Here is a 57671-nt window from a genome sequence, read left to right as displayed (position 1 = left end):
ATGCAAGAATTGCTCCCAGCATGATTTACGCTTATGCGGCACTGAAGCTGGGCGTACCTTTTGCCAACGGTGCACCTAACCTGACCTGCGATATTCCGGCATTGGTAGAGCTGGCCCACCAGACCAAGACGCCGATTGCAGGTAAAGATTTCAAGACCGGTCAGACCCTGATGAAGACAATTCTGGCGCCGGGGCTGCAGGCGAGAGCCCTGGGTATGGAAGGCTGGTTCAGCACCAACATCCTCGGAAACCGCGATGGATGGGTGTTAGACGATCCTGACAACTTCAAAACCAAGGAAGTTTCCAAGCTTGGCGTTTTAGAAGATATTTTAAGTCCGGAAGAATATCCTGATCTTTACGGTGACCTTTATCACAAAATCCGTATTAACTATTATCCGCCGCGCAAGGATAATAAGGAAAGCTGGGATAACATCGACATCTTCGGCTGGTTAGGGTATAAAATGCAGATTAAAGTAAACTTCCTGTGCCGTGATTCAATCCTGGCTGCACCGATTGTACTGGACCTCGCATTATTTATTGACTTTGCTAAGCGTGCAGGCATGAGCGGCATACAGGAATGGCTTTCATTCTACCTGAAATCTCCTCAGACTGCCCCTGGCTTACGTCCTGAACATGATATTTTCAAACAGCTTATCAAGCTGCAAAATACCTTGCGCTACCTGATGGGTGAAGATCTGATCACGCATCTGGGACTGGACTATTACGAAGGAATTTTTGATACTGAATGATAAGAATACACAAATTAATCGCCACCAGCCTTGGCATTGGATACATTGGCAAGGGCGGAGGAACGGTTGCAGCTGCAGTCGCCGCTCTGGTCTGGTACCTGGTTTTGGCTGGTGGCCATCCTAACAACGTTTGGACGGTGCTGTTTACAGTAGCCATCACCTTATTAGGAATCTGGTCTGGTACGGAAGTAGAACCATATTGGGGCAAAGACGACAAAAAAGTGGTAATAGACGAAGTCGCCGGCATGTTCGTAACCGTCCTGTTCGTGCCTGTCACTCCGGCATATATGTTGGCCGGATTGGTATTATTCCGTTTTTTTGATATAGTAAAACCTTTATATATCAGGCGCACAGAGGCTCTTCCGGGAGGACTAGGGGTTATGATGGACGATATTGTAGCTGGCATCTATTCCAATATTTTGTTGCAACTGGCAATACATCTGATTTAGAAGGTTTGGGTACGCGTTTTGCACAATTGTAGACCATATGCAATTTATTAAAGCACAAACTTCGGCGATGATAGCGACCGGAGTACAATTTTCGATATCCTTTTTACTATTGCATATGTGGGAAGGATATGGTGTAGCTGCCAATGTGACAGGAGTCACCTGTGGAGGTATTACCAACTTCCTGATCAACAGGACATGGGTATATCAAAAGGGAAACGATACATGGAACTGGCAAGCCATTAAATATATCATTGTCTGGTTCGGAAACCTGATAGTCAATACTACCTGCTTTTGGGTATTGACCAATTATACCGCTATCGATCAGCGCGTGGCTGTGGTTATGGCATCGGTTATTACCGCCGTCGGGTATAACTATGGAATGCAAAAGCGGTTTGTTTTTAAATGATTTTGGTTAATGAATGGATTTAAAAATATAGTATCCGGAATTCTTTTATTGCTCGTCTCTGGCTTTAGTTCGGTATTCGCACAAACGACCACCACCGTGAAAGGACTTATTACTGATAGTCGCACGGGGGCTCCGCTGCCTTTTGTAAACGTTTTTGTTCCGGGCACTTCCATCGGTACTGGTACCAGTGCAGATGGAAAGTATCAGCTGGATGTCTCTATTACGAGAGATAGTATCCGCTTTGCTTTCATGGGTTATAAGAGCGTAACCCGGAAAATCACACCCGGTATTGTTCAAACCATTAATATTCAGCTGGAAAGTACAGCCAAGAATCTGAATGAGTTTGTAGTTAAAAAGAAAAAAGAGCGTTATCGCAACAAGGATAACCCAGCTGTGGAGCTGATCCGCCTCGTGATCGAGAACAGGGACAAAAACCGAATGACGCATTTTGACTATGCTCAATACAACCAGTACGAAAAACTGGAATTCGCACTGAGTAACCTCTCTGAAAAGATTAGCAACGGTCGTCTGACCCGTAAGTATAAATTCATTTTTGAGAACCAGGATACCACCAAGTTCGCAGGCAAATCTATTCTGCCTATCTACCTGGAAGAAAAACTGGCCGATGTATACTATCGCCGTGATCCGGAGAAAAAGAAGACGATTGTGACGGGCGATAAGAAAGTGAGCTTCGAAAACTTTATCGATAACAGGGGCCTGAGCCAATACCTGAACCACATTTACCAGGACGTAGATATCTACGATAACCAGCTGATGCTGTTCACGAACCAGTTCCTGAGTCCGATTGCCAACTCTGCACCTACTTTTTATAAATTCTATATCGCTGATACCATCGTAGCACCAGACAGCACCAAGCTGATTAAACTGGAGTTCTACCCCCGTAACAAGACTGACTTATTGCTGGAAGGGGAACTGTTTATCACTTTAGATGGTAACTATGCCGTGCAAAAAGCGGATATGACTGCGAATAAAGAGATCAACCTGAACTGGGTGAGAGATTTTCACCTGTACTTTGATTTCCAGAAGACCTCCGATGGCCGCTATTATACCAGCAAACAAACGCTGATGGCCGACTTCGGTATCTTCAAAGGGAGCAGTGGTATCTACGGTGAGCGTACTGTATCTATCAGGGATATGGCCATCAACCAGCCGAAACCATCAGAATTCTACAACGGTGCTGCTGTAGTAGAAGATGAGAAAACAGTGCAGCACGGAGATGACTTTTGGGTACAGAACAGGCACGATTCCCTGTCTACTGCGGAATCTAAAGTGTATTCCAATATCGACAGTCTGCAACACATGAAATCTTTCAAGCGTACAGCTGACATCCTCACTCTGTTGCTGGCAGGTTACAAGCAGGCAGGTCCTTATTTCGAAATAGGTCCGGTCAATACTTTCTATAGCTTCAACCCGGTTGAAGGTTTCCGCCCCCGCCTGGGTGGCAGAACCACTCCGAAGCTGAGCAAAAGCCTGTACTTCGAATCTTATGCCGCTTATGGCCTAAAAGATGAGAAGTGGAAGTATTACGTGGGTGGTGCATACGCCTTTAACCATAAGTCAATTTACGACTGGCCGGTTGTAGCACTGAAAGCTAATTATCAGCACGAAACAAAGATCCCCGGTCAGGAATTACAGTTTGTACAGGAAGATAACTTCCTGCTGTCATTCAAACGTGGTAACAACGACAAGTGGCTGTATAACAAGATCTTCAATCTGACCTTCCTGCAGGAGTTTACTAACCACTTCAGTTATCAGGTAGGATTCAAACATTGGATACAATCACCAGCCGGTAGTCTGGCATACTATAAAGGAAGCGAACCGAATACACCTGTTACTGACCTGACTACGGCCGAGTTTAGCACAGAACTGCGCTGGGCGCCAAATGAAAAGTTCTATCAGGGTAAGAGCTTCCGTATTCCGCTGCCAAACAAGTACCCTATCTTCACCCTGAGAGGTATCGCAGGTGTGAAAGGAATTGCCAACAGCGCATACAATTACCAGAACGTAACGCTGAACATTTACAAGATGTGTTACCTGGGTCAGCTGGGCTTCAGCGAAGTGGTACTGGAAGGTGGTAATATCTTTGGTAATCACCTGCCTTATCCATTACTGTCTATCCACAGAGCGAACCAGACGTATGCTTACCAGCTGGAGAGTTATAACCTCATGAACTTCCTGGAGTTTGTGAGTGATCACTATATAGGATTAAACATCGACCATAACTTTAATGGTTTTATCTTTAACAAAATTCCGCTGTTCAAGAAATTGAAATGGCGTGAAGTGCTCGCTGGAAAGATTTTGTATGGCGGTCTGCGTTCTGAAAATAATCCTTCCAACAATCCTGATCTGATTCAGTTTTCAAAATATACTGACGGTTCATCCTTTACATATACATTAGGCAAAGAGCCTTATATAGAAGGAAGTGTGGGCATTTCTAACATTTTTAAACTGTTCCGTGTAGACCTGGTAAGAAGGTTCACTTACCTGAACAATCCTGGAGTAGCAAACTGGGGTATCAGAACACGTGTACGGTTCGATTTTTAACAGCGAGGTTAAAAAGTCTGAGTATGAAAAAGTCATTGAGAGACCAGTTACAACAATTGATTTATCTGGTTATCAATCCTATCGTAAAAGGGTTGATAAAGATAGGCTTTACGCCTAATATCGTGACCCTTGTAGGGTTTCTGCTGAACATAGGGGTGGTGATCATCTTTGTGACCGGCGTGGAAGAAGGAAACAGGGGAGACCTGTCGTATGTAGGTTGGGCGGGTGCGCTGACCCTCTTCGCAGGTCTGTTTGATATGCTGGATGGACAGGTGGCCAGATTGGGCAATATGGGTTCCCGCTTTGGTGCATTCTTCGATTCGGTGCTGGACAGGTATAGTGAAATGGTGCTGTTCCTGGGTATCTGTTATTACCTGGTAGGACATCATTATTTCCTGAGTTCACTGGCAGCATTTGTAGCCATGATCGGTTCTATGATGGTGAGCTATACCCGTGCAAGGGCAGAGGGCCTGGGCATTGAGTGTAAAGGTGGCCTGATGCAGCGTCCGGAACGTATCGTAGTGATCTCTTTGTCAGCGATTGCCTGCGGTATCACAGCCCACTTTATCGGTGGCGATTACAAACTGTTTGTACCAGGTATCCCTTTCCATATTTTTGAAACCATTTCTATCTTTACATTCCCGCTGTTTATCATGGCGGTGATGACGAACATTACTGCCATCGGCAGAATGCGCGATGCGAAGATAGCACTGGACAAACAGGACCAGGTAACCAGGGTGATCAGAGGTGCGGCAACTACTGTAAAAGTTCTGTTGGTAGCAGCCCTGCTACTGCCGGCAATGGCATTTACTGAGCCTAACTTTCCAACGCCCAATGAACCAGGGCAGTTGTTTTATATTCAACGTACCCCCAACACTAATACGATCGTATACGACCTGAATATAGTTGATGGTAAGCTGGATGCAGATGAGCCGGTAAATGTATACTGGATCCGTTATGCAGATGGAGGAGAAAAGAAGCCACTGAACTATATACAACGTAAATTTGCCTACGGAATCAAAGTAAAGGACCTGGGACAGGGGAAATATGAATTACATTCCGTAGCTTATGCAAAAAAAGACCTGTACCTGATGAAGCCTACCGGCCAACCCGATTACCATGTGTATGCAAAGATCGGAAATTCACTGGCTGTGCTGGACCGCATTTATATAGAGATCGATGGTGGTACCTTCTGGCATCCGAATGTACTTTACATTGAGCTGAAAGGAAAAGACATGGTGACTGGTAAGGAAGTAAAGGAACAGATCAAACCTTAAGTCAGTAAAAACACCACATATAATAGATTTAGAGTGATGAAAAAGCAATATGTTTCCAATTCAACAGAGTCGGTACCCATGTTTAAGAATGGGCTTATGGAGGCATTATCCAAGGTGCATTTCAGTGTACCACTGATCCTGTATATCCCTGTGATCAGTTATGTATGTTATTATGGGCTGACGCATACAGATGCTGGTGTGCCGGCGTTCCTGCTGTCAGCATTGGGAGGGCTGTTTGTCTGGACTTTGACTGAATACGTACTACACAGATTTGTATTTCACTTTGTGCCTAAATCCAAATGGGGACTGAGACTGCATTTTATATTTCATGGTGTGCATCACGATTATCCAAATGATGCACTGCGACTGGTACTGCCACCCTCAGTGAGCGTTCCGCTGGCAATAGGATTCTTTTTCCTGTTCAGGGCACTCATACCTGTCAATTACCTGTATGGGTTCTTTGCCGGTTTTATGACGGGGTACCTGTTTTATGATATTTCCCATTACGCATTACATCACCTGAATTTCAGGAACGCTTTCTGGAAGAGACTGAAAAAGCACCATATGAAACACCATTATCAGAATGCAGATAGAGGATATGGCGTAAGTTCAGCATTATGGGATAGGGTGTTCGGATCAAATTTTCCTCAAAAAGAAGAACAGCTATAAGGAAAGTGGAGACTAACAGTAAGACACGATTTGGACGAAAAGAAATCATATTTACTACACTTGCAAGTATAGCCTACCTGTTACTTTCTGCCCTCCTGGTTGGCTTCAAAACCGACCAGGTGTGGCTGATTGCCATTTTTAATGGCTGTTATTACGCCTCCTGGGGTACACGTAGGTTCATTATAGGATTTTCCATTTTTTTAGTTTACTGGATCTTATTCGACTATATGAAAGCCGCACCGAACTACATGTTCTTCAAGGTGCATATAGCGGATATATATGAGTTTGAGAAACACTTATTCGGTATTCATGAGGGCGGGCAAATACTGACCCCTAATGAGTACTGGCTGGCACATTCCCGGTCGTGGATCGATGTAATGACAGGGATCTTTTACCTGTGCTGGGTGCCGGTGCCACTACTGTTTGCCTTGTATTTGTTTTTTACCGACAGACTGGCGTTACTGCATTTTGCAGCTACTTTCTTCTTTGTAAACCTGTTGGGATTTGTGATATATTATACCTTTCCAGCGGCGCCGCCATGGTATGTACAGTTGCATGGATTTGAGTTTATCGCGAATACACCGGGCAATACTGCAGGGTTAGCGCGCTTTGACGCTTACTTTCAATCGAATATTTTTCATTCTATTTATAGCAAAGGCTCCAATGTATTTGCTGCCATGCCTTCCCTGCATTCTGCCTATCCACTCATCGTGCTGTATTATTCCAGGCATCATGTAAACCGTTTCTTCCAGGTTGTATTTGCCACCGTAACGGTAGGCATCTGGTTTGCCGCAGTCTATCTCAGTCACCACTATGTTGTGGATGTACTGGCGGGGATTACGACGGCTACTGTAGGCATTTTCATTTACAGGAAGTACCTCATGAAGGTATCCTTTTATGACAGGTGTATACAGTGGTTATACAGTTTCGTACGCGGGTAATTTGCGGAGTAATTCATCTACTTCATTCCCATATTTACGGTTGAAATAATAGCGTTTTGCTGTGAGGAGCATGTCTCTGGCAGCAGCGGTATTCTTTTGTTTTGTGTACAGGATACCCAGGTTCCTGTAGGCGTACGCGTTACCTTTGTTGTACTGTAAAGATCTGTACATTAGTTCTTCTGCCTGTACCGGGTGACCGAGTCGCATGAGTACATAGCCCTTATTGTTATAAGCAAAAGCGCAGGTTTCATCATAGGCGATGGCCTGATCGAAATAAGCGATCGCTTCTACAAACAGCTGCATATGAATGCAGGTAAACCCTATACTGTTCAGCAGTTCAGAAGATCCCGGATTGAGGGAAAGGGCGTAGTTGTATAATTGCAGTGCGCGATGATGGTTCCCCATTTCACTGTAACAGTGTGCTACTTCGGCAATGACACCGGTATGTGCATTGTGTTTTTCCAATACCTTTTCATAGTAAGGGAGTGCCTGCACAAAATTGCGCTCCGCCCTGTAAGATACACCTGTGAGCCAGAGTGTATTCACATGGTTCGGGTCTATATGCAGAATGTGCTGACAAAGGATACGGCACTTTTTGCCTTCATTGTATTGCAGGCAGGACTGCGCTTCCCTGAAGTATTTTTCGATGATGTGTTTCTTCTTTTTTGCGCTGTACAACCAGTGGAGGAAAGGGTAATACCTGGCGGTAAATGGTAGCCTGATGCTGGGTGTATGCAGCGGTATATCCCCATGGATATTCCTGTCTGCCTTCAGGATGTCTATGTACGAGGCATACACAATACCTAAGGATTGCAGTTTATATTGACAGCGGTTTTCTATCGTTAAGATGGAGAGAATGATGTGTTGCGGATTTAAATGTTTGTCTCCCAATCGTTTCTGATAAAAGACGGCATTTTCCAGCATTCTTTCGGCTTCGGCAGTGAGGGGCAGGGTGTCCTTGTGAGGTTGCTCCCCGGCTTTTTCCCATGAAAGGGTTTTGAGCCAAAAGATCATTTTCTCACGATCGGGGGTATCGATGGCGATATCGGTCGTGCAGGTTTCGAGGATGCCTAAAAGGAGTAATTGACTATCAATATAATAGAGATTCCGTTCCAGAGAAAACTTTCTGGCATAGGCAAACACGGCTGATAATTCATAGGACGGCGCAAGCATTCATTCAAAACTTTGAGTACATATCAAATTTAAAATAAATGAGGCATATTTGGAACCGCTTTATAATTGCAGCAAACCGTATTTATATAAGGTGTTGATTGGCTTATTGTCCCAGAACAATTCAAAATCTTCCAGTCCTGCAGCCGTATAGTGGTCCATTACTTCTTTCAGTGTATAGGTCTTGCTGTTCCGCACCGACAGTTGTTCCAGCATACCTGCCAGCCATTGGCCTTTGTCAGGGTCTACGCTGATGGTATGTTTATCCTTTTTGCGCTGGAAAGTGAGGAGGGCTATTTCCCAGGTGGCGCCTTTCTTGGATTTAGTCATTATTTCTACGGATGGCGTTTTGCCCAGCCATACTATTTTAGCAGTAGGTTTGGCAGTGGCCAGTTCGTTATCTTCCAGTGCTTTCACAATATAGTCAGGGGCTACTTTTGTCTTCGGCACTTTGAACTCGAACCACTTTTGCAGTGGATCGGTCAGACAGATGCCGTGCATAAAGTTCAGCAGTGATTTCTTCAAACCAAAGCTAAAGGTTTCATGTTCTGCACCTGTTTCATCAATGTGAATGATATCATTATTGGCAAATGAGCCGATGGCATCGCTTTCTTTTTTAACACTGAATTTCTCCGGTTCCAGACCTACGGGGCTATGTGCTGTCATGGTGAACTGATGCCAGAAAGCAGATTGTAAGATGCCTGCCTGGAACATCTGGCGCACCATTTCCAGTGAGTCGATGGTTTCCTGTGCAGTTTGAGTAGGAAAGCCGTACATGAGATAAGCATGTACCATCACACCTGCCTCCGTAAAGTGTTTATTCACCTGCGCCACCTGTGCTACGGTAATACCTTTCTGGATAAGCGCCAGCAATCTGTCCGATGCTACTTCCAGGCCACCTGATACCGCAATTAAACCGCTCTCTTTCAATAATTGACAAAGGTCGCGGGTAAAGCTTTTTTCAAAGCGGATATTCGTCCACCAGCTTACAGTCAGTTTTCTTTTGATAATCTCCAGTGCCAGTGCGCGCATCAGGGCAGGAGGTGCGGCTTCGTCTACAAAGTGAAAACCGTTTTGCCCTGTCTGCGCAATGATCTCTTCCATACGGTCACAGAGCATAGCAGCTGCGATAGGTTCGTATAAACGAATGTAATCGAGAGAGATATCGCAGAAGGTACACTTGCCCCAATAGCAGCCATGGGCCATAGTCAGCTTATTCCAGCGGCCATCGCTCCACATGCGGTGCATGGGGTTCACTACTTCAATAGCAGAGATATATTGATCTAACAGGAAGTCGCTGTAATCCGGCGTACCTACCTGTGACTGTTTATAATCCTTACAACTGGCATTGTTGATATAGGTGACCTTGTCGTCTACAAGGGTGAAAGTGCGCTTCAGGTCAGCAGTGGGCGTACCATTGATGTGGGCAATGAGTTGTTCGAGCGGCGCTTCTCCATCGTCCAGGGAGACGAAGTCGTAGAATTCAAATACCCTTGGATCGCTGAGTGAACGCAGTTCTGTATTGGCGAAACCGCCACCCATGGCTACTTTTACCTGTGGGTAGTGCTTCTTGACCCACTGTCCGCAGCGGAGGCTGGTGTACAGATTGCCAGGGAAAGGAACGGAAATAGCCACCAGTTGTGGTTGTTCCCTTTCCATGTGTTTGCTAAGGAGGTCGATCAGGATATGATCGATATAAGTATATTCCTGTTGGAGTGCGGTGTACAGCTCGTCGAAGCTATTGGCCGATCGGCCCAGTTTTTCGGCATAACGGCTAAAGCCGAAGTGTTCATCCACACATTCCATGATGAGATCGGAGAGGTCTTCCAGGTACAGGGTGGCCAGGTGTTTGGCTTTGTCCTGGTTACCCATGGAGCCAAATGCCCAGTCAAGGTCTTCGAGTTGGGCAAAGCGGCTGGCTTCGGGGAGAAAATCCCTTTTGCACACGCGGTGGGAGAGGGTAGGGTTCTTGCCTTGCAAAAAGGCGATCACATCGTCGATCGTGGCGATATAGTCGTCCTGCAGGGCAATGATGCGGCTGATATTTTCTGAATGAGGGATTTCCAGCTGGTTGATATGGGCAAAAAGCTTTTCCAGACCTTGTTTGGAAAACAGGGCTACGGTGACTTCTATGCCAAGGTCAGCCTGAAAGGAGGAGACCCCCTTTGTATTTAAGAAACCTTTCAGATAAGCTGTGGCCGGATAAGGCGTATTCAGCTGTGTGAAGGGTGGTGTAATCAGAAAAACAGCACTCATTTGAGTGCGAAATTAGGGAAACCGGGGGAATAAACGCTGCTACCTGCTGGTAGCAGCGCCTATGGCCTTATTGCAAAGTGCTGAAGGCTGAATTTGTATAATCGGGATTTACATTTCCTGTAACCGCCTATGGCCTTATTGCAAAGCTCTGAAGACTGTATTTATGTAATCGGGATATACATTTTCTGTAACCGCCTATGGCCTTATTGCAAAGCGCTGAAGGCTGAATTTATAAAATCGGGATATACATTTTCTGTAACCGCCTATGACCTTATTGCAATGCTCTGAAGACCTTATTGGTATAAGCAGAATCCACATTTCCTGCAAACACCATGATACCTGCCTTATTCCCTGAAGAAGGTAACCATGCTGCTGCTGCGACTGCATTGCTCAATGAATTGTAAGATTTAGCTACCCCAATCATAGTTTTAGCACTACCAATCACATTTGCCCAGAGATTAAATCTGGTAGTATTGTTCTGGAAGTAACCCATATCTTCTACAAAGTTCATGTATTTGGCTACGGATGTATCCTGACCAATGGCATAACTGGCTGCAGGTGTGCTGTAAATAGCAGCTGTATACACAGTCGTGGTCGGACTGGAAGACAATGGACCAAAGTATTTACCAAATTCTTTTACGAGGTTTTTGAAATTGGTATTGGCAGCTGTACTACCCATATGTTCCACATCCAGCGCTATACCATCCAGGTGCAACGAATCAATGACCATTCTTTTTACAAAGGCAGCAAACTGTGTGTAAGTCAGCCCTGTACCATTGTAAGTGGTATAGGGTGTAGTGGTATTCCATGAACTGGCATCATCGATATTGTACAATACTTTCACGCCGCGTGCTTGTAGTACATGTACATGATCCATGATAGATTTATAGGAATGATAATTAGGGTTTACCGTGAGAATGTAACTACTGCTACTGCCGTAGTGTGTAGAATCGGCAATCTCATAAGGTGTGCCTTCGAAGAGTACGACTACATTCGCTTCGTTCGCAAAGTCTGTCAGTGGAAGCAGGTTGGGCGTAGCATCGTATGCGTAGTAGGCTACTTTAAAGTGTGTGGGCAAGGCCGCTGGTGTGGAGGCTTCTGTGTTAGGTGTTGTTAAAGGTTGTGCGTCTTTTTTACAGGATACAACAACTACCAACAGTGCTACTGCGTACAGTAAATTTTTCATAAATAAAAGGTGGTTTGGGTTTTTAACGTGGTGTGCTGTGCAATGGCAAGGTAGGGGATTCTCCCTAAAAAATTTTCAGAGAACTAGATAGGACAAAAAATAAAAGGGGAAAACTCAAAGCAAAATTTAACGCTGAACGTCGCTTAAATGACTACCTGGCTTCATCGGATACCCGAATAAAACATTCATGAAAGAGGGAATTCACCAACGGGGAATGAAAATCATTTTCAGAAAAAACATCCATGAAAGAGGGAATTCACCAACGTGAAATGAAAATCATTTTCAGAAAAAACATCCATGAAAGAGGGAATTCACGAACGGGGGATGAAAACCATTTTCAGAATAAAACATCCATGAAAGAGGGAATTCACCAACGTGAAATGAAAACCATTTTCAGAAAAAACATCCATGAAAGAGGGAATTCACCAACGTGAAATGAAAACCATTTTTAGAAAAAAAATCCATGAAAGAGGGAATTCACCAACGTGAAATGAAAACCATTTTCAGAATAAAACATTCATGAAAGAGGGAATTCACCAACGTGAAATGAAAACCATTTTCAGAAAAAACATCCATGAAAGAGGGAATTTACCAACGGGGAATGAAAACCATTTTCAAAATAAAACATTCATGAAAGAGGGAATTCACCAACGGGGAATGAAAACCATTTTCAGAATAAAACATTCATGAAAGAGGGAATTCACCAACGGGGAATGAAACCTATTTTCAGAAAAACATTCATGAAAAATGGAATTCACCAACGAAGATGAAAACCATTTTCAAAGAACAAGAGGGTATCAAATAGATGATACCCCCTTTTAAAATTTGATACCAGGCGGAGACATTTTCAATTAATAAATTGCTCAGTGCCTCCCTCTCTTATCAATGAAATTACTGGTTATCAACCTGCGCTTCGATCGTTGACTGTATAGTGGTAGATACAGCTGAGAGCAGATCATATCCGGTAGCTGATTCAATAGCGTCTACGCTGGTACGATAGCTCTTCCAGTCACTGCCAATAGAGTTATTGTTCGGCGTATTGATCGCAATCACCCTTGTAGTGGTGGAAATTCGACTCAGGTCACTGTTACCATTAGAAAGCACCACTACTACTTTCCATACATTGCTTGGTACAGTTACATTGCCACCATCGATCGTAGAGGCAGAGCCGCTACTACCGGTGCCGCCTGTACCATAGCTACCCATGATGATGTAGCACTCATTGCCTGCGCTCACGAGGGTTCTGATGTAAGATTCAAAACCTTCCCAGGTAACCTGATTATTATTCGGTGCCTGTGGAATCATGTTGGTCATCAGGAAGGTAGAAGAATTCGCAGCAACAGAAGAAGTTCTGTCACCTGAAGGACAGTTGTGACCGCGATCAAAACCACTGCCGGAATAACTGGTAGAACCTACCTGGTACCAGCCGGAAGGCAATGCAGTATTAGCACGGAAATCATCCTGACGCGAAGTGCTGCCAATGTCAGAACTGTTCAGGTGCCAGCTAACCCAATTGGGTGTACCTCTTACACTGTTGTAAGATTCGATGTAGTAAGTAGCATCGTACAGGTAATTGGTAGTGTACACAGAGCTGGCTACAGCACCACTTGGGTTACCTAACAGCAGGTGACTGTTATCGCCGGTAGTGCCACCGGTGCCGCCACCGCCGGTAGAAGTACCTGTGGATACAACTACATCATCGATGTTGATCCTGTTGGTACCGCCAGATACTTTGCGGATAGAGAGTCGGTAGCTGCCTGTAACGCTCACGGTGAAGGTTGCAGTAGACAGGGTCGTGGATGAAGTGGTCACAGTGCTGCCTACCTGTGAGTAGGAGCTGCCACTGTTGGTAGAGATCCAGAGTTGCCATGTACTGCTGCCATCAGAGCCGAATACAGCGTGTGCAATGGAGATAGTTGTAGCCCCGCCGGTAGCATCGAAGTTCATATCGAGGGTACCGGTGTTGCGGATACGAACGGACTGGGAACCGTTCTTCGCATCGGTAGACAGTGTGCCAAGGAGGGCGTCGTTGAGGCTCCAGCTACCACTGCTGAGCGTAACGTTGCCAACTGTATAGGCGGTTTTAGTGCCGGACTCGAAAGACTCGCTTAAGGTAGTAGTGGCAGCTGCGGTAACTGCTGCTACAGTTTTCTCCTTGTTAGCGATAGGAGTAGGGGCTTGCTCTTTCTGACAGGATGCGACGATAAGTGCTGCTGCTAATATATATAGCAGGCGATACGACAGATGGCTTTTCATTACGTTGGGTTTTTATGAGGGTTTACCAAACTGGAAATTTACGGTATTTAGCGGGGAGGAGGGATTGGAAGGAGGGTTATTATTTTGTTACTAAAAAAAATTACTAAAAAAAGGGGGGATGTGGTGAGCATCCCCTTTTGGATATCAATGATTTCTTCTGTTATTCCTGTTTTGTTGCACAGTAGCTGCACGGTTACTTCTATTTGTCGTACGGTCAGCCTGCCTGTTAGCGCTATTAGTCGTTGCCGTTTGTTTGGCTTCTTCTTTTGTCACAACACCATCGGCAGTGGCGGCCTGTCTGTTGGCAGTATTTGAAGTACGGGTAGATTGTCTGTTAGTCGCATTCTGTGTAGCAGTTGCCTGACGGTTAGCCCTGTTCGTTTGCGGAACTGTTTGCGCTATGGCCAATGAACTGATGCACATTGATAATAGAACGATGGTTTTTTTCATGGTTTTAATTTTAGTTTATGACTGAATAAAGCAATGAAGCCGTAAAAGACAAGTACAAAAGGATTCTTACTGATATACCCGGTTGTTAATCCATATCGGACTTTCTCTGTCTCCGGTTGATAAGTATGAAAGAGCCTATCCCATATCATGAACACACCGCCGAAATTTTTATCAATATAAAGGGGATTGGTGCCATGATGTACCCGGTGTGCAGAAGGTGTATCGAGTACTCCTTCAATTGGGCCCAGTTTACCCACAGCTTCCGTATGCAAAAAGAACTGGTACAATAAATTCAACGCATAGGAAAGAACAATAAAATCGGGCGGTAATCCAATCAATGCTGCAGGTACAAAGAATAAAGGACTGATCAATGCACTGAACCAGTTCAGCCTGTAAGCCGCTGTGAGGTTCATCAACGGTGATGAATGATGAATAAGATGAAAGGCCCATAACGGTGCCCAGTGATGAGAGGTCCTGTGAAACCAGTAATAGATGAAATCAGCCACAATAAAAGTAAGTATGAAAGTATACCACGTATGCGGCAAATGAAAAGGAGCAAGATCCGTTGCAAATCCTAAGATCCACAACTGATACCCGGCAAAGATCAATTTAGATAAATGAAACCCTACCAGTATTAAAATATTAGTGATCGTCTCATCCAACTGGTAAGCTTTTTTATCTTTCTTCCAGCTCCAGATGATTTCTGCAATGATCAATATTGCCAGAAAGATCAATATGCCGCCTCTGTAATGTCCTGTATGCATGCTATAAAGGTCATGCATACAGGGAAAACAACCCGCGATAATCCGGGTGAAACAGCTAAAAATGGCGGTGAATTATGCGGCAAAAAACGTGGCATACCCATTGGCAAATGAAGCAAAATCGCGGGCAGGGAGGCCTGTTACATCAACAATTGCAGCACTGATTCCTGCTGCTTCCCCTCTTGCATAGTGTGCATAATCTTCCAGCAAGCCATCTGCCTGCCACTCCGGAAAACCTGCCTGTATCAATGCAGGGCGCATGGCTGCCGCAGGTACATCTACAAACGAAATCTGCTGCCCGGTCGCTGCCGATAAATACGCTGCCATCTCTGCATGGGTAATAGCAGCCGGTCCTGTCAGATCATAGATCTTATTTTCATGCCCGGGTTGGGTCAAGGTAATCGCCGCTACTGCTGCAATGTCCCTGATATCGACCAGGCTAATTGCAGCATCGCCAATAGCTGCATAAAACTGATGCGTATGTTTGATCAGATCTGCAAAGCCTAATAACCCCTGCATAAATAAGTTAGGTCTTAAAAAAGTATAGGCCATACCAGATTGAATGATCTTTTCTTCGATTGCCGCATGATAATGCAAGAACCGAACCGGAGAGTTTTTGGCTGCTGCAAACTGGGAGAGTTTTACGATGTGTTGCACCCCCGCTTCAACAGCGGCCTCCACGAAATTACTTTGTAACTGTTCTGCTTCTTCAGATGAGTTGGTTAATAAAAACGCTTTTTCTACACCCTGCAATGCTTTTACCAGGCTATTTTTATTACTCATATCTCCAATGACAGTCTCTGCCCCTTCAATGGTTTTAGGAGACCTTACCAATGCACGAAATGCAATCCCTTGTGCAGCCAGTTGTTTTGCGAGTTCAGTACCGATATTGCCGGTAGCGCCTGTAATCAGAATCATATTGTTTGTATTTTTATTACTCAAAATTCCAACTTTCACAGGAGGCTGTATTGTAAGAAAACGAAATTCAGGGTGGAATTTAACAGCTTCGCGGGGAAAAATAATAGCAGACCTCGTTGATCATGTACCTTCGAACTATGAGCAAAATACTGATTATCCTACTCTGCCTGTACAGTACGATCGTCTGTGGGCAACAATACGATTTCTCTGCTGTCGATAAATTTATCGAAGCGCATACAGCTGCTTATGATAATGGCGTAGCCGTAATGGTATCCCAAAATGGAAAGGTCATTTATAAAAAAGAACTGGGCCTGCGTGTAGATGATAAACGACTCATTGCTTCCTGTTCCAAATGGTTATCTGGGGCCGTGATCCTGTCATTGGTAGATGAAGGAAAATTATCCCTGACAGATACTGTCGGCAAATACCTGCCCATTTTTACAAAATATCACAAAGGGCATATCACCATTCGCCAGCTCTTCTCGCACACCTCCGGTTTCCCCGGCAATAGCGATCAGCACTATGAAGGCAGGCCTTTTATGACCCTCGAAACAGCGGTCGATTCCATTGCCGCTTATGTTGATATGATTCATCCTGCAGGTACCTACTTTAACTATGGCGGCGTAAGTATGCAGGTGGCCGGTAGAATCGCAGAAGTGGTATCCGGCAAATCATGGCAGGCACTCTTCAATGAGAAAATAGGGAACCCCTGTGATATGAATGCGAATTATATTATTATGAGCTTTCGTAATCCAATGATTGCCGGTGGGGTGAGAACATCGGCTGCTGATTACCTACACTTCCTTGAAATGATTGTGAACAAAGGCGTCTATAATAATAGAAGGGTCTTAAGCGAAGCCGCCATCGCTACCATGCTACAGGACCAGACAAATGGTGCAGCAATAGAGAACACCCCTTACCCCCGAAATCCTTTTTCTCCCCAGCCGGAAAAACCGGTACGCTATGGTATCGGCAACTGGATTGATGTGGTAAGCACTGATGGAAAAATACTGGAAACAAGCAGTCCCGGTGCTTTTGGTACCCATCCGTGGCAGGATGAAGTACACCAGGTAGCAGGCATTATCTTCACAAAAACAGAATTAAAAAAGAGTGCCCAGGTAAGTTTGGAAATCCGTAAAATGATCAGGGATATCCTGAATAGTAAGCCTTAACAATTACTTAATATTAAAGGTGTTTCTTTGCCATCAGTATGCGTATTTTCTTATTGTGCTTATTATTGGCAGTGAACAGTGCATTTGCACAGGAGGTAGATCAATCGGAACAGACTACGCTGGAATTTCCCGACTCCGCCTTTTTGAAATTGAAGGAAGTGTATAGTAAATCTATTGAAGAAAAAGATCATGTCACCACCGGCATCTCTCTTCAAAAGATGGGTAATATCTGTTATTACCTGGGCAATTATCCACAAGCTTTGGAATATCATCTCAAGGCCGACAAGATCTTCCGTGAACAAAACCGGAAAGACCTGCTCGCTGCCAACCTGAATGATATGGGTATCTTATATTATTATAACAGGCAGATCCCCATCGCCCGTAAAGAATATGACGAGGCCTTATCTATCTATAAGCAATCCGGAGATGGTGAAGGACTGGCAGTGACCTATGGAAAAATAGGGCACTTATATGAGAAAAGCGCTAAATATGACAGTGCTTTTTCTTACCAGCGCAAGGCTTTATTGCAATATAGCAGCCTTGCCAAGAAGCAGGGGATGGCCAAGATCTATGAGAATATCGGTAGTATTTATGAAGACCTCGCAAAATTCGACTCCGCATATTATTATTATAGTCATGCCTATGACCTCTATGAACAGGAACACGAAAGTGTAGCCAGCATCGAAGTGCTCAATAACCTCGGAGACATTTTCCGCAAGACAGGCCGATACAATGAAGCCCTCATTCGTACCCGGGAAGCACTTTTGCTGGCAGAAAAAACCAATGACCTTTATGAAAAAGGCGCCGCTTACAGGGATTTAGGTAAAACTTACGCCCTCATGCAGCAAAAAGACAGCGCTTATTTATACGCAGAACTCTCCCGCAAAGCCACCATCGATATATACTCCTTGGAAAATAACCGGCAGACCGCCTTTCTCAGTGTCTTATTTGATATTAATAAAAAAGATGCTGAGATCATTGGGCTGGAACATACCCGGGATATCCACATCATTATCACCATCGCGACCATCGTTGTTATTATATTATTATTGGTATTAGGCCGCATGGTCCTGAGCCGGCAGCGGTTAATGCATGCCACACAGCAGCAACTGATGCAGACAGCATTGGAAAATAAAGACCTGCAGGAAGATAAATTAAGACAGGAACTGGAGATAAAAGGAAAGGAACTGGCCTCCAATACCCTCCACATGATCCAGAAAAACCAGTTGCTGGAAGAACTGAAGGGAAAACTGGAGGTAATGGCGAAAGATGATAAACGGGATCAGAAGAAACAGATTCAACACGTGCTCCAACAGATCAATGTGAGTTTTAATCACGATGAGTATTGGAATGAATTCCGGGATGTATTTGAACAGATCCACCAGGATTTCTTTGCCAGTCTCCGGAAGAAAAAGGAAGATCTGAGTCATAATGATGTACGGTTGGCAGCGCTTATAAAACTCAATATGAACTCAAAAGATATGGCCACTTTGCTGGCAATTTCTCCCGATAGTTTGCGGGTAAGCCGGTATAGGTTGCGTAAAAAGTTAGGTTTGGATGAGGGCGAAAGCTTATCAGCTTTTATTCATTCGCTATAACAAAGCGGATTAAAACGACCTGCTATGAAGGTAAAAATCTCCGGATTTTTTACAATCAAAATTCCGAATACATCTTTTGCCGTAGACAAATGCAACTAATTATGCTACGCCCCTGTTACGGTAACAATTTGTTAATGTAGAATGTGTGTGTTGATTTTCAATTACTTAAAACGCCTTGTTGCCGTCTTGTATACGCTCCTGTTCACGCTGTTACATTTTGTTCACGCCTGTTTTTCGGTTTCAAACGCACCTTTATTCAACTTGCAGCAGCTTTTTAAAACTGCTACAATGAAGCGACAATTCTTTCTTTTCATTATGCTGATTGTTGGGACACTTTCAGCCTTTTCTCAAAAGATCAGTCTGACTGGTCAGGTTATTGATCAACTTTCCGGCGACCCTTTATCAGGTGCCAGCATCACTATCGAAGCCGGAGGAAAACAACAATCTGTAGTTTCCGGACTCAATGGTTCCTTCATTTTTAGAAACCTTCCTGGAGGTACTTACCCTGTACATGTAAAATATGTAGGATATAAACATTTCTCCGGTACCATCTCTGCCGGCGCACCGCTGAAAGTATCGCTGGAAAAAGAAGAACGCGCGCTCCATGCCGTAGACATCTCCGGCAAGCACGATAAAACGACTGCCGCCTCCGCCATGCAGGCCGACAGAAGAGCCAACGTAGTCATGAACTCCGTTGCTGCCAGAACCATCGAAATCTCTCCTGACCTCTCCGTAGCCAACGTTTCTCAGCGTATCTCCGGCGTATCTCTGGAAAGAAGCACCAATGGTGAAGGCCAGTACCCGATCATCAGAGGTATGGACAAAAGGTACATTTACACCCTCGTAAATGGTATCAAGATCCCAAGCCCTGACAATAAAAACCGTTACGTACCACTGGATATCTTCCCTGCTGACCTGCTGGACAGACTGGAAGTGATCAAATCTCTCACGCCAGACAGAGAAGGCGATGCGATTGGTGGTGCGATCAATATGGTGATGAAAGATGCACCTGATCAACTCACCATCCGGGCAAATGCCGCTGTGGGTTATGCAGATAAATTTGCACATCAGGACTTCACGACCTTCAATCACAGCGCTAGTCTGGATGCATCTCCACGTGCTACCAACGCTGCAGGTTATCAGGCTACCATGAAGGATTTTCCAAACAGCGCCTTCACTTACAATACCAAACAGAATCCGATCAATACCCTCTTCAACCTGTCTGCAGGTGGTCGTGTATGGAAAGATAAACTGGGTATTATCGTAGCAGGTAGCTATCAGAATAACTACCGTAATGTAAACTCTGTTTTCTTCGATACTGAAACAGACATGAACAACGGCGATGCAAAAGTAACCAGCATCGAATCCAGGAATTACTCTATCCAGCAGCAGCGTAGTGGCCTGCATACCAAATTTGACCTGAAACTGAATGACAGGAACCAGATCAAATTATATGTAGCCTACATGAACCTGGCGAAGAATGAATTCAGAAGTAAGTCAGACACCAACCTGATCCTGGGCCGTACCGGCGAAGGAACGGGGCGTATCAGCAACAGCTACAGAACTTACCACGATGTACAGCAGATCTTCAACACAACCCTGAGTGGTAACCACGAGATCGCGCCACGCCTGCACATGGATTGGTCCGCTGTATATAGCAAAGCTTCTGACAACAGACCTGACGAAGCGACCCTGAGCCTAACTACCGGTGTAAGCAAGGATGCAACGACAGGTGCACTGGTACAATCTCCACTATACCTGGATGGTACTTCTACCCGTGAGTTCACCCGCAACTCAGACCAGGACAAAGCCGGTTACCTGAACTTCACTTATAAAACTGATATCGCAGATGCAAAGGTTGACTGGTCTGTAGGTGGTATGTACCGCAACAAAACCAGGACCAGTACGTACGATGCATACACCCTGCGTCCTACCGATCCAAGCACACAGACTTACGACGGCAATATCAATAATAACAACTTCACCGTATTCAATGGCGAAGGTACTTCTACCAATGCGCTCAACTACGACGCTACTGAAAACGTAGGTGCGGGGTATGCAATGGCAAAGATCACCTGGCGCAAAATAGAACTGACAGGTGGTGCCCGTTATGAGCATACTGAACTGAACTGGAACAGTGCCGTACCTAAAACGGTTTCCGGCAAAACCGGTTCTATCAACTACTACGACGTATTGCCAAGTGGTTTGCTGAAATACACTATCGACAGGCATCAGGCAGTTCGCTTATCTTACTACTCTGCTATCAGCCGTCCTAACTTCTACGAAGTGATCCCACACACAGGTGGCGATCCGGATGCTGACTACCAGGAGAAAGGTAACTCTAACCTGAAGAGAACTACTGCCGATAACTTTGACCTCCGTTATGAATACTATCCCAAAGGACTGGATCAGTTACTGGCAGGTGTATTCTACAAGAGACTGAACAACCCAATTGAATACGCACTGGAAAACGTAGGTACCAATGTATACTACATGCCGGACAACTTTGGTAAAGCCAGCAACTACGGTTTTGAACTGGATGTAACCAAATACCTGCGCAAGTTCGGTGTAAGAGCAAACTACACGTATACACACTCTGCGATCACTACTGCGAAGACATTATATTATAGCACAACTACCGGTACTTCTCAGAAACAGGTAGATCAGACTAGACCACTGCAGGGCCAATCTGCACACGTGGCAAACGTTTCCCTGTTGTTCAAAGATGACAACAAACTGGGTCTGAACGCACAGCTGGCACTGGGTTATACCAGCAGAAGGATCAACACCGTATCACAGTTCCTGGATAACGATATCTGGCAGAAAGGTTTTACGCAGATGGACTTCTCTATCGAAAAGAGATTCTGCAAGCGTTTCGCTGTGTATGCGAAGGTGAACAACATCCTGAATACACCTTACGAACTGGAGATCAGACAACCTTATACTGCAAGTGGTATCACAGGCAGTGTGCCTTACCAGACATTGGGCAAGAACACATTTGTTCGTAAAGATACTTATGGTGCAAACTACCTGCTGGGTGTAAAATTCAAATTATAAGACCAACAAAATAAGATCACAATGCAAACAAAAAATATATTGCTGTTAGGCTTACTGGGAGTTGCTTTCAGTGCCTGTCATAAAGAAGAATCTGTAAAGGTATCTACGGCTTCTGTAACAGTAGGCCAGACTATTACGTCCGATACATTGACCGGTTCTGTAAAAGGAACGCTTCAATCAGGTCGCACCTATTACTTCAGCTCTGATATCACGATCAATGCAGGCGATACTTTACTCATGCAGGAAGGTACCAGACTGATCGCACTGGGTGATGGTAAAACAACCGCTACCAGTCCGCAGATCACTTGTAATGGTACATTCATCAGTCTGGGTACAGAAGATAACAACAACTTCATCACTGTACTGGATAGCCTGCGTACCACATCAAATATCGGTGCGGGTTTCTGGGGTGGTATTCAGTGTGGCGCAAGTAGTGGTGATGTAATTATTAAGTGGACACACTTGGAATTTGCTGGTGGTCCTGCAGGTGATGCAGCTGATCCGGCGGTATTTGCTTCCGGCGATCCGCGTAACTTCCTCAGCTATACGAATATCGAGGGTCAGGTGATTGTAGAAGATTCCTGGTTCTATGGTAGTACGGACGATGGTATCCGTATTCTGCATGGTAACATCAGCTTTATGCGTAATACTTTTGAAGCATGTGGTAAAGCAGGTGGTGAGTCACTGAACATGAAAGCAGGTACAGTAGGCGATGTGGCATACAATGTATCGATCGGCGCAGCTACTAACTCTTTCAAAGTTTCTAACAGTGGTGGTGCGACTGTGCAGACAAATGTGTATGTTTACAATAACACGATACTGAATGGCGGTATGCGTCAGGTGAAATCAGGTCGTGGTGGTTCTATCAACTATGAAAAAGGTGCGCAGGGTAAGATCTATAACAACATAATCGTAAACTGTCGCTTTGGACTGAGAGTTACATCAGATGCGGATACTACACACATTGCGCATAACAACCAGTATTATTATGCCAATGCACAGTACATGATCAAACAGTTCAATTCAACTGATGGTGTGGCCAGAGCAGGTAGTGCTGACATTAGCAGTGCATCAGTAAAAGATAAGAATCCTCTCTTTGGTTCATACGATGTAGATCAGTTTGATTTTTCTACTGTGACACCTCCATTGGATATATCAAAAATGCCATTGACGATCCTTACGGCACAGTCTTACAACTGGTCACTGCTCCCGGGTTCTCCTGGTCTGAGAAAGGGTGATGCAGATAGTTTCCAGGCACAGGCGAAGGTAACGACAGGGGGTACTTATGGTGCTACTATTCTTCAACCGGGTGTGGATATGGGTGCTTATCAGTCTGATGGAACCGGTAACCAACACTATACTACCAGTTTGGCTTCTAAATAATGAGTATGTATAAGATCGTATTCTTTTTATTATTGAGTGTGGCTGCTGTAGGGCAGGGCTATACAGGCACAAAGACACCATATCCGTTTAAACAGGCGAATTATACACCGGTACCCAAAGGATATACGGCCGCGTATGTGAATTACACAGGCAGACATGGTGCGCGGTTTATGACAAAAGCAGGAAGTGATATAAAGTTGCTGGCATTGCTGAACAAGTCGGCACTGACCCCACTGGGTGATAGTATCAAAGTGATGACAGCACAGTTCCTGCAGATAGAGAAGGATAATTACGAGAATATCAGTTTGCTGGGCGATGCGGAGCAGCATGCCATAGCAGAACGATTAATCAAAAGAGAGGCCGCTGCTTTCAAAGGTCGCGGTATAACGATAGAGGTAACGCATAAGAAGAGAACAAGACAGAGTGCAGATGGATTCCTGAAAGCATTTGCGGATTACAAAGGAAAGAAAGAGTTTAAGCTGGTGCAGGATACGAATGAGAATGTGCTTCGGTTTTATGATCTTTCACCGGCGTATAATGCATTTAAAGAGGGAAAGGTGATTGCAGAGAGAGTGGATTCATTGCAGCAGGATCCGCTCTCCCGGAAAATAGCTGGTGACATCTGTAAAAGAATCTTTACGACTGCCCTGTCAGAAAAAGAGCAAACCGCAGTCGCAGAATGGTTATATGACCTCTACAGTATCCAGTTTTCTTTGGTGATGGAAATGCAGCAGGCAAAGGTATATTTTGATTTCGGAAAAGCTTTTACACAGGAAGACCTGCAATGGCTAAACAAAATAAACAATGCAGCAGACTTTCTTGAAAAAGGTGCAGGGTTGGATACATTAGGTATACAATCAAGAATTGCAGCGCCTTTGTTGTTGGATCTGGTTACCTCTACCGATGCGCTGACAAAAGGGAAGCTGAATAAAGATGCCGTATTAAGGTTCTCTCATGCAGAAGCGATTTCTCCATTAGCTACGCTGATGGGAATTAGGGAAGCAAGCGTACCCACTGCCAGTATTTATGATTTTGATAAAAACTGGAAGGCAGAAAATATCATTCCATTGAGTGCGAATATTCAGTGGATCATTTACAGCAATGGAAAGCAATTCCTTCTCAAAGTTTTACTGAATGAGAGAGAAGTTGCATTGCCTGTTAAGACTACTTGTTATCCGTATTACAAATGGGAAGATGTGAAAAGCTACTATTTATCTAAATTGAAAAAAATAGGAGTGAAGCCCGGTGATGATATGCACAAGTATCTATTGCAGGTGAAATAATAAATAACTGGCCGTCTCATACATCTATGAGGCGGCTTTTTTTACGTGATTAGTAATTCCCTCACCGTTTCATTCCCCGGTAAATCCACCGCCACCACAATCACCTTTCCTCCTGGCGGCAACACATTGACTTTATAATACCAATCCACGCCATTCCGGCCTAATACAGCAGCACCTCTTTCAAGAATGACACCATCATTATCTATCACCCGTACCTGCATTTCTGCTACCCGGAATTCATCCTTAGCAGTAACTACCACCGTCTCTTCTTCGAACCTGATATTCTGTACTTCAGGAGACTTATAAGCATCCTTTACAGCCATATTATAAGCATTCTGTCCGGGTCCTGCCAGCGACTTATAATAAGCCTTCAGCTCCGGATCCTGGATGATCACCTTAGCATAGGCTGCCGCAACGCGCATTTTATACCTCGCTGCCAGCTGATTTTTTGTCGGTTTTCCCTTTGATGGTCCGCGCTTTTTGGCAATGATAATCTGGTCATTCCGTTCGTAAATCGTGAATTGCTTGCCAAGGGTGCCCCGGACGGCATAAAGGAGTAAGTTGTCTTTAACAATAGCCATAAATAACAATTTTGGGGTTATATGTTCAATATTAAAAGAATTCTTTCAAATAATAATGCGACAATAACGCCAAATGAGTACTAATACGTCACTTAATTATCACCTCAATATCCAATTGATATATAGATGTACTTCTGATGTCCTTATAGTGACCTGTTAATAACGGTAAGGAGAACTTATTCTTCAGGTGCCCGGATGAATGCCTGATTTTTATCGTAATAAAATCCTGTTTTGTTTTTTCCAACCAATTCTTATATTTGTGTAATAATTACATTAATGCACACCTATGCCATAGTCATGTGATAACCCAGTAATAACAATTTAGAGGACAATATAATATATGAAACGACATCTATCTGCCACTGTATCAGTATTGTTATGGACTTTGTTTGTCAACGCCCAGGATAAGGATACAATTACGACCCAAAAGAAACTAGGTGAGGTAGTCATCTACAAGGCGAACACCGTTACGCCTGTCACCTACCAAAACCTGAATATGAAAGTCATTGACCAGAAAAACACCGGTCAGGAACCTTCATTCTTACTCTCAGAAACCCCTTCCATCACTGTATATTCAGATGCCGGCTCTTATCAGGGCTACTCTTATTACAGAATGCGTGGTATGGACCAAACCCGTATCAACACCACCCTCGACGGTATGCCGCTGAATGAACCGGAAGATCAGGGGGCTTATTTTTCCAACTACCCTGACATCCTCAACTCTATCAGCAATATCCAGGTTCAGAGAGGTGTAGGTACTTCTAAAAATGGTGCTGCCAGCTATGCAGGGAGTGTACAGCTCTTCTCCCCGGATGTAAGAGACTCCGCCAAAACTACTATCGGTGGCGGTTACGGCGCTTACAATAGCTACCGCCTCTTTGGTGAATACCAGACGGGTGTAAGGAATCACAAAGCCCTCTATATACGTGCTTCGCAGGTGGCCACGGATGGTTATAAATATCATTCTGCCAATCACTCCCAATCTATCTTTGTAAGCGGTGGATTGTTCTATGATAAAAGCACCTGGAAACTCAATGTCATGGCTGGACATCAAAAAAATGACATGGCCTGGCTGGGTGTAGCGGATACCCTTATTGCAAAAGACAGAAGAACAAATGGGAACCTCTCTGATGAAAAAGATCATTTCTTTCAAGGGCTGGTGCAGTTACAAAATATCTGGCAACATCGAGCTGTTGGGTACCGTGTCCGGTCTCATCTCTGTTTACTATGCATCCAGGGGCAATGTGCTTACATGGCCCACAGGGATTGTTAACGAAGTGGCACTGGCCATTTTATTTTATCAGGTACAGCTGTATGCTGATATGTTCCTGCAGGTATTCTTTTTTGTGGTTACCATTTTTGGATGGTATCACTGGAAAAGTAATCGGGCCGATGTACCTATTACAAGACTCAGTGCAAAAGGCATAAAATGGTATATCATTAGCCAGGTAATTGGTACGATTATTTTAGGCACTGTTATTCAACAGTTGCATATATGGCTCCCTGTTTATTTCCCCGTACCTGCCGCCTATGCATATGTAGACTCTTTTGTAACAGTCGCCAGTATCTTAGCGACACTATTACTCGCAAAAAAGCAACTGGAAAACTGGATCTTTTGGATTATCGTAGATATAATTAGTGTAGGCCTATACCTGGTGAAAGGAATTAATTTTTTGTCAATAGAGTATGCCATCTTTTTAGGACTCGCATCCTGGGGATTGTGGCAGTGGCGTAAAAAATTGCGGTATGCGTAAAGCGTTTGTATTTGGAAAGTTTATGCCTTTTCACAAAGGGCATGAGGCAATGATCCGCTTTGCCCTCACAAAGTGCGATTTCCTCACTGTATTGATCTGTGTGAGTGATCAGGAAACTATGCCCGGAGTATTGAGAAAATCATGGCTGGATGAAACGTTCAGACAGGAACAACGGGTAGAGATCCTTACTTATCATTATGATGAAAATATATTGCCCGGTACCTCAGTTACTTCTGCAAGTGTATCTGAAGTATGGGCGGTCGCATTCAAAGAATTACTCCCTGATTACAACATCTTAGTTACCTCAGAACCTTATGGTGAACTGGTAGCAGGCTTTATGGGTATTATACATATCCCTTTTGATCCGGAACGGAAAATAGTCCCTGTCTCCGCCACGATGGTGAGAAATAACCTATGGGAAGCATGGCCATACCTGCCCGATAGTGTGAAAAAGACGATGATGAAAAAGGTGGTGATATTGGGTACAGAATCCACTGGCAAGACTACCTTAACAGGCCGGCTCGCCACCCATTTCAATGCAGCTGCTGTGATGGAAGCAGGACGGGATATTGTAGCAGACTCCAACGATTTCAGTATGCATGATCTGTATGCGATTGCCACTGCACATGCTGCAAGTATAAAAGCTACTGATGCGCCTTTGCTGATTATAGATACAGATATTCATATCACTATTTCCTATGGTGAATATGCCTTTGGGGGAAAAATGCAAATTGAAAACGAAATTTTTGCCATCAATAAAGCAGACCTCTATCTGTATATGGACAATGACGTTCCTTTCGTACAGGATGGTACCCGTATAGATGAAGCTGCAAGAAATGAACTGGATGTATCACACAGAAACGTACTGGAGAAATATGGTATTGAGTACGAAGTGATCAGTGGCAATTGGGAGGAACGATTTGAACAGGCTGTAGGGTTAATAAATCACCTTGTAAAATTTCGTTCACAAGGTGCAAACTTTTCAAGCGTCACACACAGTTAATAGAACAAACTGTGGGGCAGATGTGGCCCTTCTCTTTCCACGATTGTGCCCTGGTATGGAATGTACTATCCATGCCATACATAATAGCAATATCCGCCCGCAAATCTTATTCGGGGCGCCATGTCTCTGCAATCTGGAAAGAGGTTTTTTCTTTTTGTGCAAAAGCCGGCATTGCCAATAATAGCAAAGCAGCTAAGAAGCCGTTCTTTGTATTCATTGTTCCTGATAATGAAAGTTGAGACCCTGTAAATAAAATTCGTAGATCGTAATAATAAAAAATCATCAGGAGAAATCATAACAGGAAGGCCATTCTTTTACCAGCGGTAAAAGAATGGCCTTCAGCAACTAAAAATAACAACTATGCGTTAGGGCACTTCTGCGATACAGAGAATCCCACAGCCTTCACTCCATACCATGGGAACTGTGTATTACTGTTCAATATCACCCTTGTATTTGCTGAGATGCTCAAAGCATATCCGCAGGTATCCATAGCCGCAACATCCAGTGACCATGGCAGACTGCTATCACCCGTATCACCGATACTATGGTAGTAGTGATTCAATGGTGCAGGGGCTGCTCCATTTGTATGCGATGACGGCTGCAGACTGAAATCCCAGTTGGCAAAGAATGGATGCGTAGCACGCAGCTCACCATTGATGATGTGTTTCGCCGCTGTCTTATCATAGCAATGGCAATCGCCACCGATGATGATCAGGTCCAGCGTTTTGCTGAGATCCAGTGTGGTATTCGCGGTAGGACTAATCGTTATTGGCTCGTTGCAAATCACGATAGAGAAGGTGTCCTTGTGAACAACATTGCCCGATGCATCTGTGTATGAGAAACGAATGGTGTAATTACCATCTGCCTGTCCACCGGTGCTCCAACCTGCGAGGTAATTGTATTCATTGTAAATACCCAGTGCCGGATTCGCTTTGTAAATAAACCAGCCATCGGCAGGGTTCTGTGCATCGCTGTATTCCAGGTTCGGATCAGGATTGAAATCGATCATCGCAAAGCTTTCAGCAGTGGATACCGGGGCATAAGTGGTATCAGCAGCACCAAATTGCTTGTACTCGATCTTGTATTTAATCTCACCATTGAAACCATTACGGTCAATGATGCCATGGAAGCTCACCCAGCCGCCATAAGGACGGTTGTTATCTCTTGTAGGTGAAACGGATGCTGCATTTACCAGGAAGCTGGCCGGATCGATGGCATCGCGGTCCACACCACCCACCAGTGTCAGTTCCGCATCTACATGCGCTACCTGGCTTGGACGGATCTGTACCACTGCATCTATCCTGTTGCCCCAGGTATTCAGTGTATTCGGATTGGTAGTAGAAGGGAGGGAAGACCATGACAATACTGCACGTACCCTGATAATATTCGGTGTTGTACAGCTTTTAATACGACCTTTCAGGTTAATAGGCAGGTCTACATTGTAGTACAGACCATCTTCAGGAATATTGCTGATATCATGTACGGTTACACTGGCAGTACCCAGGTATTGCGTGAAGGTGCCGTTGTTGTCCCAGTCAGCCCAGAAAGCCACATGCTCCTGCGAACCTGCATGACACATGTCGCCGCTAAAACCGCTGTTCTTCTTTACTTTGATTACAGCGCCCAGAGTATCCTGTGCGGTATTCAGCCCTACACAGGTCAATTCTTCAAAGGTCACATCCGCTTGTCCTACAGGTTGCAGAATGATCTTGGAGATAGCGCTGATATCTACTTTCAGCTGCGCAATATCTGTCAGATTATAGCCCGAAGCCGCTTTATAAAGCTTGGTGCCATTACTGATCTTCGCTATTACAGAAGGATAGAACGTACGATGATCAGGTACTTGTGCACGCTTGTAGGTCGTGTACAATTGTTCTAAAGGCGGCACAGGAGCTAAAGCTGGTAAATCAACTTTTGCCTGCAGGTCAATGTTCGCGAGAAAGTCTGGTTTTTCCTTCACATTCAGGATGGTGAAGATATCATTCCAGATGATGAACTTTTTGCGGGGCAGTTGAATATTCACATCTTTCACATTGCCATAGTATGGCTTGTCGTTTGGGTTAGCAGAGGGGATGCTGTTCCATGATAATACCGCTCTTACAGTTGGTATCACGGCCTGGTTACAGGCAAGGAAGCGGCGGTATTTCTCATCATTGATGTACAGGAATGTCATATACTTCAATGGATGTTGCGGACCCGCAGGTGCTTCAGAGATGTCAGCTACCTTGAAGCTGGTGTATCCCATATCCTGGAAACCGCTGCCGTCTTTGAAGTCTACAAAGAAGCGGACGTATTCTTTAGAGCCATTGGTACAAAGACCACCGCTGTAACCGGTAGCTTGCTTGATGCTTACAATCGCTTCCAACTTGCCTTTGGAAGGATTGTAGCCTACGCAGGAAAGTTCTTCCCATGTAGTGTTGGTGTTGGTGATAGCAGGCTGTGAAATGAATGACTGCAATAAAAAGGTCTGGCGGGTAAATAGTTGCTCAGCTGACAGACCGGGAATCTTCAGATTTTCCATGACGTTTTTTTTGGGGTGACGAAACTTTAGCTTTGTTGTGGTGAAACAAAGGTAGATGTCCCCAAAAGAAACGCCTAGCGTATTAATACGTGATTTGTGTAGGTAATACTTCTATAAACCTGAAATAAAAAAACGAGGCTGACCAAAAAGCAAAATGAAGGTCCTGACAATTGCTTAAACGATGACAGGGCTCCATCAGGTACCCGAATAAAATGAGGCTGACCATTACTTTTTGGTCAGCCTCATTTTATTCGGGTACCTAATGTGTATTGAGAAGGTTTTTTTATTTTTCCTCGTTTTTTTGTGTATGTCTGTGGGGGCATCAATCAACTATCCATAAATTCCCACGCACTCTGGTAAGCATCCTTCCCTTCTGCATATGCAATGAAGTCAGCATAGAACGGCAGCTGGGACAGCGTAGCACTATCTCCAATCACCACCAGTTTCTTCCTGGCTCTGGTCATCGCCACATTCATACGCCGGATGTCAGAGAGGAAACCGATCTTGTTATCACTATTACTTCTCGTCATACTGATATACACAATATCCCTTTCCTGTCCCTGGAAGCTATCGATGGTATTCACGGAGATCCTGTTTCCAAAAGGCTGTAGTGCCGGTGAATGTTCCAGTTGCTCTTTCAACAGTTGTATCTGTTGTTTATAAGGAGATATAATCGCAATACTGGGGAAATCTGCAGGTTGGTAATGTGTGTTCAATGTATCAACAAACTGGGAGAGGTGTTTAAACAGGAACGCAGCTTCTTCAGGATTCGTTGTACTGGTACCTTCCGTCTTTTCCTCAAAACCACAACCGGCAGTATCTACAAAAGACAAAGGACTATCTGCAGAGAAGAGCAGGTGCGCTGCTACAGAAGCGTGTGCTTTCAGTTTATCGTGATAGAAGATAGCAGAAGAATAGCCCATGATGGTAGCATGCATACGATACTGTTCTTCCAGCAATACGACTGCATCAGGATGCAACTCCGTACACTTCTCCAATAATGTATGTGCAAGACCGTTACGCGCGGCTTCGTCAGATTTGATAGTAGGGGAGAGCTGACAATGGTCACCAGCCAGTACTACTTTCTCTGCTTTCAGAATGGGGATCCAGCAGGCAGGCTCCAGTGCCTGTCCGGCTTCGTCAATCACTACGGTATGGTATTTCAGTTGCTTCACGGTATAGTGGTTGGCACCTACTAAGGTAGCCGTGATCACCTGTGCTTTATGAATGAGGTCTTCAGCAATATAAGATTCCGTGTTTTCCACAGCCTTCATAATATTCCGTGCTTCATCAAAGAGGGCCTTGCGTTGTTCACGTTCTGCCTTTCCAAAGTTCCGTTTGTATTTATGCGCCATGTCTCTGAACTCACCCGCCTGTTTGCGCAGGCGTTTCACTTCTTTCATACTGTTGTGTTCAGACATTTTACTATCGAGAGTGAGCGACATGAGTCTTTCAGACACCCTTGCAGGGTTACCTACCCGGAGTACATTCATGCCTTCGTCTGAGAGTTTTTCACTCAGTAAGTCTACAGCCGTATTGCTGGGGGCGACTACGAGGATCTGTTTACGATCCTGAGCATACAGGGCTTTAATAGCTTGTACGAGGGTCGTGGTTTTACCGGTTCCCGGAGGGCCGTGAACGATAGCCAGTTCATTGGCGGCCAGAATTCTGTTCACTGCATCCTGTTGGGAGGCATTGAGCCGGGGATGGGTGAACTTTGGCAGTTCATTATTAAAGGTAGGCGATTTTTTACCAGTCAGGATTTGTACGAGCTGATTTTTATCAGCTCCTGATGCCTGTTTTAAGGCATTTTGCATCTCATCGTAGCTGTTGTCATCAAAAGACAGGTCGATGCCTAATTTCCCGTCGTTTGCCCATTCCGGGAGCTCATCGGTGCGTAAGGTGATTTTCAGGCGGTTACCGCTCTGGTAGGAGACGGTACCTTCTATATTATCTTTTTTAGGATCGTGGTTGGAGAACAGCACGGCAGATACGCCAAAGCGCAGTTGATGTGAGATGTCCTGGTGGGTGGTACGTTCTACTTCGACGGTCAGGTAGTCTCCGCGGCTCATTTCGGTTCCCCTGATAGCAATAGGGTACCAGGAGAGGCCGTTGGCGCGGCGTTCGGCTACAGATGTTTTTTCCGTGAGTGAAATATAGGACTGCCGATCTTCTTCTCTTTCAGTCTTCAGCAGATCCAGTAGCTTTTTAAAATAATCCATGGGCGCAAAGGTACGCCTTTCAGGAATTATATGTTTTTCCCGGGGGGCGATTACAGGTAGTGAATGACCAGAGGGGGCTTCTACATGCTATTCTCTGGCGATTAGCCTACAGACAGTGAATTACCAACGGGGGCTTCTACATGCCATTCCCCGGCGATTCGATCACCGACAATATATTTCCTGCAGGATCCTCAAACCAGGCAATCAATGGCCCCCCGCCCCTAAAAATCCCCTTATCATCTGTATTTAACTCCCCGCCATACTTTATAAACCGGATACCCTTACTACTCAGCTCATCCACAGCCTGATCAATATTGTCTACCGGGAAATTCAATACCGTATAAGAAGCTGGGGTATGCGTTGGCTTAGGGTACACCAGAACTTTTGAATCGTTATTTATATGCAGTTCCATCACACCCATAGGTCCATCCGTCACTTCCATCCCCAGTTTATCCTGGTAGAAGGTTTTCGCTTTTTGAATATCATTGACAGAAAATCCGCTGAAGGCTTTGCTAGTTATAATCATAACAATGGGGGTTTAATGAACAAACAATTTAAGCATATTCCGGCAGGGGGCCATGCACCAACCACGGCAATTAATAGCCGAAAATTTAATAAGTTTGTCGAAACTAACCTACAAACCCGCATGGAAACGAATGTACTTGTACCCACACTGGCAACCCATCTCGCGAACGCTATTCAATCGTTTGATTTTGAAGTACCCGTTACCCTTACCATCGAAGCTGTAAACGATACCGTTTATTTACGGGAGTTAGAGCTTGAAATTGTTTGTAACGTTTTAGGCGAACAGGACCACGGCAATGATGTAAAAGTATATCACCTGGCCTTTATGATCCGCCTGAAGGGAGACAATATCATGTATGAAGAAATGGCCGCCATCGGCACTGATCCGGAAGAATCCATGTCACAGGGAGCCTATACATTTTTCAGAGGTTTCCTCACTGGCTTCTTCCAATGTCTGCTAGGTTATTATGAGCCTGTCTATGAACTCAAAAGTCCCACCGGCGATGAGTTCCATCTTAACTACAGTCACCTGCAGGTGCAGGGTGCCTTCATGGATGATATTGACGGGCACCAGGACAACACTTTCCCCGATATTCTTTATCCTGCTATCAAAGAAGTTTTTGAAAGAGAGATCACTGAACCCGATCATGATTACAAAGATTTCTACTGGATTAAAATTTACCTGAGCAGACAACCCGGAGGTACATTTATCGGAGAATGTCGCTTCGATAACAACATCTGGGATTATGCACTCAATGAACTCATAGCGTACGATTATAAACTATGGAAAGAAACAGATCGTTTCCTGGGCAAGAAGCAATTTATTTTTATCCGCAGATGCCCTAAATAGCATGAAGAATCTTATATCCTCACATTGAATGCTGACCATAGTGAGACTGGCGCACTCACCGGCACATTTTGATCATCAATTGCCTGTTCGTTCTTATTCTCTACCGGATTTTCTGGTTGTTCGTTTTTCTTATCCATAAAGTGAATTTATTAAAGAGTGAACATATTTTAAATAGGTAGTGCAAAGTTGGATCCATGCAAAAAATGGCATGGCCTCATTATTGTTATCTCAAAAGAAAACCAATGTTATGGCAAACAAGACAAAAACTACAAATGATATACAGGATTCAAAGCATGATCAGGATCGTATGAAACCAGAAACGACAATTATAGACATGCCTGAGGTAAATGATATACCCGGTCAGGAAAATGTAGAACCGTTACTGCCTGATGCTGGCCATGTGTCTACTCCCGCCTCCGATGATGAAGAGGGATATGGCGTACTCGACGATTTGAATGGCAGTCCAAAAGATACGATTGAAACAGACGATGAACAACTGATCACTGATGAACGTAGCAATGTATCCCGTCAGGAAAGACAGGATCTATATGAAAGTGCAAACGTCACACCTGGCGATGAAGGCGCCAGTGATCTGAAACGTGCCCAGTTGGATAATGTAGATGAGGAGGGTGAATTACTGGAAGAACAAACCGGTCAGATATCAGGTGAAGATCTGGATGTACCCGGTAGTGAATTGGATGATGACAATGAAGGCACGGGTGCAGAAGATGAAGAAAACAATTCGTACAGCGTAGGTGGTGACAGAAATGAATTATAATATGAAGCACACATCTCTTGATAAGGAAAAGGTACAGGTAGATTTCACTTCTATGAATCTACCTGCACCAGTTCTCAATTTTCGCCCAGACGTATATACAGACGGCGATAGGTATTATTGCGTATTAGGGGCAGGTACAGAGCAGTCAGTATTTGGGGAAGGTAATACAGTAGAAGAAGCACTATTGGACTGGGAAAAGGCTTATCATGAGCGATCAGGCAAGTAAGTTTTCCTTGTCCCTACTTTCACTTCTCAACCTGTTTATTCAAGGTAGGTAAAGGATTCCGGCGATCTGTGCTATTACGTCACTTGTTCCCATGGTTCCTATAAATGGGGAACAACTTGCTCAGCTACTCCCAAACCCTGCTGCTGAGAGAGACTTTCATATGAATAAATACCCCCATTACAGGCGTTTCCTTACCCATTGAGTACTGTTGGTTTGCTTCTTGTTATTATTGGTAAATGGCATTAAACACTATCTGACGAACTTTCTACCTGTATGCTTGGCTATTTTCACTCAAAAAAACTGGGACAAATTCACTCACTATAAAATCAAATTTCTCATTGTATGACGACCCGGGTTGGTTCTGAATCCAGATTGAAAATCTTTACATGGCATATTCATGGTAGCTATTTGTATTATCTGTCACAGGGGAACTATGATATATATATCCCGGTAAATGATGAGCGTACACCCGGTTATTATGGTCGTGGGAGAACATTCCCATATGGAAGCAATGTAATAGAGATACCGGCTGATATGGTAAAGAGTTATGACTTTGATGTCATCATGTACCAATCAGTCAAGAATTATCTTGTAGATCAATACGAGATCCTGACACCTGCACAGCGCAGATTACCCAGAGTATACCTGGAACACAATACCCCGCTCAAAAGCCCCTTTGGCACCCGCCATACGGTCAATGATCGTCGTATCTGTCTCGTGCATGTAACACACTATAATAGACTGATGTGGGATAATAACCGCACGCCTGTTACCGTGATAGAACATGGTGTCACAGATTCAGATATTCCTTACACAGGAGAACTGGGTAAAGGTATCACCGTTATCAATCACCTGTCACAAAGAGGTCGTGCGCTGGGTTGGGATGTATTTCAGCATGTAACGAAAGAGGTGCCTGTAGACCTGGCAGGCATGGGCAACGATGCGATAGGAGGGGGCGAAGTAGCGTTTGCGCAGTTGCCTGCATTCAGGGGTAAATATCGTTACCTCTTTCATCCGGTACGGCATACCAGTTTAGGACTGGCAGTATGCGAAGCGATGATGCAGGGATTACCTGTAATAGGGCTTGCTACTACAGAACTGGTCACGGTGATTGAAAATGGGGTGAATGGTTTTATCCACACGGATATAGATTTTCTCATTGATAAAATGAAACTGCTGATGAATGATCCTGAGCTGGCTGCACGGATGGGAAAAGCGGCAAGGGAGAAGGCGCTCAGGCGGTTTAATATAGATCGATTTACAGCGGATTGGGAAAATCTATTCCATACTGTTTGCAATAATGTGAAAGAAAAAATGATGTAGGAGTTGTTTCGCATAAAAATTAACCTCCTGAGAATCGTTTAAAAAGACAAGCTGTTTCTATGGGTAACCGAGGAAAACAGGCTGTATCGAACTTATGATGCAGCCTGTTTTATTTTAAATGAATACAGATCGGTGCGCTAAGATTTTTTTCGACAAAAGTGAGCATATGACGCTACATCCCCGGCAGTTTAATACCAGCATCGCGCAATGTATGGATCACCCTGGCGTTTAGATCAAATTTTGTTTCATCAAATTGTTCCTGTGGTAAGCGTTCTCAAGCATTTTATCCATCATAATTAATCCGGTTTTTCATTTTCAGTATTAAAATATCATACCAGTCTTAGCAATCACGTGGCCTCATCTTTGTACTTCACTAAGGATAAAAATATAACTTTATGGAACCTGTTAATATAGAGAATAGAAACAAGTATGCGCTTATAACAGGCGCCACCAGTGGGATTGGCTTTGAATTGGCGAAATGCTTTGCAAAAGATGGTTACAACCTGATCCTGATAGCACGTAATGAAGAACGATTGAAGGACGTGACAGATGAGTTGAAGAAAAGTTACACAGTGGAAGTTACACCTATAGCAAGGAATTTATTTGCACCGGAAGCAGCGGAAGAAATCTACGAACAGACAAAGAAAATGGGTATTACAGTGGATGTATTGGTCAATGATGCGGGGCAAGGTGAGTGGGGACCATTCGTAGATACCAGTCTGGAGCGTGACATTGATATCATTCATCTGAATATCATCGGTCTGGTGTCACTCACCAAGTTATTTTTGCGTGACATGGTGCGCCGCAACGAAGGGAAGATCCTACAGGTAGGGTCAGAGGCGGGGACCACGCCAATGCCATTGTTGGCAGTATATGCTGCTACCAAAGCATTCGTTCTGTCATTCAGTGCTGCGCTGGTAGATGAGCTGCGTGATACGAATATTACCATCACAGCTTTATTACCTGGAGCTACAGATACAGACTTTTTCCACAAGGCAGGGCAGGAGGATACCGTCACTTATAGAGAAACTCAACTGGCTTCCCCTGAGGTTGTGGCACAGGACGGATATAAAGCCCTGATGAGAGGTGAGCGCAAAATTATCTCAGGTAATAAAACTAAATTACATGTGTGGATGAATGATCTCCTTGGCGCAAAGATTTCCGCATCTAATGCACATAAGGCCAATGAGCCAAGTCATAATACAGCAGGAGAGAAACTGCCGCAGCATGAAGCATCTTTGAATGAGCGGGAGTATATTACCCAGCATAATGGGGAGAGAGATGGGGACCTGATCACAGGGCGTAAATATAGAGAAAGGCCCAATCCGAATGAGCCTGTATTGACAAAAGAGAATTTACCTGATGCGACCAATGAATCTACAGGAGTAATTGGTTCTGGCCAAAGACAAGATTCAAACTAAAATGAAAAAAGACTTTCCGGTAGAGGACGTAAGACGATTCTTAGAACCCACTCCTACGGTCCTCGTTACATCTGCTTACAAAGGCAAACAAAATATTATGACGATGGGATGGTACACTGTAATGGAGTTTGTTCCGTCCCTTATCGGCTGTATGATCACTGGGAGTAATTACAGTTTCGACCTGATCAATAAAAGTGGGGAATGTGTGATCAACATCCCCACTGCTGATATCGCTAAGAAAGTAGTAGCTGTGGGGAACTGTACGGGTGCAGATACAGATAAGTTTGCAGAAATAGGCTTCACTGCCGAGGCAGCCAGTATCGTAAAAGCGCCATTAATAAAGGAATGCTTCGCCAGCTTTGAATGTAAAATTCATGATCGTAAGCTCATCAATACTTATAACTTTTTCATCTTTGAAGTGGTAAAGGCACATGTAGCTACCCGGCCTAAATTTCCTGAAACTATCGCCTACAGGGGTGATAGCCAGTTTGTACTTTCGGGGAAGAATATCAAAATTCATTCAGATAAGTAATAGGTTCATTACCTGCCACAGGTGTTGACACTGGGCCAGATCTCTTACAGGAGACAGGCCCAGTATTGTTTTGCGTATATGATTAACCATATTCAAATCAGGATGTGTTACCCCCGGATGAACGACTATACAGGCGATGGCAGTTTTTAAAATAGTTGCTTTTACCCGCATGCTTTCAGGAGAATATCTTGCCGGGTGTATATGAATGTATTGACCGGGTACATTGCCTTCCAGCAGTATCCATTTAGAAGTATCAGATAATATAATTTCTCTGTATGCTCCTTGTAGCCATGCAAGGTATGCTGCTTCATCTGCTACCGGAATATGACTCAAAACTTCTTCAAATAACCCTTCCTGTGATAAATGTCCATAATAAATATCCATCTGGGAGTTGCCCAGTTTCTTCAATAATTCAGGCAAAGTGTCTGGTGTAGCAAGTGCAATCTGTTGATGAATATACCCACGGTGGTGCTTAAGGGCGTTGAATAAGATATTTGAGAATGCAGGCATCATGCGAAATTAATTGAATCCCGGGGAAAATCGAGTAACTTTGCGCCCCGCGCACGTATAATACATCAACATGGCTTACCTGAATTTATTTGACTTTAAGCAAAAAGTCGATTACAAGAACGAAATCCTGGCTGGCCTCACGGTAGCCATGACCATGATTCCTGAATCGCTGTCCTTTGCAATTTTAGCAGGTTTCTCTCCATTAACCGGTTTATATGCCGCTTTTATCATGGGCTTAGTTACTGCCGTTTTTGGTGGGCGCCCCGGTATGGTATCGGGTGGTGCAGGAGCAACAGTGGTCGTATTGATTGCATTAATGCAATCCCATGGTATCGAATATGTATTTGCCGCTGTTATGCTGGCAGGACTTTTACAAATCTTAGTCGGGGTATTTAGATTAGGGAAGTTTATTAAACTTGTACCTCAGCCGGTGATGTATGGATTTGTAAATGGGTTAGCCATCATCATCTTCACCGCACAATTACAACAATTTAAATTGGCTAGTGGGGAGTGGTTGTCAGGGTCTCCTTTATTCATCATGCTAGGGTTGGTATTATTAACCATCGCGATTGTGTTCTTCTTTCCTAAATTGACAAAAGCAGTACCTGCATCACTCGTTGCTATCATCATTGTATTTGCACTCGTATTAGGTTTTGGAATACACACCAAAACTGTAAAAGATATTGCAGCCCTCAGTGGTGGTTTCCCTCCATTCCATATCCCCGCTATTTCCTGGACTTTTGATACATTAAAACTCATCTTCCCGTACTCCCTGGTAATGGCAGGTGTAGGCTTAATAGAATCGCTCCTTACATTAAATGTAGTAGATGATATTACCGGCACCAAAGGCCGGAATAATAAAGAATGCATTGCGCAGGGTTCTGCAAATATTTTAAATGGATTCTTCACCGGCATGGGTGGATGTGCTATGATCGCGCAAACTTTCGTGAATCTCTCCGCAGGTTCCAGAGCGCGGCTTTCCGGCATTATTGCAGCCATCACCATATTGATGGTGATCTTATTTGGTGCGCCTATTATAGAAAAAGTTCCCATGGCAGCGCTGGTTGGTGTGATGATGATGGTGGCTATCGGTACCTTTGAATGGATCAGTATCCGCATCATCAACAAAATGCCCCGCCACGATGTCATCATTGGTATTCTCGTGGCCCTTATCACTGTATGGCTGCACAACCTTGCCCTCGCTGTACTTGCAGGCGTGGTGATCTCAGCGCTTGTTTTCGCATGGGAAAGTGCGCATAAATTACAGGTGAAAAACTATATCGATGCAAAAGGGGTTAAACATTACGAAGTAAATGGTCCGCTGTTTTTCGGTGCCATCAGCACTTTCAATGCGAGCTTCGATCTTGAAAATGATCCGGAAGAAGTCATCATTGATTTCAATGGTAGCCGTGTCACTGATATGAGTGCTATTCAGGCATTAGGTAAATTAACTGAACGGTATAAACAAGCCGGCAAGAAACTCCATCTCCGTCATCTAAGCGATGACTGCATCGCAAAACTCACAAACGCAGAAGGTGTAATCGATGTAAACATTATATAAAAAAGAGAACGGTTATTTATAAAAAAAGAACGGTATTAAAAAACCAGGTTTAGATTTTCCTCAAAAAAATCTGAACCTGGTTTTTTTAATACCGTTCGCTCCTCCGAAAGAATTGAGAATTTCCCGCAGGGAAATTCTCAATTCTTTCGCTATTTACGGCACATATACCTTAGACTTTAAAGCTGTTTGTACATCCGTCGGTAAGTTACTCAACAAACTATACCCTGTAGAATCTTCAATCGCCTTCACAGTAGTGATATACTCCTTCCAGTTCGTAGATACTGTCGTATTATCATTCGGCGTATCAATCGCCACAACAGTAGCACTGCTGGTGATACGGCTCAGATCATTATCCCCAATTGGAATTACTACTACCACCTTCCAAACCTTTCTTGGCACAGTCACATTGCCACCATCAATCGTAGTCGCCGCACCCGCAGAACCAGTACCACCAGTACCATAACTACCCATGATAATAAAACACTCATTCGCACTACCCGCCAGCGTATTCCTTGTATAATCCTCAAACGTCGCCCACGCCTTCTGGTTATTATTCGGCGCCTGCGGAATCATATTACTCATCAGGAAAGTAGCTTCATTCGCATCCACAGAGCTCGTTCTATCTCCAGAAGGGCAGTTATGTCCCCTGTCAAATCCTGAACTGGTGAAACTCGTACTCTGTACCTGATAAAATGTAGAAGGCAACTCTGTATCCGCCCTGAAATCATCCGTTCTGCCGGAACTTCCCACATCACTCGCCTGCAAATGCCAGCTCACCCAATTCGGTCCGCCACGTAAACTATTATACGATCCTATCCAATAATCTCTGTCAATTAAATAGTTCGCCGGAAACTCTATACAAGGCTGTGCACTTGACGGATTTCCCAATAAGATATGACTATTGTCACTTGTATTAGCAGTATAAGTTCCGCATGTATCAGCAGAAGAAGACCCTCCACCTGAATAACGAATTGTGTCTGGTGTACTTGCAGCCGGTTTTACCGCCACATCTCCCTGTTTCTCACAGGCAGCAAGGATCAATAGTACGAACGCAGCTGGCAATAATAATTTTTTCGCTTGCATCAATTAGCTTTTATAAGAGTAATGAAAGTTGGAAAGTGGTCACTAAAACCCCCCATATAGTTATCAAAATCAAAAGTGCGCTTAGGATACCCCTGATATCTGCCAGAAGTCTGGATCATATCGTCCCTCTTGAAAATATTCGCTTTGTAAAAGTGATAATGCCCATCATCCTTATTCAATAAATGCTGAGACATCACAATCTGGTCAAACAATGCCCATGAATCCTGGTATGCCAGTGTACCAATCCCTTTCTTAAAAAACGCCATCCAGGGATTAAACAATTCATTCTCTTTCAATTTCTCCGCATCACCTTTTGCTTTCAATACCCTGGTCATACTTTCATTAGTAGGATTATCATTCAGGTCACCCATCAGGACCACATTTGTATTCGGATCTATCCGGAACAGGCTATCCATAATATGTCTGCTCACGCCTGCTGCAATGGCACGTCCCGGCGCAGAAGCAGCTTCTCCATTACGACGTGAAGGCCAGTGATTCACAAAGATGTGATACACTTCACCATCCAGTTTACCTGTCACCCACAATACATCACGGGTTGGGTAACCGTCCGGAAGTTGCACCGTGAGCGGCTTACTACTTATAACAGTAAAGTATGCTGGATTATATAACAATGCCACATCGATACCGCGTTTATCAGGAGAGTCATAGTGTACGATCTTGTAAGGTAGCTTGCCTGTATTGATCAGATCTTTCAAAACTCCTTCATTTTCAATCTCTGCCACACCTAAAAGCGCCACGCCATCCGGGGAAAATTGTTTGCCCATGTCAGTTATCACACTGGCCATGTGCTTTACTTTGTCCTGATATACTTCACTCGTATATCCCTTGTTTCCTGTTGGTAAAAATTCATAGTCGTTTACATGTTCCTGATGAATTGTGTCGAAAAAATTTTCAAGATTGTAAAATCCGATGTTGATCACCTTGTACTCTTTTTTCTGTGCCCATAGGGATAATAAAGGACACAAGGTTAAGATAATCAACTGGTTGATAGCTCTTCTCGATAGCATTGAGATTATTTTAGTTCACGTATTCAGATATAAAACGGGTGCAAAGAAAGTATAAGCATTCTAGGTAGTGAGCGCTAAGAATGTTAACAAATTATTAAATGCGATGAAACGAATTTAACAATATTTTGTAATTTCAAAAATCGCATACTTTTGCGACCGCTAGTAAAATAAAACATAAATAAGCTGAGGAAGCATTATGTCATGAGCTTAGAGTAACTATCAACATATGTGAACACGCTGTTGATCCATTTTTCGTGAACTAATCGCACATCGCAAATACATTTTAATAACCGGATTCATTTCCGGGTAGGGGATTCTTTTGCATTTATTTTTTAAACAAACACCATTCGTAAATCCTTATGTCTATTTACAACAGAATAGTTGCGGTGGGATGCCTTTGTATGTTCATTTCCAGTGCAAGGTCACAGGTTCGTGATTCAGCCTATGTACGGGATTCTCTGATCAGAGAGGATGTAAAGGCCAACATTCCCATCATTGCTATTGATGAAACAGACTCTGACAATGGCAATGCCGCCGGTCAGAACATCTCCTCCATTCTATATGCAGGAAGGGATCCGTATTTTTCAAACGTGGCAAATTTCAATGCTGCAAGGTTCAAAGTAAGAGGCTATAATGCCGATTATTTTGAAACATATATCAATGGCATTCCTGTAAAGAACATTACCAATGGTTTCACACCATGGAGTTTATGGGGTGGTCTGAACGATGTGATGCGTAACAGACAAAGTGCCAATGGTTTGCGCCCTGTTGATTTCGGTTTAGGCGAAATCGGTGGTGTGAACAACATTGACACACGTGCTTTTCGTCAGCGTCAGCAACTGAGCATCAGCTATGCAGCGACCCGTGGTAACTACAATCACCGTCTTATGGCCAGCTGGAGTTCAGGTATGAGCAAGAAAGGGTGGGCTTTCTCGCTCGCAGCTTCCGGTCGTTATTCCAAAGATGGTTATGTAGAAGGAACATTCTACGAAGGTGCATCCTACTTCTTCGCAGTAGACAAAAAGATCAATGCAAAGCACATGCTGTCTTTCGTGACCTTCGGTTCGCCAACTGCTGATGGTGGTCAGTCCGCCGCTACGAAAGAGATGTACGACCTCGCAGGTTCACATTATTACAACTCCTCATGGGGATGGCAGGATGGCAAAAAGCGTAGTGCAAATTATACCACTACCTATCAGCCATATGCAATCGTGAGTCATGAATGGAAGATTGACGACAAGAGCCGTCTGAACACTGCCGTTGCTTTCTCGTATGGGGAGCGTGCACGTACAGGACTTGACTGGTACAATGCACCAGATCCAAGACCTGACTATTACCGCAACCTGCCAAGCTACCAGGAAAGCACTGCTGCAGCTGAATACATTGCCAACAAATATCGTACGGATGAATCTTACCGCCAGATCAACTGGACAAAGATGTACAACATCAACCGTATCAATGAAGAGACTGTTGAAAATGCAAACGGCATCACCGGCAACAGTGTAACAGGCAACCGTTCCCTGTACATCCTGCAGGACAGGGTGGTGCAGACAACAAAATTCAACTTCAACACTATTTACAATAAGAACCTGAACAAGCATGCCGACCTCACTGCCGGTATCTACTTCAATCACCAGCGTGACCGCAACTACCAGCGTGTACACGATCTGCTGGGTGGCGACTTCTATGTGAATGTGAATAAGTTTGCACAACAGACCAATACCAGCACAGAAGATGTTGAACAGTTTGACCTGGATAATCCTAACCGCATCCTGAAAAGAAAAGATAAATACGGTTACGACTATTCCATGAACGTAAACGATGCAAAAGTGTTTTTACAGGGTATGTTCCACTACGACCATGTAGACTTCTTCGTATCCGGTGCATATGACTATACATCTATGTTCCGCGAAGGATATATCAGAAATGGTTTGTATCCAACCAACTCAAAAGGTAAATCCGAAACTTTCAACTTCAATAACTACGCTTTCAAAGCAGGTGCAACCTACAAGATCGATGGCCGTAACTATGTATTCCTGAATGCATCAGCATCCACCCGCTCTCCTTATGTAGAGAACATCTTCACCTCTCCACGTAACCACAACGGTACACAGAGCGATGTGAAAGCAGAGAAAATATATAGCGCAGAAGCCGGTTACGTCATGAATGCGGAGAAAGTAAAAGTTCGTCTGAATGCCTACTACTCCCTGTTCCAGGATGGAATGGACATCATGAGCTATTACGATGACAGCTACGCCAGCTTTGTAAACTATGCACTGTCTAATATAGACAAGGTAAACTATGGTATGGAGTTCGGTATCGAAGTCCCTGTCTATGAAGGGCTGAAGGCGACTGCGGCTGCGAACATCGGTCGTTATTTCTACGACTCCCGTCAGCATGCGGTAGTAACATCTGATAACAGCTCTGATGTGATCACATCCGAAACAGTATATACCAAGAACTATCATGTAGGTCAGACACCTCAGGAAGCCTACACCGTAGGGCTGAACTACCAGGGTAAGAAAAACTGGTTCATAAATGTAAATGCGAACTACTTCGACAAGATGTGGCTGGAAATTAACCCGGTAAGACGTACAGAGAGAGCTACAGAAGATGTTCAACACAACTCTACACAGTGGCATTCCATCCTGGATCAGGAGCAACTGCCTGCGCAGTTGACCATGGATCTGTTTGGTGGAAAGACCTGGTATACCCACGTAGGAGGACGTTCTGCATCAATTGTATTCACACTGGGTGTAAACAATCTGCTGAACAACCGGAACCTGATCAGTGGTGGTTATGAGCAGCTACGTTTTAACTATACAGACAAAGACGCGAGCACTTTCCCTCCGAAATTCTATTACGCATATGGCGCGAATTTCTTTGCCAGCCTTGCATTCAGACTTTAATTATTAAAAATATAATCAGCTATAACAATGAGAAATTTATTGCATTCTTACCGTACCTTATTGGGGATGCTGCTTTTATTATCCCTTACTTTTGGGGCTTGTAAGCGCCAGTACGATGAACCTCCTTATGCGACTGACCCAGACATTCAGGCAACTACTACCATTGCAGAATTACAGGCAATGTATACAGGTACGCCGGTAGAAATTACCGACAGCCTGATTATAGTAGGTGTGGTGACAGGTAACGACCAGGAAGATAACCTGTATAAAAAGATCACCCTGCAGGATGCAACCGCAGGTATCGAAATCGAAATCGATCAATCTTCTTTGTATGCTTCCTATCCTGTAGGTCGTAGACTCTTTATCAACCTGAAAGGTTTGACACTGGGTACTTACAATGGTCTGCTGGAACTGGGGCTGGGTGTAAATAGCAGCAACCAGCCACAGCGTATTTCCAGCTCCGTGATTGATGACTTCATCACCGTGGGTAGCACTGGCAACGTGGTAGAGCCGGTAGAAGTAACTATCAGCGAACTGTCTTCCACTTACCAGAGCATGCTCGTAAGCATCAAGGATGTGGAGTTTGCAGACAGCTATTTGAGTTCAACTTATGCAGACAGTGTAAATTCAACAACTGCAAACGTAACCCTGCAGGATTGCTCTGCCAATACGCTCTCAGTTCGTACCAGCGGTTATGCAAGTTTTGCAAACAAAACGGTGGCACAGGGTAAAGGTACCATCACAGGTATCTACTCTTTCTATAATTCAGATAAACAGTTCTACATCCGCACACTGGATGACGTAGCTGATATGACAGGTGTTCGTTGCGATGGTACAACTGCCAGCGACAGTGTAGAACAGATCAGCATCGATAGTCTGCGTAGCCTGTATAGCAGTGCAGACATCACAGTGCCAAGAGGTCGTTATATCACTGGTTATGTGATTTCTAATAGTGCAAAGGGTAACGTGAATACACAGAATCTGTACCTCCAGGAGGGTAACGATATGTCAGGTATCCTTGTGCGTTTCACAGAAGCACATAGCTTTACACAGGGGCAGAAACTGAAGATTGCAATAGGTGGTCAGACATTGACGAGCTATTATGGTCAGCTGGAACTGAACAACATTCCTTTGGATAGTGCTACCGCCACCGGCGATACCATGAGCATCACACCAAAGGTATTGACCATTACCGAACTGAAGGCACAGGCAGCGGCACTCTCCGGTACGCTGGTGACCATTAGTACAGTGACCCTGAGCAATACAGCTGGCAGTACTTATTCAGGTACAGTAGTCGTGACAGATGCAACAGGTACAGTGAACTCCTTTGTTCGTACAGGTGCTTCTTTCGCATCATCAACATTCCCAACAGCAGCATCTTCTTACACAGGTGTATTGAACATCAATAGTTCCAGCTATGAAGTAAATATCCGTGATACTACAGACGTGATCAGATCTACATCTTCCTCCTCAGGTGGTAGTGATTCAGGTAGCGGTGGCAGCGATAGCGGTTCTGACGATGGTAGCGGAAGTGGTAGTACCACCACTGTAGTATATACTGAAAACTTCAGCAAAGGTGGTAAAACAGGTTATGCAGATGCGGCATCCACTCAGGACGTAGGTTCATGGCAGTTTAGCCAGTCATTGGTAGCGGTATCCAGTACTTCTACAGCGAAGGACGTATTCACCAGCGGTAATACAAATACAGCTCGTCTGAGAGGTGCTAACAGTAGCACTGACGATGGTTATATCATGATGAACTTTGACCTGACCGGTGTGCAGACAATTGCCATCGATCACGCAGGTGCAAGCTATGATACCGGTGATGCTGTTACTTATGGTTTCACGCTGTTTGCTTCTTATGATGCAGGTGCAACCTGGACACAGGTAGGTAGCCCAATCAGCAGCACAGTGTCAGTAATGAATACAGAGACCTTTACGATTGGTGCAGCAGCGGGTACTGCTGTGAGATTCAAAATTCTGAATACTTCCAGCAATGGTTCCAGCGCACGTGTACGTATGAATATTGGTAGAGTGGTATTTACAACTTTACAATAAAACAGCATTTCTTCTTAGAAAGGAATTTTCTAAACTTCTTAGAAAAAAATCTTCCAAACGAAAAAGCTTTTGCCTTTGGCAAAAGCTTTTTCGTTTATTTGAAATCGTATCTTCATTCTATGAAAAAGATACTTTTATTCCTCCTGTTACCCTTTGCAGCCCAGGCGCAAACCAACTATCCATTAAAGCTGGACGCTTATATGCGTGCCCAGGCCACCATCTCCCATTTCAGTGGCAGCGTACTCGTAGCGCAGAAAGGTAAAGTCATTTACAGCAGTGCTTTTGGCGAAGCTGATAAGGAATGGCATGTGAAAAACACGGTAGCCGGTAAATACCGTATCGGCTCCATTACCAAACAATTCACGGCGGCCTGTATCCTTCATTTGGAGGAACAGGGTAAACTGAACCTGGATGACAAACTGAGTAAATACATTCCTGATTATCCACAGGGGAATCAGGTCACAATACACATGCTGCTGAACCAGACGACCGGTATTACAGATTATACCTCACTGCCAGAAACCGATTTGCATGCTGATGTATTGGATGTGGCCCCTGCTGACTTTATTAAAAGTTTCCAGTCACAACCTTACTTATTCACACCCGGTTCCCGGTGGGCGTATAGCAATTCCAACTATTTCCTGTTGGGATATATAGTGGAAAAGGTAACGGGTGAGTCATTTGCGAATTACCTTAAAAAAATCACTGACAAAGCTGGTTTGAAAAATACCGGCATGGATCGTCCTGATACCCTCTTGCCTTACCGTACACATGGTTATATGGAAGACTATAATATACCTTTTTATACCATGTCAGGTCCTTATGCTGCTGGTGGTATGTATTCAACCGTAGATGATTTGCTGGCCTGGGATCAGGCATTACTGGGCAATAAGGTATTGTCCGAAGCTACTACCAGGAAAATGACCACTGCTTATATGGGCCATTACGGCTATGGTCTGATGATAGACAGTCTGGTTAACCATCCCAGGATCTGGCACAGTGGGGGCATTCCCGGTTACCGGTCAGTGATCAGCTGGTATAAAGATGGCGATTTCAATGTGATCGTATTATCCAACAATGAATCCAATGCACAATATGTAGCCGGTGGATTGGCAGGTATCATGCTGAATATGCCAGTTGTGAATCCTTATGTTCACAAGGCGGCGGCTATCAATAATGCGGTGATAGATAATTATGTAGGTACTTATTTTGTTGGAAATAAAATAGAGTTGATCCGGAAAGAAGGTAAATTATACCGTAAGATAAATGGGGTGGATGATATAGAGCTGATACCTGAATCAGAGAAGAAATTTTATTACAGTGATGGAACGGACAGGCAGATAGAGTTTGTGACAGATGCAGCGGGAAAGGTGGTGAAGGCGAGTGTGATTATGGGCGGGTTGAAATTGCCACTAGAAAAGATAGAAGAGTAGAGGGTATTCTTAATGAAGTTATCCTAAATAATNNTCTATTTAGAGAATTATTTATTTCTTTACCTCTTTCTTTACCAACGTAGGCTGAACTAACTTCTTCCATATCTGGTACCCATCCTTATTCAAATGCAGCATATCACTCTGGAAAATCTCAGGTCTTGAATTCCCATCCTTCGTCAACATCGGTGTATACACATCTATCCATGCAATCTTATGCTGCGTTTTCAGGTATTCCTGAATCAGTGCATTTGCCTGTTTCACAGTTTCCCTGTATTTATCACGAGAAGGACTTGGCTTAATAGATATATAAATAATAGGTGTCTCCGGCAGTTTTTCCCTGATGGCAGTGAGCAGCTTTTTCGTACGCTCGAGTACTGTATCAGCAACCGCTCCATCCGGAATATCATTTTCTCCTACATACAACACGATCTCGCGTGGATGATATGCAAATACCAGATCGTCCAGGTAAAAGGTGATATCATTCACCACAGCCCCCCCAATACCTCTGTTCATCACATCATAGGAGGCAAAGGTTCGTTCTGCATCTTCCCATTTACGGATAGAAGAGCTTCCTACGAAAAGGATCGGGTTAGCAGGCGGAGCGTACATTTGGTCATAGTGTTTAATCGTCTGTACATCATCCCAGAAACGTGGTTTATCCTGTGCTTTGCTGACCTGTATAACGGTCATGCCTATCAGCAGCAGGAGCATGGCTTTCTTCATAACATTCGGTTTAAAATGCCAAGGTAATAATTCTATACGGATAACAGTACTGCTACGTAGTGGCAAATAGCAGCTGCGAGCACAAAGAAATGCCATACGGCGTGGGTATAAGTCCTTTTCTCGCGAAGGTAAAAGTACACACCGATAGAATACAAAACACCGCCAATAGCGATCATGGTGATTACAGGCACAGGCAGGGAAGTGAAAAATGTTTTACCACCTACAATCATAATCCATCCCATAATGAGATAGATGATCGTGCTCAGGATATTGAACCGTCCTGTAAAGAAGGATTTAAAAATGACACCAACGGCGGTCAGTCCCCACAAAATACAGAGCAGTGTAATCCCGAATGCATTGTTCATAAACACCAGTAAAAATGGCGTGTACGTACCGGCAATGAGGAAATAGATACTGATATGATCCAGTACCACAAAGAGCTTTTTTACCTGTTGGTCCTGGGCCAGGTGGTATACCGTAGAGCAGGTGAAAAGCAGAATAAAACAAAAGCTGTAAATACCGGCGCCTACGATACCACGGGTATTTCCATGAGTAGCGGCAATACCGGTCAGAACAGGGAGGGCGCTGAGCCCAAAGAGGATGCCTACGGCGTGGATAATGCCGTGCACGATCTCCTGTTTACGGTTGTAGAATGAGTCTAAAACAATCATTGGTTAATCTTTTCGTCTGGGTGCAAAATTAACGAGAATAGCCGGGGAAGATTGTTAAAATAGCGTAAAAAAAGCTTACTCCTTCAGCAGCATCAGATCCGGTTGGGCATACTTGTAGACCTTAAAATAGATAGTCGTATTGGTCTGGTACACTCCCTCAATCTCTGACAATTGGTTGACGAACTGTACTAAATGATCATTATCTCTACACATAACATTGACTTCCAGGTCATATGCACCTGATGTCATAGCCAGAAAACTCACCTCCGGTAATTGTACAATCTGCTTCGCCACGTGCTCCTTAAAGGTGGCCGGCCGGATATACACTGCGATATGTGCATAAGACCTGAATCCTACCTTATCAGGGTCCACTCTGCCGATAATATTGATGGTACCTTCTTCAATCAATCTGTTAAACCGGGTCCTGATGGTACCAATGGATACATTCAGTTTCTCCGCAATCACGGTAAACGACACCCTTCCATCCTGTTGGAGGAATGATAAAATTGAAAAATCGAGATCATCCAGTTGAGTTGGTAACTTCTCGGGTATTTTATGCTTCGCCATAGTAAGGGTTATAATGCAAAAAATGCAGAAATTTCAGAAAGTATGTATTAAATGTACATTTTTTTCAGTAAATTGATCTTATCGTATTAAAAATGTCAGTGGCTGACCACCCACTCACAACTTTTTACCCAAACACCCCCAAGGCAAATGAAATACGACCAATTGCAGAATTTTGTAAACGGAAGTTTTACCAAAATCGCTTCCGACCGTACAATTCCCGTCATCTCTCCAATTGACGGTACATTATTGTCAGAACTGCCCTGCTCTACGGCCGCGGATCTGGACATCGCTGTACAGGCAGCAAAAAAGGCATTTCCGGGCTGGAGCCGCACACCTATTAAAGAACGGGTGCAGGTTTTTTTCAGGTACAAATTCCTGTTGGAGAAGAATCTGGATACACTCGCCAGTGTGATCAGTGCTGAAAATGGGAAGACGTATGGAGAAGCTGTACAGGAAGTAGAGAAATGTATAGAGTTGACAGAGTTCGCCACCTCACTACCACAGCTCATAGCAGGTGAAGTACTCGAGGTATCCAGTGGAGTGGAATGTCGTACATCCCATGTTCCTATTGGGGTAGTGGCATCTATCGTACCATTTAATTTCCCGGCCATGGTACCCAATTGGACGATTCCCAATGCGCTGGCTTTGGGCAATTGCATGGTCATCAAGCCATCGGAAAAGGTGCCATTGAGTGTGGGCCTGATCGCTTCTTTATTAAAAGAAGCCGGGTTGCCGGATGGGGTCTTTAACATCGTGAATGGCGATAGTGAAATCGTGAATGCCATCTGTGATCATCCTGACATTCAGGCTGTTTCTTTTGTAGGTTCTACCAAAGTGGCGAAGATCGTGTACCAGCGTGCTACACAAAGTCTGAAGCGCTGTCTGGCACTGGGTGGTGCAAAGAATCACCTGCTGGTACTACCGGATGCCAAACCGGATATGACCGCACAAAACATTGCTGCATCTATGAGTGGCTGCGCCGGACAACGATGTATGGCGGCATCTGCCATGGTGGGCGTAGGGAATGTAGATCACATCATCGCAATTCTTTGTGAGGAAGTGAAGAAAATCATTCCCGGAAAAAATTTAGGGGCGGTGATTAATAAAGATGCAAAAAACAGAATAGAGCAGTATATTACAGAAGCAGAAAAGAATGGCGCCCGCATATTAGTAGATGGCAGAGGCGCAGCAGTACCGGGTAAGGAAAACGGTACTTATGTAGGACCCACCATCATTGATTATGTTACCCCTGACATGTCCGTAGCGAAGGAGGAAATATTTGGACCTGTGATCAGTATACTTCGCACTTCCACCGTAGATGAAGCACTTGATATAGAAAATGCAAGCCCTTATGGCAATGCCGCGTCTGTGTTTACACAGAATGGCAGCATGGCTCGTTATGTTGCGGAGAGGGCAAGTGCTGGTATGATCGGTGTGAATGTAGGCGTGCCCGTACCCCGTGAGCCATTCTCATTTGGAGGTTGGAATGAAAGTAAATTCGGCGTAGGCGATATCACGGGAAAAAGTTCAATTGAATTCTGGACCAGGCTAAAGAAAAGTACGACCAAATGGAACCCGGAAGAAGGGATTAACTGGATGAGCTAGGAGTATTTCACGTCTGATAAAAATTATTGTATGTCAGCTATTGTTGACCTGTCAACCGCACAGGAGATTATTCAGGATAATCTCGACTATACACTATTTTCATGGAGTAGGCAGAAAGGCCTGCAACCTATTGCTGTAAAGCATGCGGAGGGAGTGTACCTGTATGATTATGATGATAAGCGATATCTGGATTTTTCGTCCGGATTGATAAATGTAAATATTGGCCATGGTAATCAGCGGGTCACTGAAGCGGTGATACGGCAGATGCAGGCGGTGAGTTATGTAACACCCGGTTGTGTAACGGCGGCGAGGGGGGAATTAGGGAAGAAGTTAGCCGCAATTTCTCCGGGTAATCTCACTAAAACGCTCTTTACAGTATGTGGAGCAAGTGCCATTGAAAATGCAGTGAAACTAGCCAGACTCTATACGGGCAGACATAAGATCATTACCCGCTACCGTGCCTTTCATGGCGCTTCTTATGTGGCGATGAGTGCCGGGGGGGATCCCCGAAAACTGGCAGCAGATGCCCAACAGGCCCCGAACTTTGTGCATGTGGAAGATCCTTATTGTTATCGATGTCCATGGGGGAAGGAGATGAGTTCCTGTTCAAGGGAATGTGTGAGTCATGTGGAAAGGGTGATTGAATTTGAAGGACCCGAAAATGTTGCGGCTATATTGATGGAAGGGGAAAGTGGGAGTTCTGGTTGTATTAAATATCCGCCTGATTATTTGCAAAAGATAAGAGCACTCTGTGATAAGCATGGTATCCTGCTTATAGCTGATGAGGTGATGAGTGGATTTGGGAGAACCGGTAAATGGTTTGCCTGCGATGTACACGGGGTAGTGCCTGATATGATCGCGACAGCAAAAGGGATTACAGCCGGGTATCTGCCATTGGGTGCATTGATCGTGAGTGATCAGATAGCGGCGCATTTTGATGAAAGGACTTTGTGGCTGGGATTGACTTATTCTGCACATCCGGTATGTTGTGCAGCAGGTGTGGAGGTGCTGAAGATATATGAAGATGAACACCTGTTGGAAAATGCGGCGTACATGGGTAAATATGTGACAGAACAGGTAGAACTGATGAAAGCACAACACCCTTGTATTGGAGATTTCAGAACGACTGGGTTATTAGGTTGTATAGAGCTGGTGAAGAATAGAGATACGAAAGAGCCGATGGCGCCATTTAATGCAAAGCCGGAGGAGATGATGGTGATGAATAAGGTGGCGGCACGGATAAAACAACTGGGGATGTATGCATTTGTACGGTGGAATTATGTGTTTATAGCACCGCCGTTGAGTATAACGAAGGAACAGATGGATGAGGGATTGGCGATAATTGATGATGCGCTGTGTATAGCTGATGAGTATGTGAGCTGAGAGCAATCAGGTCGATTAAGACAATTTAATAACCTGAGGACGAAAGACTAACCAGCGGATTTATTTTTTCTAAAAAAGAAGCCTCTCTAACCTGCTACTACTTTTTACACCACTAACCAATACGTAATCTGAGAACTAACTACTATTCATATGCCTACCAATTTGTACAGTGAAGACCTGGCCCCCGTACCTGCAGGCAGCAGGACCTGGAACACCTGGAATTATGCAGCTCTCTGGATCAGTATGAGCCTGTGTATTCCCACCTACATGCTGGCCAGTTCGCTGATAGAAGGAGGCATGAACTGGTGGCAGGCGATCCTCACCATTTTCGCAGGCAATACAGTCGTATTGATACCAATGATCTTAAACGGCCATGCCGGCGCCAAATACGGCATTCCTTTCCCTGTATTTGCCCGCGCCAGCTTCGGCACCAAAGGAGCGAATGTCCCTGCTTTATTACGCGCCATTGTAGCCTGTGGCTGGTTTGGCATACAAACATGGATTGGCGGCTTTGCTATCTATCAGATGCTAAGACTTTGGATACCGGCATTGGAGCAATTGCCTGCTATATTCCCTGCTTCATGGGGACTGGCCACAGGTCCGGCTATTTGCTTTATTCTCTTCTGGATATTGAATATGTATGTCGTGTATTTAGGCATTGACAGCATCAAAAAACTATTAGTATTCAAAGCGATCTTCCTACCTGTTGCAGCACTGGCTTTATTATACTGGGCCATCCATGCAGTGAACGGCGGATTAGGACCTATTCTCACCCAGCCTTCCCGTTTTCAAAATGCAGGTGCCTTCTGGGCATTCTTTATACCTGCACTCACGGGTATGGTAGGGTTCTGGGCCACACTCTCATTGAATATCCCTGACTTCACACGCTATGCACGTAGTCAGCAGGCACAGGTAAAAGGGCAGGCATTGGGATTACCAACATCCATGACGTTGTTTTCATTTATGGGAGTAGTAGTTACATCAGCTACGACTATAGTATATGGTACCACAATCTGGGACCCGGTAGTGCTGGCTGGTAAGTTTGATAATAAAATACTGGTGAGCATCGCCATGATAGCGGTCGCTATCTCCACATTGGCTACAAATATTGCCGCAAATATTGTAAGCCCGGCCAATGACTTTGCACACCTGAATCCAGCGAAGATCAGTTTCCGTACAGGAGGTTTCATTACAGGGATAATTGGTATTCTCATTTTCCCATGGAAGCTGGTAGCTGATCCCGGTGGATATATATTTACCTGGCTGGTGGGGTATTCAAGTTTGTTAGGCCCAGTAGGAGGAATAATGATTGCTGATTACTACCTCCTGCGCAGGCAACACCTGGAACTGGATGAATTGTACCAGCATGATGGCCGGTATAGTTACGCAAATGGGTACAACAGATATGCGCTACTTGCATTGTTATTAGGTGTTGCGCCGAATATTCCCGGTTTCCTGGCCACCATACATGTCATTGCTGCAGATGCATTACCTGCATGGATAACAGGCATATATAGCTATGCATGGTTTGTGGGCTTCTTTGTCTCAGGAATTGGTTATACACTGATGATGCGTTCAATAAAATCTATCGAATATGTCACTGCTGATTAAAAACGGAAGAATCATAACAGCTGCTGATGATTACGTGGCTGATATTTTTATAGAAGGAGAAGTGATCACTGCAATCGGAAAGAACCTACCTGTCACAGCTACCCGGGAAATAGACGCCAGCGGCAAACTTATATTCCCCGGTGGTATCGATCCGCATGTCCATCTGGCTATGCCTTTCATGGGTACATTTTCCAGCGACACCCATGAAACCGGTACCCGGGCGGCTTTATTCGGCGGCACCACTACCGTCATTGATTTTGTATTACAAACCCAGGGCCATTCACTCAAAGAAGCCCTCGATGACTGGAACAGCCGCGCACGCGGCAACGCCGTAGGTGATTATAGTTTCCACATGGCAGTTACTGATTTCAATGAAAATACAAAAACCGAAATAAAAACCATGATCGAGGAAGAAGGCATCACCTCCTTCAAAACCTTCATGGCCTACAAAGGTGCTTTAATGATAGACGACCGGCAGATGGTCGCACTCATGCAGGAAGTAAAAAAACATGGAGGCATGGTAACCGTACACGCCACCAATGGGGATATGATCGATTATCTCGTAGCACAGAACAGGGCGAACGGCAATCTATCTCCAAGATATCATTACATCTCACAACCAGAAGTAACAGAAGCAGAGGCTTCCGGCCGCTTTGCAGATATTGCTAATTATACCGGTTGCCCTGGATATATTGTACACCTTACCTGCGAAGGTGCTTTGAATGCAGTACGCAATGCAACCCGACGTAACCAGCATGTATTTGTAGAAACCTGTATTCAATATTTATTATTGGATAGATCATATTATGAAAGAGGATTTGAAAGTGCGAAGTGGGTAATGAGTCCTCCACTGAGAGAACCCAAGGATCAGGCAACCCTCTGGGCGGGTATCAACCAGGGCCTGGTAAATGTAGTAGCAACAGATCATTGCCCATTTATGTGGAATCAAAAGCTCATGGGCAAAGATGATTTCTCAAAGATCCCCAATGGTCACCCGGCGATAGAGAACAGGATGGAATTATTATACAGTGAAGGTGTGCATGCAAAAAAAATCACCCTGAACAAATTTGTAGAAGTAGCCTGTACAAATCCCGCTAAGATCTTTGGGATGTTTCCCCGCAAAGGAACGATTGGTATAGGCAGCGATGCTGATATCGTCATCTTCGACCCAACTGAAGAACACGTATTATCAGTCAGCACCCACCACATGAATGTGGATTACTCCGGTTACGAAGGCTGGCCTGTTACGGGCAAAGTAAAGACAGTATTACTACGTGGTCAGGTCGCTATAGAGAATGGCGAGTGTTTGTTACCCAAAGGTGCCGGGCAGTTTATCCGCCGAAATAAAGTTAATGGCATTATTTAACCAAAATCATAGAATCGCATGTCTCGTATTATTAAATCAGGGTTAATCCAGATGAGTTTACCGAAAACGGAAGGCGAAGGTACGATTGAAGAAATCAAAGAGGCGATGTTTCAAAAGCATGTGCCGCTGATAGAAGCTGCGGGAGAGCAGGGAGTACAGATCCTTTGTTTGCAGGAGATATTTAATACACCTTATTTCTGTCCGGGACAGAACAGTGATTGGTATCAATCTGCCGAACCAGTACCTGGTCCGACTACCGAGCGAATGGCAGCCTATGCAGCAAAATATAATATGGTGATCATTGTGCCGGTGTATGAAAAGGAGCAGGCAGGCGTACTATACAATACCGCAGCGATCATAGATGCAGATGGGAAATATTTAGGGAAATATAGAAAGAATCATATACCACATACATCTGGTTTTTGGGAGAAGTTCTTCTTCAAGCCTGGAAATTTAGGATATCCTGTGTTTCAGACACGCTATGCGAAGGTGGGGATCTACATCTGTTATGATCGTCATTTCCCGGATGGGGCAAGGGTATTGGGGTTGAATGGGGCAGAGATCGTATACAATCCATCTGCAACGGTAGCAGGGCTTTCTCAATACCTCTGGAAACTGGAACAGCCTGCACATGCAGCGGCCAATGGGTATTTTATGGGATGTATCAATAGGGTAGGGGAAGAGAAGCCGTGGAATTTAGGAAGGTTTTATGGGTCTTCTTATTTCGTGGATCCTCGTGGACAGATATTTGCACAGGCTTCAGAAGATAAGGATGAATTGCTGGTGGCAGAGTTTGATTTGGGGATGATTGATGAGGTACGGAGTGTATGGCAGTTTTTCAGGGATAGAAGACCGGAGACGTATGGCAAGCTTACAGAGTT

48 protein-coding genes (1 of these 48 only partly in view) are annotated in these 57671 nt (G+C 44.3%); 30 read left to right on the top strand and 18 right to left on the bottom strand.

Annotated features, from left to right (window positions below; translation table 11 throughout):
• From BW716_RS11725 to BW716_RS11695, 7 genes are all read left to right on the top strand, one after another.
• Positions 1-749, top strand: the 3' portion of a protein-coding gene (locus BW716_RS11725) for an inositol-3-phosphate synthase (protein ID WP_083722741.1). Its footprint begins 577 nt before the window's first position; only the last 749 of its 1326 coding nucleotides appear in the window; its start codon lies off the left edge, out of view; the stop codon is at positions 747-749.
• The gene (locus BW716_RS11720) at positions 746-1198 is read left to right on the top strand and encodes a phosphatidylglycerophosphatase A (RefSeq protein ID WP_083722740.1); all 453 of its coding nucleotides are present in this window, start codon (positions 746-748) and stop codon (positions 1196-1198) included. The genes BW716_RS11725 and BW716_RS11720 overlap by 4 nt, the downstream gene beginning before the upstream one ends.
• Positions 1199-1235: 37 nt before the next feature.
• Positions 1236-1604 carry a GtrA family protein gene (locus BW716_RS11715; RefSeq protein ID WP_083722739.1) on the top strand — a complete coding sequence of 123 codons (369 nt, stop codon included), beginning with the start codon at positions 1236-1238 and terminating at the stop codon, positions 1602-1604.
• A 9-nt stretch (positions 1605-1613) separates the two neighbouring features.
• The gene (locus BW716_RS11710; protein WP_083722738.1) at positions 1614-4169 is read left to right on the top strand and encodes a DUF5686 and carboxypeptidase-like regulatory domain-containing protein; all 2556 of its coding nucleotides are present in this window, start codon (positions 1614-1616) and stop codon (positions 4167-4169) included.
• A gap of 23 nt (positions 4170-4192) precedes the next feature.
• Complete coding sequence (locus BW716_RS11705) at positions 4193-5446, top strand: DUF4833 domain-containing protein (RefSeq protein WP_083722737.1); 1254 nt, start codon at positions 4193-4195, stop codon at positions 5444-5446.
• Positions 5447-5542: 96 nt separating this feature from the next.
• Positions 5543-6115 carry a sterol desaturase family protein gene (locus tag BW716_RS11700; RefSeq protein ID WP_235643620.1) on the top strand — a complete coding sequence of 191 codons (573 nt, stop codon included), beginning with the start codon at positions 5543-5545 and terminating at the stop codon, positions 6113-6115.
• 5 nt (positions 6116-6120) lie between these two features.
• Entirely contained in the window at positions 6121-7056 is a 936-nt protein-coding gene (locus BW716_RS11695; protein WP_083722735.1) for a phosphatase PAP2 family protein, read from the top strand.
• On the opposite strand, the gene BW716_RS11690 is transcribed toward BW716_RS11695, so the two are convergent.
• From BW716_RS11690 to BW716_RS11655, 7 genes are all read right to left on the bottom strand, one after another.
• Positions 7033-8229 (bottom strand): tetratricopeptide repeat protein, encoded by a 1197-nt coding sequence (locus BW716_RS11690; RefSeq protein WP_083722734.1) that lies wholly within the window; start codon positions 8227-8229, stop codon positions 7033-7035. The two genes, BW716_RS11695 and BW716_RS11690, sit on opposite strands and share 24 nt — an antisense overlap.
• A gap of 60 nt (positions 8230-8289) precedes the next feature.
• Positions 8290-10482 carry a radical SAM protein gene (locus tag BW716_RS11685; RefSeq protein WP_083722733.1) on the bottom strand — a complete coding sequence of 731 codons (2193 nt, stop codon included), beginning with the start codon at positions 10480-10482 and terminating at the stop codon, positions 8290-8292.
• A gap of 271 nt (positions 10483-10753) precedes the next feature.
• Positions 10754-11668: a glycosyl hydrolase family 18 protein gene (locus BW716_RS11680; RefSeq protein ID WP_083722732.1), complete on the bottom strand. Its 915-nt coding sequence runs from the start codon at positions 11666-11668 to the stop codon at positions 10754-10756.
• A gap of 891 nt (positions 11669-12559) precedes the next feature.
• Positions 12560-13924, bottom strand: coding sequence for a DNA/RNA non-specific endonuclease (locus tag BW716_RS11670; protein ID WP_083722730.1), 1365 nt, complete (start codon positions 13922-13924; stop codon positions 12560-12562).
• 144 nt (positions 13925-14068) lie between these two features.
• Complete coding sequence (locus BW716_RS11665) at positions 14069-14374, bottom strand: hypothetical protein (protein ID WP_083722729.1); 306 nt, start codon at positions 14372-14374, stop codon at positions 14069-14071.
• The gene (locus tag BW716_RS11660) at positions 14371-15138 is read right to left on the bottom strand and encodes a sterol desaturase family protein (RefSeq protein WP_179091094.1); all 768 of its coding nucleotides are present in this window, start codon (positions 15136-15138) and stop codon (positions 14371-14373) included. The genes BW716_RS11665 and BW716_RS11660 overlap by 4 nt, the downstream gene beginning before the upstream one ends.
• A 72-nt stretch (positions 15139-15210) precedes the next feature.
• Positions 15211-16053, bottom strand: a complete 843-nt coding sequence (locus BW716_RS11655; RefSeq protein ID WP_083722727.1) for an SDR family oxidoreductase — start codon at positions 16051-16053, stop codon at positions 15211-15213.
• Positions 16054-16190: 137 nt separating this feature from the next.
• Between BW716_RS11655 and BW716_RS11650 the strand changes: the two genes are divergently transcribed.
• The 5 genes from BW716_RS11650 to BW716_RS11630 all read left to right on the top strand — a co-directional run bounded on the left by BW716_RS11650 (position 16191) and on the right by BW716_RS11630 (position 24546).
• Positions 16191-17225, top strand: coding sequence for a serine hydrolase (locus BW716_RS11650; RefSeq protein ID WP_179091093.1), 1035 nt, complete (start codon positions 16191-16193; stop codon positions 17223-17225).
• Positions 17226-17263: 38 nt separating this feature from the next.
• A complete protein-coding gene (locus BW716_RS11645) occupies positions 17264-18823 on the top strand; it encodes a tetratricopeptide repeat protein (protein WP_083722725.1) in 1560 nt (519 codons plus the stop codon).
• Positions 18824-19111: 288 nt separating this feature from the next.
• Positions 19112-21880 carry a TonB-dependent receptor gene (locus BW716_RS11640; protein WP_179091092.1) on the top strand — a complete coding sequence of 923 codons (2769 nt, stop codon included), beginning with the start codon at positions 19112-19114 and terminating at the stop codon, positions 21878-21880.
• Positions 21881-21901: 21 nt separating this feature from the next.
• Positions 21902-23263: a hypothetical protein gene (locus tag BW716_RS11635; protein ID WP_083722723.1), complete on the top strand. Its 1362-nt coding sequence runs from the start codon at positions 21902-21904 to the stop codon at positions 23261-23263.
• 5 nt (positions 23264-23268) lie between these two features.
• Positions 23269-24546, top strand: a complete 1278-nt coding sequence (locus tag BW716_RS11630) for a histidine-type phosphatase (protein ID WP_179091091.1) — start codon at positions 23269-23271, stop codon at positions 24544-24546.
• Positions 24547-24587: 41 nt separating this feature from the next.
• Here the strand turns inward: BW716_RS11630 and BW716_RS11625 are convergent, their stop codons facing one another.
• Complete coding sequence (locus BW716_RS11625) at positions 24588-25127, bottom strand: hypothetical protein (RefSeq protein WP_083722721.1); 540 nt, start codon at positions 25125-25127, stop codon at positions 24588-24590.
• Positions 25128-25467: 340 nt separating this feature from the next.
• On the opposite strand from BW716_RS11625, the gene BW716_RS11620 reads away from it, so the two are divergent.
• The 3 genes from BW716_RS11620 to BW716_RS11610 are packed head-to-tail and all read left to right on the top strand — an operon-like array spanning position 25468 to position 27884.
• A complete protein-coding gene (locus BW716_RS11620) occupies positions 25468-26400 on the top strand; it encodes a TonB-dependent receptor plug domain-containing protein (protein WP_235643617.1) in 933 nt (310 codons plus the stop codon).
• Positions 26372-26881 carry a nicotinamide riboside transporter PnuC gene (gene pnuC, locus BW716_RS11615; RefSeq protein WP_235643616.1) on the top strand — a complete coding sequence of 170 codons (510 nt, stop codon included), beginning with the start codon at positions 26372-26374 and terminating at the stop codon, positions 26879-26881. Before BW716_RS11620 ends, pnuC begins: the two co-directional genes overlap by 29 nt.
• The gene (locus tag BW716_RS11610) at positions 26874-27884 is read left to right on the top strand and encodes an AAA family ATPase (protein ID WP_083722719.1); all 1011 of its coding nucleotides are present in this window, start codon (positions 26874-26876) and stop codon (positions 27882-27884) included. The genes pnuC and BW716_RS11610 overlap by 8 nt, the downstream gene beginning before the upstream one ends.
• Before the next feature lie 358 nt (positions 27885-28242).
• Here BW716_RS11610 and BW716_RS11605 read toward each other — a convergent pair whose 3' ends face one another.
• The 3 genes from BW716_RS11605 to BW716_RS11595 all read right to left on the bottom strand — a co-directional run bounded on the left by BW716_RS11605 (position 28243) and on the right by BW716_RS11595 (position 33153).
• On the bottom strand, positions 28243-30405 hold the full coding sequence (locus tag BW716_RS11605) for a hypothetical protein (RefSeq protein WP_083722718.1): 2163 nt from the start codon (positions 30403-30405) through the stop codon (positions 28243-28245).
• Positions 30406-30731: 326 nt separating this feature from the next.
• Complete coding sequence (locus BW716_RS11600; RefSeq protein WP_083722717.1) at positions 30732-32627, bottom strand: AAA domain-containing protein; 1896 nt, start codon at positions 32625-32627, stop codon at positions 30732-30734.
• Positions 32628-32763: 136 nt separating this feature from the next.
• Positions 32764-33153 (bottom strand): VOC family protein, encoded by a 390-nt coding sequence (locus BW716_RS11595; RefSeq protein WP_083722716.1) that lies wholly within the window; start codon positions 33151-33153, stop codon positions 32764-32766.
• Between the two features lie 15 nt (positions 33154-33168).
• On the opposite strand from BW716_RS11595, the gene BW716_RS11590 reads away from it, so the two are divergent.
• Positions 33169-34002, top strand: coding sequence for a DUF6348 family protein (locus BW716_RS11590; RefSeq protein WP_083722715.1), 834 nt, complete (start codon positions 33169-33171; stop codon positions 34000-34002).
• 11 nt (positions 34003-34013) lie between these two features.
• Here the strand turns inward: BW716_RS11590 and BW716_RS38445 are convergent, their stop codons facing one another.
• A complete protein-coding gene (locus tag BW716_RS38445) occupies positions 34014-34139 on the bottom strand; it encodes a hypothetical protein (protein WP_255373869.1) in 126 nt (41 codons plus the stop codon).
• A gap of 110 nt (positions 34140-34249) precedes the next feature.
• On the opposite strand from BW716_RS38445, the gene BW716_RS11585 reads away from it, so the two are divergent.
• The 5 genes from BW716_RS11585 to BW716_RS11565 all read left to right on the top strand — a co-directional run bounded on the left by BW716_RS11585 (position 34250) and on the right by BW716_RS11565 (position 38282).
• Positions 34250-34780, top strand: coding sequence for a hypothetical protein (locus BW716_RS11585; RefSeq protein ID WP_083722714.1), 531 nt, complete (start codon positions 34250-34252; stop codon positions 34778-34780).
• A 1-nt stretch (position 34781) separates the two neighbouring features.
• Positions 34782-35006 (top strand): hypothetical protein, encoded by a 225-nt coding sequence (locus BW716_RS11580; protein ID WP_083722713.1) that lies wholly within the window; start codon positions 34782-34784, stop codon positions 35004-35006.
• A 342-nt stretch (positions 35007-35348) separates the two neighbouring features.
• Positions 35349-36329, top strand: coding sequence for a glycosyltransferase (locus tag BW716_RS11575; RefSeq protein ID WP_083722712.1), 981 nt, complete (start codon positions 35349-35351; stop codon positions 36327-36329).
• 395 nt (positions 36330-36724) lie between these two features.
• On the top strand, positions 36725-37750 hold the full coding sequence (locus BW716_RS11570) for an SDR family oxidoreductase (RefSeq protein WP_083722711.1): 1026 nt from the start codon (positions 36725-36727) through the stop codon (positions 37748-37750).
• Position 37751: 1 nt separating this feature from the next.
• Positions 37752-38282: a flavin reductase family protein gene (locus tag BW716_RS11565; protein WP_220388747.1), complete on the top strand. Its 531-nt coding sequence runs from the start codon at positions 37752-37754 to the stop codon at positions 38280-38282.
• On the opposite strand, the gene BW716_RS11560 is transcribed toward BW716_RS11565, so the two are convergent.
• Positions 38271-38795 (bottom strand): hypothetical protein, encoded by a 525-nt coding sequence (locus tag BW716_RS11560; protein WP_083722710.1) that lies wholly within the window; start codon positions 38793-38795, stop codon positions 38271-38273. The two genes, BW716_RS11565 and BW716_RS11560, sit on opposite strands and share 12 nt — an antisense overlap.
• A gap of 67 nt (positions 38796-38862) precedes the next feature.
• Here BW716_RS11560 and BW716_RS11555 point away from each other — a divergent pair, with 67 nt between their 5' ends.
• Positions 38863-40353 carry a SulP family inorganic anion transporter gene (locus tag BW716_RS11555; RefSeq protein ID WP_083722709.1) on the top strand — a complete coding sequence of 497 codons (1491 nt, stop codon included), beginning with the start codon at positions 38863-38865 and terminating at the stop codon, positions 40351-40353.
• Positions 40354-40506: 153 nt separating this feature from the next.
• Here BW716_RS11555 and BW716_RS11550 read toward each other — a convergent pair whose 3' ends face one another.
• Both BW716_RS11550 and BW716_RS11545 read right to left on the bottom strand, forming a co-directional pair.
• Positions 40507-41436, bottom strand: a complete 930-nt coding sequence (locus BW716_RS11550; protein ID WP_083722708.1) for a DNA/RNA non-specific endonuclease — start codon at positions 41434-41436, stop codon at positions 40507-40509.
• The gene (locus BW716_RS11545; RefSeq protein ID WP_083722707.1) at positions 41436-42464 is read right to left on the bottom strand and encodes an endonuclease/exonuclease/phosphatase family protein; all 1029 of its coding nucleotides are present in this window, start codon (positions 42462-42464) and stop codon (positions 41436-41438) included. Before BW716_RS11545 ends, BW716_RS11550 begins: the two co-directional genes overlap by 1 nt.
• A gap of 359 nt (positions 42465-42823) precedes the next feature.
• On the opposite strand from BW716_RS11545, the gene BW716_RS11540 reads away from it, so the two are divergent.
• The 3 genes from BW716_RS11540 to BW716_RS11530 all read left to right on the top strand — a co-directional run bounded on the left by BW716_RS11540 (position 42824) and on the right by BW716_RS11530 (position 48864).
• Entirely contained in the window at positions 42824-45373 is a 2550-nt protein-coding gene (locus tag BW716_RS11540; RefSeq protein WP_083722706.1) for a TonB-dependent receptor, read from the top strand.
• A gap of 27 nt (positions 45374-45400) precedes the next feature.
• Positions 45401-47431, top strand: coding sequence for a DUF5689 domain-containing protein (locus BW716_RS11535; RefSeq protein ID WP_083722705.1), 2031 nt, complete (start codon positions 45401-45403; stop codon positions 47429-47431).
• A gap of 119 nt (positions 47432-47550) precedes the next feature.
• Entirely contained in the window at positions 47551-48864 is a 1314-nt protein-coding gene (locus BW716_RS11530) for a serine hydrolase (RefSeq protein ID WP_083722704.1), read from the top strand.
• 51 nt (positions 48865-48915) lie between these two features.
• Here the strand turns inward: BW716_RS11530 and BW716_RS11525 are convergent, their stop codons facing one another.
• The 3 genes from BW716_RS11525 to BW716_RS11515 all read right to left on the bottom strand — a co-directional run bounded on the left by BW716_RS11525 (position 48916) and on the right by BW716_RS11515 (position 50825).
• Positions 48916-49587: a GDSL-type esterase/lipase family protein gene (locus tag BW716_RS11525; RefSeq protein ID WP_083722703.1), complete on the bottom strand. Its 672-nt coding sequence runs from the start codon at positions 49585-49587 to the stop codon at positions 48916-48918.
• A gap of 32 nt (positions 49588-49619) precedes the next feature.
• A complete protein-coding gene (locus BW716_RS11520; RefSeq protein WP_083722702.1) occupies positions 49620-50258 on the bottom strand; it encodes a hemolysin III family protein in 639 nt (212 codons plus the stop codon).
• 75 nt (positions 50259-50333) lie between these two features.
• Entirely contained in the window at positions 50334-50825 is a 492-nt protein-coding gene (locus BW716_RS11515; RefSeq protein WP_083722701.1) for an Lrp/AsnC family transcriptional regulator, read from the bottom strand.
• 147 nt (positions 50826-50972) lie between these two features.
• On the opposite strand from BW716_RS11515, the gene BW716_RS11510 reads away from it, so the two are divergent.
• The 5 genes from BW716_RS11510 to BW716_RS11490 all read left to right on the top strand — a co-directional run.
• Complete coding sequence (locus BW716_RS11510) at positions 50973-52430, top strand: CoA-acylating methylmalonate-semialdehyde dehydrogenase (RefSeq protein ID WP_083722700.1); 1458 nt, start codon at positions 50973-50975, stop codon at positions 52428-52430.
• A gap of 30 nt (positions 52431-52460) precedes the next feature.
• A complete protein-coding gene (locus tag BW716_RS11505) occupies positions 52461-53813 on the top strand; it encodes an aminotransferase class III-fold pyridoxal phosphate-dependent enzyme (protein ID WP_083722699.1) in 1353 nt (450 codons plus the stop codon).
• A gap of 150 nt (positions 53814-53963) precedes the next feature.
• Positions 53964-55424 (top strand): NCS1 family nucleobase:cation symporter-1, encoded by a 1461-nt coding sequence (locus BW716_RS11500; protein ID WP_083722698.1) that lies wholly within the window; start codon positions 53964-53966, stop codon positions 55422-55424.
• Positions 55408-56790 carry a dihydropyrimidinase gene (gene hydA, locus BW716_RS11495; protein WP_083722697.1) on the top strand — a complete coding sequence of 461 codons (1383 nt, stop codon included), beginning with the start codon at positions 55408-55410 and terminating at the stop codon, positions 56788-56790. Before BW716_RS11500 ends, hydA begins: the two co-directional genes overlap by 17 nt.
• Positions 56791-56841: 51 nt before the next feature.
• A partial coding sequence (locus tag BW716_RS11490) for a nitrilase-related carbon-nitrogen hydrolase (protein WP_083722696.1) occupies positions 56842-57671 on the top strand: 830 nt, incomplete at its 3' end.

Source organism: [Flexibacter] sp. ATCC 35208 (assembly GCF_001975825.1).
GTDB lineage: Bacteria > Bacteroidota > Bacteroidia > Chitinophagales > Chitinophagaceae > Chitinophaga.
The sequence above is the reverse complement of the archived record's forward strand: the minus strand, read 5'-3'. Positions and strand labels throughout refer to the sequence as shown.

Bases quoted from the DNA above. Each gene is read 5' to 3' on its own strand.
- BW716_RS11720 (WP_083722740.1), top strand. From the start codon at position 746: ATGATAAGAATACACAAATTAATCGCCACCAGCCTTGGCATTGGATAC.
- BW716_RS11715 (WP_083722739.1), top strand. From the start codon at position 1,236: ATGCAATTTATTAAAGCACAAACTTCGGCGATGATAGCGACCGGAGTA.
- BW716_RS11710 (WP_083722738.1), top strand. From the start codon at position 1,614: ATGAATGGATTTAAAAATATAGTATCCGGAATTCTTTTATTGCTCGTC.
- BW716_RS11705 (WP_083722737.1), top strand. From the start codon at position 4,193: ATGAAAAAGTCATTGAGAGACCAGTTACAACAATTGATTTATCTGGTT.
- BW716_RS11700 (WP_235643620.1), top strand. From the start codon at position 5,543: ATGGAGGCATTATCCAAGGTGCATTTCAGTGTACCACTGATCCTGTAT.
- BW716_RS11690 (WP_083722734.1), bottom strand. From the start codon at position 8,229: ATGCTTGCGCCGTCCTATGAATTATCAGCCGTGTTTGCCTATGCCAGA.
- BW716_RS11685 (WP_083722733.1), bottom strand. From the start codon at position 10,482: ATGAGTGCTGTTTTTCTGATTACACCACCCTTCACACAGCTGAATACG.
- BW716_RS11680 (WP_083722732.1), bottom strand. From the start codon at position 11,668: ATGAAAAATTTACTGTACGCAGTAGCACTGTTGGTAGTTGTTGTATCC.
- BW716_RS11670 (WP_083722730.1), bottom strand. From the start codon at position 13,924: ATGAAAAGCCATCTGTCGTATCGCCTGCTATATATATTAGCAGCAGCA.
- BW716_RS11665 (WP_083722729.1), bottom strand. From the start codon at position 14,374: ATGAAAAAAACCATCGTTCTATTATCAATGTGCATCAGTTCATTGGCC.
- BW716_RS11660 (WP_179091094.1), bottom strand. From the start codon at position 15,138: ATGCATACAGGACATTACAGAGGCGGCATATTGATCTTTCTGGCAATA.
- BW716_RS11655 (WP_083722727.1), bottom strand. From the start codon at position 16,053: ATGATTCTGATTACAGGCGCTACCGGCAATATCGGTACTGAACTCGCA.
- BW716_RS11650 (WP_179091093.1), top strand. From the start codon at position 16,191: ATGAGCAAAATACTGATTATCCTACTCTGCCTGTACAGTACGATCGTC.
- BW716_RS11645 (WP_083722725.1), top strand. From the start codon at position 17,264: ATGCGTATTTTCTTATTGTGCTTATTATTGGCAGTGAACAGTGCATTT.
- BW716_RS11640 (WP_179091092.1), top strand. From the start codon at position 19,112: ATGAAGCGACAATTCTTTCTTTTCATTATGCTGATTGTTGGGACACTT.
- BW716_RS11635 (WP_083722723.1), top strand. From the start codon at position 21,902: ATGCAAACAAAAAATATATTGCTGTTAGGCTTACTGGGAGTTGCTTTC.
- BW716_RS11630 (WP_179091091.1), top strand. From the start codon at position 23,269: ATGTATAAGATCGTATTCTTTTTATTATTGAGTGTGGCTGCTGTAGGG.
- BW716_RS11625 (WP_083722721.1), bottom strand. From the start codon at position 25,127: ATGGCTATTGTTAAAGACAACTTACTCCTTTATGCCGTCCGGGGCACC.
- BW716_RS11620 (WP_235643617.1), top strand. From the start codon at position 25,468: ATGAAACGACATCTATCTGCCACTGTATCAGTATTGTTATGGACTTTG.
- BW716_RS11610 (WP_083722719.1), top strand. From the start codon at position 26,874: ATGCGTAAAGCGTTTGTATTTGGAAAGTTTATGCCTTTTCACAAAGGG.
- BW716_RS11605 (WP_083722718.1), bottom strand. From the start codon at position 30,405: ATGGAAAATCTGAAGATTCCCGGTCTGTCAGCTGAGCAACTATTTACC.
- BW716_RS11600 (WP_083722717.1), bottom strand. From the start codon at position 32,627: ATGGATTATTTTAAAAAGCTACTGGATCTGCTGAAGACTGAAAGAGAA.
- BW716_RS11595 (WP_083722716.1), bottom strand. From the start codon at position 33,153: ATGATTATAACTAGCAAAGCCTTCAGCGGATTTTCTGTCAATGATATT.
- BW716_RS11590 (WP_083722715.1), top strand. From the start codon at position 33,169: ATGAACAAACAATTTAAGCATATTCCGGCAGGGGGCCATGCACCAACC.
- BW716_RS38445 (WP_255373869.1), bottom strand. From the start codon at position 34,139: ATGGATAAGAAAAACGAACAACCAGAAAATCCGGTAGAGAATAAGAAC.
- BW716_RS11585 (WP_083722714.1), top strand. From the start codon at position 34,250: ATGGCAAACAAGACAAAAACTACAAATGATATACAGGATTCAAAGCAT.
- BW716_RS11580 (WP_083722713.1), top strand. From the start codon at position 34,782: ATGAAGCACACATCTCTTGATAAGGAAAAGGTACAGGTAGATTTCACT.
- BW716_RS11575 (WP_083722712.1), top strand. From the start codon at position 35,349: ATGACGACCCGGGTTGGTTCTGAATCCAGATTGAAAATCTTTACATGG.
- BW716_RS11570 (WP_083722711.1), top strand. From the start codon at position 36,725: ATGGAACCTGTTAATATAGAGAATAGAAACAAGTATGCGCTTATAACA.
- BW716_RS11565 (WP_220388747.1), top strand. From the start codon at position 37,752: ATGAAAAAAGACTTTCCGGTAGAGGACGTAAGACGATTCTTAGAACCC.
- BW716_RS11560 (WP_083722710.1), bottom strand. From the start codon at position 38,795: ATGATGCCTGCATTCTCAAATATCTTATTCAACGCCCTTAAGCACCAC.
- BW716_RS11555 (WP_083722709.1), top strand. From the start codon at position 38,863: ATGGCTTACCTGAATTTATTTGACTTTAAGCAAAAAGTCGATTACAAG.
- BW716_RS11550 (WP_083722708.1), bottom strand. From the start codon at position 41,436: ATGCAAGCGAAAAAATTATTATTGCCAGCTGCGTTCGTACTATTGATC.
- BW716_RS11545 (WP_083722707.1), bottom strand. From the start codon at position 42,464: ATGCTATCGAGAAGAGCTATCAACCAGTTGATTATCTTAACCTTGTGT.
- BW716_RS11540 (WP_083722706.1), top strand. From the start codon at position 42,824: ATGTCTATTTACAACAGAATAGTTGCGGTGGGATGCCTTTGTATGTTC.
- BW716_RS11535 (WP_083722705.1), top strand. From the start codon at position 45,401: ATGAGAAATTTATTGCATTCTTACCGTACCTTATTGGGGATGCTGCTT.
- BW716_RS11530 (WP_083722704.1), top strand. From the start codon at position 47,551: ATGAAAAAGATACTTTTATTCCTCCTGTTACCCTTTGCAGCCCAGGCG.
- BW716_RS11525 (WP_083722703.1), bottom strand. From the start codon at position 49,587: ATGAAGAAAGCCATGCTCCTGCTGCTGATAGGCATGACCGTTATACAG.
- BW716_RS11520 (WP_083722702.1), bottom strand. From the start codon at position 50,258: ATGATTGTTTTAGACTCATTCTACAACCGTAAACAGGAGATCGTGCAC.
- BW716_RS11515 (WP_083722701.1), bottom strand. From the start codon at position 50,825: ATGGCGAAGCATAAAATACCCGAGAAGTTACCAACTCAACTGGATGAT.
- BW716_RS11510 (WP_083722700.1), top strand. From the start codon at position 50,973: ATGAAATACGACCAATTGCAGAATTTTGTAAACGGAAGTTTTACCAAA.
- BW716_RS11505 (WP_083722699.1), top strand. From the start codon at position 52,461: ATGTCAGCTATTGTTGACCTGTCAACCGCACAGGAGATTATTCAGGAT.
- BW716_RS11500 (WP_083722698.1), top strand. From the start codon at position 53,964: ATGCCTACCAATTTGTACAGTGAAGACCTGGCCCCCGTACCTGCAGGC.
- hydA (WP_083722697.1), top strand. From the start codon at position 55,408: ATGTCACTGCTGATTAAAAACGGAAGAATCATAACAGCTGCTGATGAT.